We start from the raw sequence: 57,671 nt of genomic DNA, 5'->3' as shown, positions 1-57,671 counted from the left end.
CGCCCCACTCTTCCTGCTGGCGGCTGTGGAATGTCACCACCAGGTTATACTGCTTGCCGCCGCGCAAAGGATAATGCACCAGGTGACAGTGCGGACCCGCCCACAATACCGGCGCATTAATACGTAAATCTTCAGGCATATCCGCACAATCGATAACCGCACGGTAGACCACATGACCGGTGACGCGCGGCGCATCGCCTAATAAGCTCTGGCGCACCACTGACTTCACGCCATCACAGCCAATCAAAATATCGCCGCTCCAGCTATTACCTCGATCGTCGAAAACGGTGACATCGTCTTCCGTCTCACGAATATCCACGACATTCGTAGAGGTGTGATACTCCACGTCCGGATGCGTCAGTACCGCTTCCCACACCGAGGCATGAATATCAACCCGGTGGATCACCGCGTAAGGGCCGCCGAAATGGTCACGAAAGGCCTGCCCGGTTTCAATACGCACCACTTCTTCGGTGTTCACCGCGTCCATCATGGTGATGTGATCGGTGAATACCGCACGTTGGCGGGCGATTTCGCCGACGCCAAGACTGTCCAACGCCGAAAACGCGTTTGGCCCCAACTGGATGCCTGCGCCGATCTCACCGATCTCATGTGCCTTTTCCAGCAGCACCACTTTGATCCCCTGGCGGGCCAGTGACAGCGCAGTTGCCGCACCGCCGATCCCGCCTCCCACAATTACTGCGCGTGTCACTTTAGTCATTATGGTTCTCCTGGTCAGGCTGAAATTTTATCTTGTTGATTTTCTGGCGCTGCGGCAATGAACGCTGGCAGTTGTGTGCAGGCGTCGAACACTGTTTTACAGCGCGGATATCCACTCAGATCGCAGTTCATACGTAGCGCGTTCGCCCACTGCGGAACAAGGCAGCAGTCTGCCAGCGTCGGCGTCTCACCCACACAAAATTGCCCCGACTGGCTCTGGCGCAGTAGCTGTTCCACCGCGCTTAACCCTTGCTGGATCCAGTGCGCATACCAGCGTTTTTTCTCTTCTTCACTGACGTTCAGCTCTTCGGTCAGATAGCGCAGCACGCGCAGGTTATTCAATGGATGAATATCACAGGCGATGGCATAGACAATTTCCAGCACCTTATTGCGGGCCGCTTCTTCCTGCGGCACCAGCGGCACTTGCGGGTAGTGACGATCCAGCCAGTCAATAATCGCCAGCGACTGACCGAGTGACTCGCCCTCGTCAGTCAGCAGCGTCGGCACCAGCCCGACAGGATTCATCCGCCGATAGGCCAGTTCATTTTGCTGACCAATACGGATATTCACCCCTTCGGTCTGGTAATTAATGCCTTTCAGCGCCAGCGCAATGCGTACCCGGTACGATGCTGAACTATTAAAAAAACTGTACAGCTTCATCATGCACCTCAGACAATCTTCACCGCGATAGGGGTTAAGCCCTCGACGTTGCCCGTGATCACATCACCTTTCACTACCGGGCCCACCCCTTCTGGCGTACCAGTGAAGATCAGATCGCCCGGTTGCAGCTCAAAGAAGCCTGACAGGTAGCTGATGGTTTCATTCACCGACCAGATCAAATGCCGAATATCGCTGCGCTGGTGATCTTCACCGTTTACCTGTAACCAGATTGGTGCGTTATCAATACCGCCGGTTTCGCTGGCTTTGTGCAGCGGTGCGATGGGGGCCGAGAGATCAAATGCTTTGCCGATTTCCCACGGGCGGCCCATCTGACGCATTTCCATTTGACGGTCACGGCGCGTCATATCAAGGCCTGTGGCATAACCCCAGACATATTCATGGGCCTTTTCCAGTGGGATATCGCTGCCCTTTTTACCAATCGCCACCACCAGTTCAATTTCGTAATGATAGTTATCGGTCTGCGCCGGATACGGCAGCGCCAGCGTTTCGCCAGCGGCGACCGGAACAACGGCATCTGCTGGTTTGCAGAAGAAGAAGGGGGGTTCACGATCCGGATCAAAGCCCATTTCGCGGGCGTGGGCGGCATAGTTACGCCCGACACAGTAAACGCGGCGCACGGGGAATTGTTCATCACTGCCAACAACCGGTACGGTAACGGGCGCTTGTGGTTCGAATACATATTGAGTCATTTTCTCTCTCCCAAATTAATAACGCGCTTCGCGGAACAGTCCCAGGGCTTCTTGTACCGGTCTGTCCGAAAAACTGAATAAAACGGTATCTTGCGTAGTCTGGAATGACACGCCGTGCCAGGTCGGCACCACAAAGATATCTTTTGCACTAAAGGTGAAGATTTCATTGCCGATGGTGACTTGTCCGCTACCTTCCACTACATGGTAGATAGTGCTGTCAGTGGTACGCGCCACGCGGGAGGCGAACCCTTTCGGTAGCAGTTGCAGGAAGGCGCCCATCGACGGCATCGGATAGCCGCCGGTGACCGGGTTGACATAGCGCATTTTGTAGCCATCCCACTCGTCGGCATCGCCCAGGCGGGTTAAATCGTGCAGCACTTCGCGGCTACGGTCATAACGATAGTTAAAGATCGGTGAGGAGTTCCCCGTCTGATGGCGCAGCGGCAACATATTGGCGGCATAACGCGGCAGATAATCCCCCTCTTTACGCGTGACCGGTTGTTGCTCTTCCGGGTAATCTTCGGCAAAACCGCAGCCCAGAGTGTTCACTAATGGCAGATCCAGCCCATCGAGCCAGATAACCGGTTCGTCGCCAGGGTTACCGTGATCGTGCCAGCGCCATTGTGGGGTCAGGATAAAATCGCCCTCATTCATTGGCGTGCGTTCGCCATCAACGGCGGTAAATGCCCCTTTGCCTTCAACAATAAAACGCAGCGCCGATTGGTTATGACGATGACTCGGTGCCACTTCGCCCGGCATGATCAGTTGCAAACCAGCATACAAAGTCGCGGTGATGGAAGACTGCCCGCGCAGCGCCGGGTTTTCCAGTACCAGCACACGACGCACAGCTTCTTTCGCGCCAATCAGGCTGCCGCTCTCCAGCAGCAGCGGGCGGATCTCCTGATAATTCCAGTACGCTGGCGCACAGTTGGCGTTGGGCGTTTTCGGCACCAGGTGGTGCAGTGACTCCCACAGCGGGGTCAGGTTTTGCCCGGAAATATGCTGATAAAATTGCTCGCGGCTTTTTTGATTGTTATCAGTCATTAGGATGCTCCTTATTCGTTCACAACGCCTGCGCGAGGCAGTGAGTCAGGGACAGAGGTCGACTGGCGAACCACGGTGATCAGCAGGCTTAACATCACCGCACTGATCGCCGCGGGCACAGCGATAATGAAAAACAGGGTGTCGAAAGAGAAATTCATCGCCATCATCAGGCCGCCAGAAAGCGAGCCGACAATCGCGCCGCAGCGGCCTACGGCGTTTGACCAGCTCACGCCCGTGGCGCGGCTTTGCGTTGGGTAGAGCGTTGCGGTCAACGCGTTCAACCCCACCTGAGATCCGCTAATGCCAATGCCGGTGCCGAAAATCGCCAGCGCCATCAGCCATAATCCATCCTGGCTTAAGCCAATCATCACAATGCATACAGCGCCTACGGCATAGCTCAGCGCCAGCACGCGGAAAGGATTGAACTTATCCATCAGCACGCCCAGCGCCAGCGCGCCCAACGTACCGCCAATCTGGAACGCGGCGGTGACCCAGGACGCGTGTTGCAGGTCTATGCCGCGATGGTTCAGTAGCGTCGGCATCCAGCTTGAGAGCAGGTAAATAATCAGCAGGCTCATAAAGAACACTACCCACAGCATCAACGTAATGGGTAACTGACGTCCCATAAACAGTTGACGAATGCTGCCTTTTGTAACGGAGGCTGATTCAATGAGATAAAAGTGGGTATCGACATAACGCTCGCGGGTGATGGCGCTGACAGTTTTTGCAATCACCGCCTGTGGTAACTGGCGGCGCACCTGCCAGCGTGGCGATTCCGGAAGAATCACAAGCAGTGCGACAAACAGCATCAGCGGTAATACGCCACCCAACACCAGGATCCCGTGCCAGCCAATCACCGGCACCAGCTGTGCGCTGACAATCCCGCCAAACGCCGAACCCAGCGTAAAGCCGCAAAACATCAGCGTCACCAGCGCGCCTCGGCGGCGGGCAGGCAGATACTCCGAGGTCATGGTGATGGTGTTCGGCATCGCCCCGCCAAGCCCAAGCCCTGTGAGAAAACGCAGTAATACCAGCGTTTGCAGATCTGGTGAAAACGCAGAGGCGAGACTTAACGCGCCAAATAAAAAGACGCATAGCTCTATCACCCGTTTGCGGCCAAAGCGGTCAGACAACGGGCCACAAAGCAGTGCGCCTGCCGTTAAACCCAGCAGACCTGCACCAAAAAGCGGGGCGAGATCGCCTGCGGTGAGCTGCCAGTAAGTACGGATATCAGGGGCGATAAAGCCGATAGCCGCGGTGTCAAAACCATCGAGCATTACCACCAGAAAACAGCAGATGATAACGCGCCACTGCATCTTGCCGACCGGAGCAGCATCGATAAGTGCTTGTAAATCACGTCGTTGAGTCATAGTAAATGCCTCAGTGCAGGTAAGGTAGATGTTTCTTTTGTTTTGTATATGTTGCGATAATGTGATTAAAGAGATGAGATGTACAATGGCATTTCGGGCAGAGAGATAACCTGGAGGTTATGGCAAATGGCGAACTGGGCGCAAAAACTAAAACTACATCACCTGCAAATGCTGGTGGCGCTGGGTGAACAGGGTAATCTGACCCATGTCGCACGGATGATGAATATCACCCAACCCGCGCTTTCGAAATGGTTGTCACAACTGGAAGATGAGATCGGACTCACACTTTTTGAGCGGCACAGCAAAGGGCTTCGTCCGACCGAAGGCGGCAAATTGTTATTGCAACATGCCCAACGGTTAATCAATGACATGGAAAGATCGCAATATGAACTGGCTCGCTTTAAACAAGGTGGACTGGTCGGCAGTCTGAAAATTGGCTGTTCTCCCGTCGCCACTGACTGCGTATCCCAGGCGATTTTGCATTTGCTCAAGGAGATGCCAACTCTACACCTGAATATCGAAGAGAAGGTGATGACCCCATTGCTGCAAGATCTGTTGGCAGGTTCTGTCGATGTGGTGGTTGGGCGAATTGGCGGTCGCGCGTTGCAGTTGCCGCTGAATTATCGCGTGCTCTACACCGAGCCGGTATGCTTTGTCGCCCGTCCTGAGCATCCACTGGCGAAATACGCCACCCTCAGCTGGAATGATCTTGCTAACTGGCGGTGGATAGTCTGGCCGACAGGTACCCCCATCCGCATCAGCATTGATAATGCGCTGGTAGACCACGGCGTGATGCTGCCAGAAAACACGATTGAGTCGGCGTCGATGAATGTCAGTACCAACCTGTTACAAAGCAGCAATATGATCTCTATTTTGTCATTACGCCTTGCGCAACGTTATGCCAGCCAGGGGCAACTGGTGATCCTCAACCTGCCAAAGATTGAACAGAAAGGTAGCGTCGGTGTGTTTTGGCGTAATAACGAAACGCCTTCTTATGCTTTAAGTCAGTTTCTGCACTTTTTACAGCAGAATTAGTGTGCTGAACTGGGCACTCGCCCGATGTTACTTCCCTGTAATTCAACTATGCTGAGAATTCTTAATGTGATCGGTAGCACGTTTTACGAATTAATTGTATGATGAATCCATCTCATCTGGGGTGTTGATTATGAGTAAGACACTGAACATTATCTGGCAATATTTACGCGCTTTTATCCTGATTTATGCCTGCCTGTATGCAGGCATTTTCATTGCTTCCCTGCTACCGGTAACCATTCCGGGCAGCATCATCGGGATGCTGATCTTGTTTGTCCTGCTGGCCTTGCAAATTCTTCCGGCAAAGTGGGTCAATCCGGGGTGCTACGTACTGATTCGCTATATGGCGCTATTGTTTGTGCCGATTGGCGTAGGCGTCATGCAATATTTTGATTTGCTCCGCGCACAGTTTGGTCCGGTAGTGGTTTCCTGTGCAGTCAGTACGCTGGTGGTTTTTCTGGTGGTGAGCTGGAGTTCGCAACTGGTGCACGGTGAACGTAAAGTCGTAGGTCAGAAAGGATCAGAAGAATGATGGCAAATATCTGGTGGTCATTGCCGCTAACGTTAATTGTCTTTTTTGCCGCTCGCAAACTGGCGGCGCGGTATAAGTTTCCCTTGCTTAACCCATTGCTGGTTGCAATGGTGGTGATCATTCCTTTTTTAATGCTGACCGGCATCTCTTACGACAGCTACTTTAAAGGTAGCGAAGTGCTAAACGATCTGCTGCAACCGGCGGTTGTCGCACTGGCCTATCCTTTATATGAGCAGCTGCACCAGATCCGCGCGCGCTGGAAATCGATCATCACCATCTGTTTTATCGGCAGCGTGGTTGCGATGGTGACGGGGACTTCCGTGGCATTGTTGATGGGCGCTTCACCGGAAATCGCCGCGTCAATCCTGCCGAAATCAGTCACCACGCCTATTGCAATGGCGGTTGGCGGCAGTATTGGCGGTATTCCGGCAATCAGCGCAGTTTGCGTGATTTTCGTCGGTATTCTGGGCGCAGTGTTTGGTCATACGTTACTTAATGCGATGCGTATTCGCACCAAAGCAGCGCGCGGTCTGGCGATGGGGACAGCCTCGCACGCCCTCGGTACGGCACGCTGTGCTGAGCTGGATTATCAGGAAGGTGCATTTAGTTCGCTGGCGCTGGTGTTATGCGGGATTATTACTTCGCTGATCGCACCGTTCCTTTTCCCGATTATTCTGGCAGTAATGGGCTAAAATTTGCGATGCGTCGCGCATTTTTGATGTAAGTTTCATTCGTTGCACAATTAATGAGATTCAGATCACATATAAAGCCATAACGGGTTCGTAAACTGTTATCCCATTACATGATTATGAGGCAACGCCATGCATCCACGTTTTCAAACCGCTTTTGCCCAACTTGCGGATAACTTGCAATCTGCACTGGAACCTATTCTGGCAGACAAGTACTTCCCCGCTTTGTTGACCGGGGAGCAAGTCTCATCGCTGAAGAGCGCAACGGGGCTGGACGAAGACGCGCTGGCATTCGCACTACTCCCGCTGGCGGCGGCCTGTGCGCGTACGCCATTGTCGAATTTTAATGTTGGCGCAATTGCGCGCGGTGTGAGCGGAACCTGGTATTTCGGTGCCAATATGGAATTTATTGGTGCGACAATGCAGCAAACCGTTCATGCCGAACAAAGCGCGATCAGCCACGCCTGGTTGAGTGGTGAAAAAGCGCTCGCAGCCATCACCGTTAACTACACGCCTTGTGGTCACTGCCGTCAGTTTATGAATGAACTGAACAGCGGTCTGGATCTGCGTATTCATCTGCCGGGCCGCGAGGCACACGCGCTGCGTGACTATCTGCCGGATGCCTTTGGGCCGAAGGATCTGGAGATTAAAACGCTGCTGATGGACGAGCAGGATCACGGTTATGCGCTGACTGGTGATGCGCTTTCTCAGGCGGCGATTGCAGCGGCAAATCGTTCACACATGCCTTACAGTAAGTCGCCAAGCGGTGTAGCGCTGGAATGTAAAGACGGTCGTATTTTCAGCGGCAGCTACGCTGAAAACGCCGCATTCAATCCGACTCTGCCGCCGTTGCAGGGGGCGTTAATTCTGTTGAATCTCAAGGGTTATGATTACCCGGATATCCAGCGCGCGGTTCTGGCAGAAAAAGCCGATGCGCCTTTGATTCAGTGGGATGCCACCTCCGCAACGCTGAAAGCTCTCGGTTGTCACAATATCGACCGCGTGCTTCTCGCTTAAGACTGGTGCCGGATGTGGCGTGAACGCCTTATCCGGCCGCCTTCAGGTCTGACACACTGATAAACGTCGCATCATACTTGCCTGCTCTCTCCCGGTGTCGAAAATCCCGGCAAACAGTTTGCCGTTTCTTGCGCAAAACCAGCGGGTAAAGTAGCCTGATGGAAATTTTCCTTAGATCGAGTCTCCTGCATGTTAAAGCGCGTGTTCTACAGCCTGTTAGTCCTGATCGGCTTGCTGCTGTTGACTGTGCTCGGCCTCGATCGCTGGATGAGCTGGAAAACCGCGCCTTATATCTACGACGAATTGCAGGATCTCCCCTACCGCCAGGTCGGCGTGGTGCTCGGCACAGCAAAATATTATCGTACTGGCGTAATTAATCAGTATTATCGCTACCGTATTCAAGGAGCGATTAATGCCTATAACAGCGGCAAGGTAAATTATCTATTACTGAGCGGCGATAATGCTTTGCAAAGTTATAATGAGCCAAAGACCATGCGCAAAGATTTAATCGCCGCAGGTGTCGACCCATCAGATATTGTCCTCGATTACGCAGGTTTTCGTACGCTGGATTCCATCGTGCGTACACGCAAAGTTTTTGATACTAATGATTTCATTATTATCACCCAACGTTTCCACTGTGAGCGGGCATTATTTATAGCGCTACATATGGGGATTCAGGCCCAGTGTTATGCCGTACCGTCGCCAAAAGATATGCTGTCAGTACGTATTCGCGAATTTGCCGCCCGTTTCGGTGCGCTGGCTGACCTTTATATTTTTAAACGTGAACCGCGCTTTTTAGGGCCGCTTGTGCCTATTCCGGCTATGCACCAGGTGCCGGAAGATGCACAGGGGTATCCCGCCGTCACGCCCGAACAGTTACTTGAATTACAGAAGAAACAAGGAAAGTAGTTATGGATGTACAGCAGTTTTTTGTGGTTGCCGTTTTTTTCCTTATCCCGATATTTTGTTTTCGCGAAGCATGGAAAGGCTGGCGCGCAGGCGCGATTGATAAACGGGTTAAAAATGCACCGGAACCGGTGTATGTCTGGCGAGCAAAAAATCCCGGACTTTTCTTTGCTTATATAGTGGCATATAGTGGCTTCGGAATTTTATCTATTGGTATGATTATTTATCTTATTTTCTATCGTTAATATTGTCCCTCCCCTGTTAATTATTGAGAATAATTATTACTTCAGTCAATAAGCTGCGGATATAACATTCTGAACCGCAGCTATTTGTGAATTCTTTCACAGTTTAAATTTCCCCACACGCTTAGCCTTAATATCAGCAAGCAATATTTATGCTCTAAATAATTCGAGTTGCAGGAAGGCGACAAGTGACTGGGGTGAGCTAACGCAGACGCAGCACATGCAACTTGAAGTATGACGAGTATATTTAGCGTTCGCCTTAATTACTCATAGCATTAAGGAAGATCACATGCCGCAACAAAATTATCTGGATGAACTCACTCCGGCTTTTACGCCTTTACTGGCGATTAAAGAAGCCTCTCGCTGTTTATTATGTCACGACGCTCCCTGTAGTCAGGCTTGCCCGGCACAAACCGATCCGGGGAAATTTATACGCTCAATCTACTTTCGTAATTTTAAAGGCGCTGCCGAGACAATTCGCGAAAATAATGCCTTAGGTGCTGTATGCGCCAGAGTTTGCCCAACGGAGAAATTATGTCAAAGCGGTTGTACCCGTGCCGGTGTTGATGATCCCATTGATATCGGTCGCTTACAGCGTTTTATCACTGATTTTGAACAACAAACCGGGATGGAAATTTATCAGCCTGGTACTAAAACGCTCGGCAAAGTCGCCATTATTGGCGCAGGTCCTGCTGGATTGCAGGCCAGCGTGACGCTGACAAATATGGGGTACGACGTCACTATTTATGAAAAAGAAGCGCAACCCGGTGGCTGGCTGTGTAACGGTATTCCGCAATTTCGTTTGCCGCAAACCGTGCTGGATGCAGAGATCGCCCGTATCGAAAAAATGGGGGTGACCATTAAGTGCAATAACGAAATCGGTAAAGTACTCACCCTGGAGCAACTGAAAGCGGAAAACCGCGCAGTACTTGTCACCGTAGGGTTGTCGGGCGGTTCCGGGCTACCGCTGTTTGAGCATAGCGACGTTGAGATTGCCGTCGACTTCTTGCAACGTGCACGGCAGGCGCAGGGCGATATCAGCATTCCACAAAGCGCATTAATTATCGGCGGCGGTGATGTCGCGATGGACGTTGCCAGCACGCTGAAAGTTCTCGGCTGTCAGGCGGTAACCTGCGTAGCACGTGAAGAGTTAGATGAGTTTCCGGCAAGCGAAAAAGAGTTTGCCAGCGCCCGGGAGTTGGGCGTTTCGATCATCGATGGATTCACACCAGTGGCCGTGGAAGGCAATAAAGTCACGTTTAAGCATGTACGCTTACCGGGCGAACTGACGATGGCGGCAGATAAAATTATTCTCGCCGTCGGTCAGCATGCCAGACTGGATGCCTTTGCGGAGTTAGAGCCACAGCGTAACACCATCAAAACAAAAAATTACCAGACCCGCGACCCGCAAGTCTTTGCTGCTGGCGATATTGTTGAGGGTGACAAAACCGTGGTTTATGCCGTGAAAACCGGGAAAGAAGCCGCTGAGGCAATTCATCACTATTTAGAGGGAGCTTGCTCATGTTAACGAAAGATCTTTCGATTACCTTTTGCGGCGTGAAGTTTCCCAACCCGTTCTGCCTCTCTTCTTCGCCGGTAGGCAATTGCTATGAGATGTGCGCCAAAGCCTACGACACGGGCTGGGGTGGCGTGGTATTTAAAACGATCGGCTTTTTTATCGCCAACGAAGTCTCACCACGTTTTGATCATCTGGTGAAAGAAGATACCGGTTTTATCGGCTTCAAAAATATGGAGCAGATTGCTGAACATCCGTTGGAAGAGAATCTGGCCGCCCTGCGTCGGCTGAAAGAAGATTATCCGGACAAAGTATTGATCGCTTCGATCATGGGCGAAAATGAACAGCAGTGGGAGGATCTGGCGCGGCTAGTGCAAGAAGCTGGTGCGGATATGATCGAGTGTAACTTCTCCTGTCCGCAAATGACTTCTCATGCGATGGGTAGTGATGTCGGGCAAAGCCCGGAGCTGGTAGAAAAATATTGTCGGGCAGTGAAACGTGGTTCTACGCTGCCGATGCTGGCGAAGATGACGCCGAATATCGGTGATATGTGCGAAGTGGCGCTGGCTGCGAAGCGCGGCGGCGCAGATGGCATTGCGGCGATTAATACCGTTAAATCCATCACCAATATCGATCTTAATCAGAAAATTGGTATGCCGATCGTTAACGGTAAATCGAGTATTTCCGGATATTCCGGTAAAGCGGTAAAACCGATCGCCCTACGCTTTATTCAGCAAATGCGCACCCATCCAGAGCTGCGCGATTTCCCGATCAGCGGTATCGGCGGTATTGAAACCTGGGAAGATGCGGCAGAGTTTTTATTGCTCGGTGCAGCGACATTGCAGGTGACCACCGGCATTATGCAGTACGGCTATCGGATAGTGGAAGATATGGCGAGCGGGTTGTCACACTATCTTGCCGATCAGGGGTTTGATTCGTTGCAGGAGATGGTAGGTCTGGCGAATCACAATATTGTTCCGGCGGAAGATTTAGACCGCAGTTATATTGTCTATCCCAACATCAATCTCGATAAATGTGTTGGCTGTGGACGCTGTTATATTTCCTGTTACGACGGCGGTCACCAGGCGATGGAATGGAGCGAGAAAACCCGCACACCGCATTGTAATACCGAGAAATGTGTGGGTTGCCTGCTTTGCGGTCACGTCTGCCCGGTGGGTTGTATTGATCTTGGGGAAGTGAAGTTTAAGAAGGGAGAGAAAGAACACCCGGTAACGTTGTAAAATCAGAGACGCATCCGGCATTTGGCACCGATTGCCGGATGCGGCGCATCCGGCAATACCCACATTCACATCACTTCTTACGCGCGTATTTCAGTGAATCCAGCGCCACGGCGAAGATAATAATCGCCCCTTTGATGATGTACTGCCAGTACGGGTTTACGCCGATGTACGTCAGGCCATAGTTGATAACGGTAAAGATAATTACCCCGGTCACTACACCAAGTACCGTCCCCACACCGCCGCTAAACGATACGCCGCCCACCACGCACGCTGCGATAGCATCCAGCTCATACATAAAGCCGAGGTTGTTGGTGGCAGAGCCGATACGTCCGGCTTCTAACATCCCGCCAAAGGCATAGAACACACCAGACAACGCGTAGATCATCAGCAGGTTCAGGCCAACGTTGACACCAGAAACTTTCGCCGCTTCCGGGTTACCGCCAATGGCAAAAATGTTCTTGCCGAAGCGGGTTTTGTTCCACAACACCCAGACGAATGCCACCGCAATCAACGCGTAGAAAGTGATGTAAGAGAGACGGAAGCTCCCCAGCGCAACAAAGCCCTGAGCAAAGGTAGAGAAGCCACTGTCAAAACCAGAAATTGGCGACGCCCCGACAAAGTCGTAATAGAGCGAGTTGATGCCGTAGACGATAATCATCGTGCCGAGCGTGGTAATGAATGGCGTCACGTTGAGATAAGCGATAATCAGGCCGTTGATCAAACCGATCACCGCGCCAATGGCACAGACAATCAGAATTACCAGCGCAATCGGCATCGTCGCCATTTCCGGGAATACTTTGTTAGCGTTATCCATGGACTGCAATAACGTCGCTGCCACCACGGCTGCCAGCCCTACCTGACGTCCCGCAGAAAGGTCGGTCCCCTGGGTGACAATTAATCCTGCCACACCAAGCGCGATAATAATACGCACCGATGACTGGGTGAGAATATTACTTAAGTTCAACAGACTTAAAAAAGTTGGGTCCTGGAAAATAATAATCGCCAGCAAAACTAAAAGAACGACGTAAATACCGCCCTCTTTCAGGTAAGTAAGAAAACTTTTCTTATTTAACGCACTCATGGGAGGCCCCTAATCTTAAAGGTGCAAAGACGCAAGACGCAGAATTTCGTTTTGCGTTGTTGTTTTTGTATCGACAATTCCGGAAACGAGACCATTGCTCATGACCAGAATACGGTCTGTTATCCCTAACAACTCTGGCATTTCGGAGGAAATAATAATAATCCCCTTGCCTTTCTTCGCCAGTTCGGCAATTAACTGATAAATTTCAAACTTCGCTCCGACATCAATACCGCGCGTTGGTTCATCGAGCATTAATATTTCTGGTTGCGTAAGCAGCCAGCGCCCAATAATTACCTTTTGCTGATTACCGCCGGAGAGTGAACCAATTTGCGTACGATGTCCCGGCGTTTTTACCCGCATCGAATCAATTACCCACTGGGTATCGCTTTTCATCCGCGAGTTATCCAGCAAGCCAACTTTATTTTTGTAGTTGCGGATATTGGAAATTAACGAGTTAAAGCCAATATCCAGATAGGCATAAATTCCCGTTGAGCGGCGCTCTTCAGTTACCAGTGCAAATCCGTGGTTTATGGCTTCGTTAGCGTTATGGTTATTGATCTTTTTGCCGTGCAACGTAATGGTGCCAGCCGATTTCTCGCGAATACCAAATAACGTCTCAACAATATCAGTACGTTTCGCCCCCACCAGACCGGCAATACCGAGGATCTCCCCTTTATGCAGATCAAACGAGACATCGCGAATCGACGGCTGGCGCAGCGACGTCAGATTACGCACTTCCAGAATCACTTCGCCCGGCTTGTTTTCTTTGTCAGGGAAACGCTGGTTAAGAGAGCGTCCAACCATCATGGCGATGATCTTGTCCATCGTTAGCCCTGCCAGCGGTTCGGTAGCGATCCACTGACCGTCGCGCAATACGGTGACTTCATCACATAACTGGAAGATTTCTTCCATTTTATGCGAGATATAAACAATACCGCAGCCGCGCTCTTTTAATTTACGAATAATAGTGAAAAGATGATTGACCTCTTTTTCAGTTAACGAAGATGTCGGTTCATCCATAATCACAATTTTCGCGTTATAGGAAAACGCTTTGGCGATTTCGATCATCTGCATTTGCGAAACGGATAATGTGCCGACGCGCGCACGCGGATCGATATCAATATCCAGCTCATCAAAAATCGCTTTGGTTTCGCGGTACATTTTGTCCTGATCGACAAACATGCCTTTGGTGGGATATCGCCCCAGCCACATGTTGTCCATCACCGAACGTTGTAATACCAGGTTTAATTCCTGATGTACCATCGAAATACCATTTTCCAGTGCTTCTTTGGCAGAATGAAAATCGATCTCTTTACCCTGGAACAAAATGGTGCCGGAGTCTTTTTGATAAATACCAAACAGGCATTTTAATAATGTTGATTTTCCTGCGCCGTTTTCCCCCATTAATGCATGGATAGAATGTGGCCGGACTTTTAAATTAACGTTATCAAGTGCCTTAACACCCGGAAAAGACTTGTTGATACCGCTCATTTCCAACAAGTATTCCCCGGAAGACGGAGTCGTTGAGCTGACCATATAATTTTACCTTGTTGGCCATACAATAAGGGCGCAGTAAACGACTGCGCCCAATCAGTCTTATTTCTTGCTGAATTCAGCCAGGTTGTCTTTATCTACGCCAACGTAAGGTACGCGGACCACTTTGTTGTCGATTTTCCAGTTGGTAGCATCAGCCGCACCTTTGCCATCGGCCAGGTTTTTCGCCAGATCAAAAGTCGCTTTCGCCTGGTTGTTAGCGTCGTTCAATACGGTGCCCGCCAGTGCACCGGATTTCACCAGTGCCAGAGCTTCTGGCAGCGCATCGACACCAAACACTGGAATGCTGGACTTGTTGTGTGCTTTCAGTGCTTCTACTGCGCCCATTGCCATCGCATCGTTGTTGGCGATAACCACTTCGATTTTGTTGGCGTTCGGGCCAGACAGCCAGGCGTCCATCTTATCTTTCGCCTGAGCGGTATCCCACATAGCGGTATCTAACTGTAACTGTTCAGTTTTGATGCCTTTGTCGTTCAGCTCTTTAATCACGTAAGTGGTGCGTGCTTCTGCATCCGGATGGCCCGGTTCACCTTTCAGCAGTACGAATTGAATCTGACCGTCTTTGTTGAGATCCCAATCCTGGTTTGCCGCCCAATGCTTAGCAATCAAATCGCCCTGAATAATGCCGGACTCTTTGGAGTCAGTGCCGACATAGTAGGCTTTATCGTAGCTATCCAGCGCCTTACGAGACGGTTCTTTGTTGAAGAAAACCACCGGCACGTTTTGCCCGCGCGCTTTCTCAATCACCGTACCCGCAGCTGCCGGGTCAACCAGGTTGATCGCCAGTGCCTTCACCCCTTTCGCCAGCAATACATCGATCTGATCGTTCTGCTTGGACTGGTCATTCTGAGAATCATTCATCAGCAGCTGAACATCTGGCGCGGCTTTCGCATCTTGTTCGATAGCCTTGCGCACAACAGACATAAAGTTATCGTCGTACTTATAGATTGTTACACCAATACGGGTATCAGCAGCGTGTGCAGTGGCACCGAATAACATACTGGCCATTACAGCAGACAGGGTTAACACCTTCTTATTCATGGTATCTCCGGTTTTTCTTATGCAGGGTAGTGATTGAGATAAATGCTCGGCGGGGCAGTAGAGTTAATGAAGTGTTACTGAACGCCGAAGCTCACTTTTTAAAATTCGTTCTTCCATGCCCGGTAACGCTCCAGAAAACGGCTTTAATTGTTGTTATGACGCTATTACCTCGGTGAAAGTGATGATTCACTGTTACATACAGGTTACAGCGTTAAAACGGTGCAATCATAGCTATCGCATTGTTAATATACTGTGAAATCACTCACAGATTGAAAGCGGTTACATCGACTGATTTGTTGAGTTAGTGATCGCTGCCGCATTCTGGCGCGTTGCGACAGAATGGCGACGCACTAACGTCGGCATAAAACAGTGGCTGGCGTGAGGATCAATGTTGCCTGCTGCCCCTTGTAAGGCCAGTTCGGTAGCTAATTTTGCCATCGAAGCAATGGGATAACGCACGGTCGTTAATTGTGGGTCGGTGTAACGAGCGATGGGAATATCATCGAAACCGATGATTGAGAGATGTAACGGAATCGCAATACCATTATCTTTTAATGCCGTCAGTGCGCCAGCGGCCATATTGTCGTTGTATGCAAATACAGCGGTAAGTTGTAGATTGCGCCCCAGCAGTTCAACCATCGCCGCCTCACCGCCTGGCATGTCCGGGGTGCCAGTGCCAATCCAGCTTTCCGACGGAATAATATCCTGCTCTTTCAACGCACTCATCCAGCCTGCTTTGCGCATGGCATCATCTTCAATACCGTGGCTGGAAGAAAGATAACCAATACGTTGATGACCATTATTGAGCAACATGCGCGTGGCCATTCGGGCACCGCTGAGATTATCCAGGCAAACGCAACGATGGGCGTAACCTGGCACAACGCGGTTGATTAACACCATACCGGGAATGTTATCCATAAACTGCGCTAATTCATCATCGCTTAACGCTTTTGAATGAACAATCAACGCGTTACAACGCTGGCGAATTAACACCTCAATGGCATGACGCTCTTTTTCCGCTTCATGATAGCTATTACCTATTAGCACATATTTCTGGTGCTGCTGGGCGACGAGATCCACCGCTTTTACCAGCGCGCCGAAAAACGCATCAGAAACGTCCATTACCACCACGCCAATGGTATCGCTAACCTGAGTTGCCAGCGCCTGGGCATTGGCGTTTGGCCGATAATCCAGCTCGCTCACTGCTTTCATTACTGCTTCACGCGTGTCGGCACTGACCAGCGTGCTGTTATTGAGCACCCGGGAAACCGTTGCCACAGAGACGCCAGCCTGACGCGCTACATCACGAATGGTGATCATATTCACTACCTGTTATGAGATTGCAGTAAATGCCTGCTTGCTGGCGGCTATTTTGTCAGCACTGAATTCAGGACTTCGTGAATCGAGTCACAGCAATGGAAACGGTTACAACCATTTTGTTAATGAATGTGATCCAGATCGTTATCTTGATGTTTTAGATAATGCAGGTCCGGCAGCACGCAAAGTTAACTGACGCCAGAGCCATTCCACCGGCCCCTGACGGAAGTAACGCAGCCAGATAACAGAGAAGAGAATATTCGCCAGCCATACCGGAATAACAAACGCCAGCAATTCCAGACGGTCAAACTGCATAAACAAACCGAGGTGATAAAAAAGCGTGGTACAAATCAGCGTTTGCAATAGATAGTTGGTCAGCGCCATCCGTCCGACGCAGGCGATCGCGAGCACCAGCTTAAAGCGGCTCAATTGCGGCCAGAAACCATAAAACAGCGACGCATAGCCAACCGCCTGAAACGGCGCACTCAGTTCCCGCGGCATCTGAAGTAAGAAGGCGCACCAGCGATATGCCCAGTCCAGCCGCCATTGCAGGGCGATCGCTGGAAGGTTAATGATCACCCCAATCGCCACCAGCACAAAACCGGTTCGCCGATAATGGCGCAAGCTAAACTGCCCTTTCAGCCAGCCACTGCGCATCAGCGCCGCGCCAATTAGCATCATCCCTGCCAGTTGCCAGCCATACTGTGCGCCCAGTGCCAGTAAACTGTTCCCAACTCCATCGGCACGGTTACCGATCGCTTCAACGCCGCCATGAAGCTTCCAGTATTTTTCATACAAAATAGCCGATGCATCCGGCGTCCAGGCGCGGCTGGTCTGACTGTCTGAAATCAACCCCAACAACAGCAAAACGCCAAGCCCCACCAGATAAAGCATGACGCCGGTATTAAACAGGCTTTTTACCGATGGCGCATCGCGCACCAGCCGCCAGCAGATTAAGCCCACCAGCCCGTAAGCCAACAGAATATCGCCGTCCCAGAACAATAAACCGTGAATAAAGCCCAACAAGACTAACAGTGTTAACCGCGACTGGATCCAGCGTTTGCCACGGGGTAGCAACATTTGCAGGCCAGCACCAAACAGCAACGCAAAAAGCGTGAGGAATTTCACCTGACCGATGAGATCGTGTAATGCCCAGGTCCATGCATCCTGCGGCGTAATAGCGCCGTACCAGGCGGGATTGAGATAAGCCGCCTTTGGTAACCCAAAGGCGCTGATGTTTAATAGCAGGATCCCCAGAATGGCGACGCCGCGAACAAAATCGAGCGTGACGTTGCGCTCCATGGTTCCTGCCTTTTAATCAGTTGTGATGACGCACAGCGCGCAGAAACTCGTGGCGCGTATTCTGACTGGATTTGAACAATCCACCAAGAGAGGTCGTTGTCGTGGCACTGGTTGCATCGCGGATGCCACGCGCCTTCACGCAGTAATGTACCGCATCGATAGAGACAGCCACGTTATTGGTGCCCAGCAGCGTTTGTAGCGCAATGAGAATTTGCTGCGTCAGACGTTCCTGCACCTGCGGACGCTGGGCAAAGAACTGCACGATACGGTTAATTTTTGACAGACCGATCACCGAATCTTTCGGAATATAGGCCACCGTCGCTTTGCCATCGATGGTAACGAAATGGTGTTCACAGGTGCTGGTCAGGGTGATATCGCGCACGGTGACCATTTCATCGACCTTCATTTTGTTTTCAATGAGGGTGATTTTCGGGAAATTGGCGTAATCCAGACCGGAGAAAATTTCATCGACATACATTTTAGCGATGCGATGCGGCGTTTCCATCAAACTGTCATCAGCCAGGTCGAGATTCAGCAACTGCATGATTTCGGTCATATGACCAGCAATAAGGCTTTTGCGCGTTTCGTTATCCATTTCATGCACGGGCGGGCGCAGCGGTGTTTCCAGTCCTCGCGCAACTAACGCTTCATGAACCAGGGCCGCTTCTTTACTGAGTGATGGCATTTATGATTTCTCCTGCAGGTGTGACGCCTCCGCCCTGCGTGGGGGCAAAGTTATTAAGCTGATTTACAGCCTGATTATTGTGCGTGAGGCGGCGCACATAATCCAGTATTCACAGCGATAATTATTGTAATTGCCGCTGCCTTTCATCAGCAGATGTTAAAACATCGTTATGTATATACGGAAGTGAAAGTTACTCACAGCACATTGAATAAACGGTATGATGAAGAAATTGCAAACAACACAACAAGGAGCCACGCATGGAAATGCTCGAAGAGCACCGCTGTTTTGAAGGCTGGCAACAACGCTGGCGGCACGACTCCAGTACCTTAAATTGCCCGATGACGTTCAGCATCTTTCTTCCACCGCCTCGCGATCACACCCCGCCGCCGGTGCTGTACTGGCTCTCCGGATTAACCTGCAATGACGAGAACTTCACCACCAAAGCGGGGGCCCAACGCGTAGCGGCGGAACTGGGGATTGTACTGGTGATGCCAGACACCAGTCCGCGCGGCGAACAAGTAGCCAACGACGACGGCTACGATTTAGGTCAGGGCGCGGGGTTTTATCTCAACGCCACACAAAAACCGTGGGCGACGCATTACAGGATGTACGATTATCTGCGCGATGAATTACCGACTCTCATTCAATCGCAATTTAACGTCAGCGATCGCTGCGCTATTAGCGGTCATTCCATGGGGGGTCACGGCGCATTGATTATGGCGCTGAAAAATCCTGGCAAATACACCAGTGTTTCCGCCTTTGCGCCGATTGTGAATCCGTGCAGCGTCCCGTGGGGAATAAAAGCGTTTAGCACTTATCTGGGTGAGGATAAAAATGACTGGATGGAATGGGACAGTTGCGCGCTGATGTATGCGAGTAATGCGCAGGATGCGATCCCGACACTGATTGATCAGGGCGATAATGATCAGTTTCTTGCCGACCAGCTACAACCCGCAGTGCTGGCAGAAGCCGCGCGTCAAAAAGCGTGGCCGATGACGCTGCGTATTCAGCCGGGATATGATCACAGTTACTACTTTATTGCCTCTTTTATAGAGGATCATCTGCGCTTCCATGCGCAGTATTTACAGAAATAATCACCAGCAGAGGGTATTTTCCAGCGCCGTACTAAAATTATGGTCATCTGCGTGCGGGGCTGGAGACTTCTGGTTTAAATCTGTCAGTTGCTGGCGTACCTGTAGTCGCCCTGCCCCTTCGCCGCTGGAACTATTTTCGTTGAAATTACGCATTTCTGCTTCGAACAATATGGCATCGAGATTTTGCAATTTATTCAGCGCGCGCAGAAGAGAAATGAGAGTATCAAGATTTAAACTTCCCCCCTTTTCAATCCGCTTGACCGTTGCTATGCCCACCAATGCACGCTCGGCTAACTGCTGTTGGGTCAATGATAATGAGATACGCGTTTCTTTAATGCGAGCGCACAGTGATAAAATAATTTCGTTGTTATTCATCGTATTATATTTCATCTTACGCATCCTTTTTTCTTGGCTGCAATTTGCTCAGACAGCCATGATAAGTTTCACGGTATTTAGCGCTCATATCCTTTCCGGTTTCATACATCGCGGAAATTATCTCATCCAGCGTAATGCACGGCTCGCTTATGCGACTCAACGCCATCGTCGTTGCGTTGATAGCTTTCACAGCTGAAATAGCATTTCGTTCAATACAAGGAATTTGTACCTGCCCGCCAACTGGATCACAGGTCAAACCTAAATGATGCTCCATCGCAATTTCTGCCGCGCTAAGTACCTGAGCCACTGACCCGCCCATAAGTTCTGCTAATCCTGCTGCCGCCATTGAACTGGCAACACCTATTTCCCCCTGACATCCAACTTCAGAACCCAGAATAGAGGCATTTTTTTTGAACAGAATGGCGATGGCACCAGCGGTCAGTAAAAAGCGGGTAACGGAGTATGTATCAAGCTCGTGAATGAATTTATCATACCAGCACAGTACAGCCGGGATAATACCGCTCGCGCCGTTGGTGGGTGCTGTCACGACACGTCCACCCGCAGCATTTTCTTCGCTCACCGCAATGGCAAAAGTATTGACCCAATTGAGCGCAGTCAGGAAGTCATTGGAAAAACCCTTTGACTGCAACGATTTATATAAAGCACAGGCACGACGGTTAACCTGAAACGGACCTGGAAGTAATCCTTCTGTATGCATCCCGCGATAAACCGCATCCTTCATTACTTCCCATTTTTTATGAAGATCGTCATGCAAAAAAGCTGCTGTCTGGCAGTGCAGTTCGTTTTTCATCATTAATGCCGCGACAGATAATCCGTTTTGCTGACAAAGTTTTAATAATTCGTTTGCGTTCTGGAATTCAAAAGGATGTGGAGTGACTGATGGAGGAATAATCGCCTCTCCTGCTTTTAGCACTTGACCGTCGCCGATAGAAAACCAGGTTTCTTCATAAAGTGTAAACCAGTCATCTCTGGCACGAAATGTCATCGCATAAGGGTGCCCCGGATGCGCTTGTAGATTAGAAAGAATGGATACACTGACGTTGACACCAGGCATAACTTCCAGCGTCGCCTCAGTTTCTGCACGCCTGATGGCGGACATTTCCATGCGAATGTCAACGCTGTCAGGTAAGTGTCCTTGCAAACCGAGATAAATCGCCACATCAACATTATGGCACTTGCGGCTTAATGACAGCGCACCATAAAGTTCGACATCAATTTTCCGCAACAAAGGTAACATTTCTTGCTGTTTCAATTGTGACACAAAATTATAAGCCGCACGCATTGGCCCGACTGTGCGGGAACTGGATGGACCAATAACTATCTTGAATATATCTATGCAGCTTTCCATATTTTTAAATGATTCCTTCAACGTTGAAAAATAGTTATTCTTTATATCCTGGTAAAGATATCAAAAATGGTACTTTTAGTATCTTATTATTTCAAAGTATCAAAAAAAGTACTTTTTTATCTTTTATTTAACATTCACAACTGTGATTGTCAGATACATCAGCCTCTATGAAATCTTATTATAATCATTGCAGATAAAAAGGAGCGGTAAATGACGATTATTTATTTCTTGTCGCCAACAGGCATCGACATCACCCAAAAATGTCTGGAAGATTATCTGCAACATTTAAAGATTTCCCCCTCGGTGTTTTCGCTAACAACGAATTACAGTGGGCAAATAAATAAAGAGTATCTAAAGCTAGTATTACCAGATGATGTTACCAACCCTGCTTTTTATGCTGGTTTACGTCACCGTGCTGATAATCATCAGTTTGATTTTTTCCGTAAACCCAGGGTCTTACCGGATCAGGGAATTATTGCCTTTGATATGGATTCCACCTTTGTTGAAGAAGAAGGTGTCGATGAAATAGCCCGTAGACTCGGCATCTCTGAAAAAATCACCGCACTGACCCGTGAAGCGATGGAAGGGAAAATCGATTTTGATACCAGTTTTACCCGGCGAATTGCCATGCTTAAAGGAACGCATAAAGATATATTGCATCAAGTTTGTGAACAGATGACTCTTTCACCAGGTCTTGAAACTATTCTTCCCATACTAAAAGAAAAAGGATTCAAGACGGCAATTATATCTGGAGGTTTGGATATTTTTACTGAGCGATTGAAGGAAAAATATCAACTTGATTTTGCATTTTCTAACTCTGTGCGCATTAAGGAAGATCTGTTAACTGATACAATTACCTTACCTATTATGAATGCAGAAAAGAAAAAGCAAACCCTGATAAATTTAGCGACAGAGTTAGCTATCTGCCGTGAAAACATCATTGCCTGTGGAGATGGTGCCAATGATATTCCTATGCTTTTGCATGCCGGAAATGGCGTGGCATGGAAAGCAAAACCTAAAACCCGGGAAAAAATTGCTGACCAGATTAATTTTAATGGTTTCGAGTCGCTTCTCTTTTTTATAGAAGAAAAATTATAGCGCCATAAGGTTCACAGAAAAGGAAACTCACAATGAGTTTGAAAAAATTTATTTTCAGCCAGGCCGACCAACCGGTGGTCAAACCAAAAGAAGAAGTTGATCATACTTATAAAAAATTTCGCATTGAAATCATCACCTCTGTATTTATCTCTTATGCCGTATTTTACTTAACCCGCAAGAATTTCTCTGCGGCCATGCCAGCGATGTTAACGGATACGTCATTAACCGCACAAGATTTCGCTATCATGTCGTCGGTCTTTTACATTCTTTATGGCTCCATGAAGTTTGTAGGTGGCATGTTAGTCGATAAAATTAACCCACGAGCGATGACTGGCCCCGTACTTATTGGCGTCGGTATTGTTAACATTCTTTTCGGTTTTTCAGACAGCGTTGCTGCGTTCTATATCCTGTATAGCCTTAATGCTATTCTCCAGGGTACCAGTTTTCCGCCAATGGCAAAAATTATGGCCTCGTGGTTCTCGAAAAATGAACGCGGACGCTGGTGGGCAGTTGTTGAAGCTGCGCATAATATTGGCGGTAGTCTTGCGCCTCTCCTGACAAGCTTTGCTATTGCTTTTAGTGGCAGCTGGAAGATGGGCTTTTATGTTCCGGGTGTAATCTCACTGATTATGGGGATTGTTGCCTTGTTTACGATAAAAGATCGTCCCGGCACGCTCGGTTTGCCTAACGTCGGTAAGTGGCGCAACGACCCGACAGAACTTGCACAAGTTAAAGCAAGTCCGGTTGATCTCAGTTTTTGGCAAATATTCGTTAAATATATTCTTACCAACCCATTAGTTTGGCTCATTATCCTCGGGGATATGTCGGTCTATATTGCACGCACCATCCTCAATGACTGGCCACAAATTTATTATTCTCAGGTTCATAACTGGAGCCTGATTAAAGCGAACTCCATTATATCCTGGTTTGAAGCAGGTGGACTTGCTGGGGGATTACTGGCGGGGTACTTGTCCGATTTCATGTTTAAAAGTAACCGCTGGATGACAGGATTAATCTTTGCCATCGCTTTATGTATTTGCATCGTTCTCGTACCGCTGGTGCAGGACGTCTCCTACACATTAACGGCTATTCTTTTTACAATCATGGGATTTGCATTGTATGGACCGCATATGTTATTCGCTGTCGGGTGTCTTGATGTTACGCATAAAGATGCGGCAGGTTCCATTACTGGATTCAGGGGCTTGTTTAGTTATTTAGGCGCGGCAATGGCAGGGCTTCCAGTTATTATGGTGAAAAACAGTTGGGAATGGTCAGGAGTGTATATTTACGCAGTCATTACCATTTTGCTGACAACATTTTCACTGGCCTTACTGGCAAAATTTCATCGGTTATAAAGCCAGAAGCGAATTTCTGGGATTATGCCCGGCGGGATCGACGCCGGGCATCTTCTCATCAGAAGCGATAATCCACTGCCATAAAGTAACGACGTCCGTCTTCGTTATAGCTGTAGTCGTCACGACTGAGATCCTTGTCGCCAAGGTTCAGCACGCCCGCACGCAGTTTGACGTCTTTGGTCACCTGCCAGGCCGCGCCGGTATTCCAGATGGTATAACCGCCCGGAGTTTTAGCCGTCGCGCTGTCGGCGCGTTTCTGCCCGGTATAGTGACCAGAAACATAGAATGACCAGTCTTCCAGCGCCAGCGGTTTCCAGTCCAGCGTACCGTTAGCGGTATGGAACGGCAGATCGGACAACGGTTTGTTTTCGCCGTTGCTGACATCACGACCATCGTTGTAGGTGTAGTTGATCGACAGTTTCCATTCATCGTTGAACGGAATTTTCAGTTCGGTTTCCACGCCCTGAATACGTGCTTTGTTAACGTTGTAGTAGCTGAATACTGGCACACCGTCCGCTGTAAAACCGACAAAGTTTTGGTAGCCCGGTGCAGCATTGACGTCAGACGTACGGCTGATGCTGATACGATCTTTCACATCGTTACGGAAAACGGTAACGCTGGACTCCACCCCTTCCAGCCAGCCGTCTTCACCCATGTAGTAAAGCCCCAGCTCCCAACTTTCGCTGGTTTCTGGTTTCAGATCCGGGCTACCCACAATCTTACATGCGCCACGGCAGGAATTGCTCGTCCAGTCAGGGCTAAGTTGCAACAGAGAAGGTGCTTTAAATGCCGTCGCCCAGCCCCCTTTCACCGTTACGGTGTCGGTGGCGTTATAAACCAGGTAGGCACGTGGACTCCAGTGTTCACCGTAGGTTTCATGATCGTCCATACGTACGCCGGTCGTCAGCGCCAGCGGCTCGAAGATCCGCCATTCATCTTCCACAAACAGCGCGTACTGGCTGGCAGACGTTTTGGAGCTGGTTCCCCCGGTCAGGTTCACCGCATCGCTAAGTTTGTCGTGACGCCATTCACCGCCAACCGTAACAAACTGATTAATCGCCGTCAGTGGCAACGTGTATTTACCATCGACCGTATTGCTTTCGGAAGTAATCGGGCTGCTGTTGCCAGGGTTTTTGTTTTCGACTTTCTCACCGTAGTATTTCAGTTCGCTGGTGCCGTAATCCCAACGCCCATTATGGCTGACGGAGTAGTTCTGACGTTCCAGGCGGTTTTTGTCCAGCGAGTCGGAATCACGATCCTGACGGTCAAAACCGTATCCGGCAGTAAAATCGTGATTTTGATTCGGTGTCCAGGCAAATTCCACATTGCCGTCGCGGCTGGAGAATCCTTCAATACGCGGCGTTTCTCCGGTATCGGTGGTCGTTGAGTTTTGTGGGTCATCCTTTTCACGTTTTGCCAGGCTGCCGTAAGCTTTCATTCCCAGCACGCCGTCAATTAATGGTCCGCTGGTAAAGAACTGACCGTTATAGGTATCACCGCGATCGCGATGTTCCTGAATGGTGGTATCGACAGTAACGGTACCCGACCATTTCTGACCGATTTTTTTGGTGATGATATTCACGACACCGCCGAGCGCATCGGAACCGTACAGCGACGACATCGGGCCACGGACCACTTCAATACGTTCGATGGAATCGACCGGGATCCAGTTCAGATCGAAATCATTGTGGCGGAAGACGGCATTGCGGGAGTTAACGCGTTTACCGTCGACGAGAATCAGGGTGTAGCTGCTGTCAAGACCACGAATACTAACGCCCTTACGGTTATCCCCTTCGTTCGTCAGTTGTACGCCAGGCACTTCTTTGAGGACATCCTTCAGATTCTGTACCGGTTTTCGCTGCAGGTCTTCCTGGGTAATGACGCTGATACTGGCGGGTGCATCTTTAAGGTTTTGCTCAACGGAAGATGCAGTGACAACCATCGTTTCGCCATCATCATCGACCGCTAACACAGGCCATGCACAAGAAATAGCGGACAAACACAGCCCGACCCGTACGAAGGGGTTAAACCTAAACATTCCATATCTCCATGAGGTAACTACGAAAATAAAATGGGTTATCGCTCACATCTTCTTCACGTCCCCTTGCGTACGGCAGCATCGCGGTGGACTTATTTGTATGCAGGTGATCATCCCAGAAAGCCGGAACAGCCCCTGATTTGTCAGCCTTTTTTGATTTCGGCGTAACGATAATGCAAACGATAACAATTATCAGTCCAAATGTTAAAATTTATATCCGCATGATTTGTCAGGGAAATAGAATTAAAAAAGCCCTCTCGGTTGAGAGGGCTTAGCAAAGAAGGGAGGAAACTTATTTCTTATCGTTCTGCGGGAACTTCATTTCGCTGTAGCGTACGAAGTGAGTTCCTTTAATCAGCTTGTATCCGAACCAGATAATCAGGAACAGCGGGATACCAATATATGTTGCCGCTACGCCGCCCCAGTCAATGGTGTCTTTCAGGAACGCTTCGTAGTTCTGGCCCAAAGTAATAATCAGACACAGAATGAATGCGAAGATCGGCCCCAGTGGGAAGAAGCCTGAACGGTACGGCAGATCGTTAATGTCGTGTCCCTGCAATACGTAACCGCGACGGAAGCGGTAGTGGCTAATCGCAATCCCCAGCCAGGCAATAAAGCCTGTCATACCAGAGGTGTTCAGCAACCACAGGTATACCGTCTGGTTACCAAACATCGAGGTCAGGAAGCACAGACCGGCAATCACCGTCGTCGCATACAGCGCGTTACGCGGCACGCCACCACGCGACAATTTAGCGAAAATGCGCGGCGCTTTACCGTCACACGCCAGGGTGTACAACATACGAGTAGACGCATACATACCGGAGTTACCCGCTGACAGCACCGCCGTCAGAATAACAGCGTTCATCACCGCCGCCGCAGAGAGCAGACCCGCGTGTTGGAATACCAGGGTGAACGGACTGACGCTGATGTCTTTCACATCATTACGCAGTAGGCTCGGATCGGTGTACGGAATAATCAGGCTGATGATCAGGATCGCGAACACATAGAACAACAGGATTCGCCAGAACACCTGACGTACCGCGCGTGGAATGTTTTTCGCCGGATCTTCGGACTCGCCTGCAGCAATACCGATCAGCTCGGTTCCCTGGAAAGAGAAGCCGACAATCATAGCTACGCCGATCATCGCCGCAAAACCACCAGCAAACGGTGCTTCGCCGATTGTCCAGTTGCTCCAGCCCGCAGGCTGTGCGCCTTTGAAGATACCGATAATCATCAGCACGCCGACAACAATAAAGACAATAACCGTCGTAACCTTGATCAGTGAGAACCAGTATTCTGCTTCACCAAAGCCACGGACCGAAATGTAGTTCAGCAGGAAGATAACGCCGAGGAACAGCGCACTCCAGATCCAACCGGGTGTATCCGGGAACCACCAGCTCATAACCAGCTGCGCAGCAACCAGGTCAACGGCGATAGTCACCGCCCAGTTGTACCAGTAGTTCCAGCCCAGCGCGAAGCCAAAGCCTTCTTCAACATAGTTCTGACCGTAAGTGGCAAACGAACCGGAAACCGGCATATATGCGGCCAGTTCACCGAGACTGGTCATCAGGAAGTAAACCATCAGGCCAATCAACATATACGAGAGCAATGCCCCGCCCGGACCTGCCTGAGAAATCGTTGCGCCAGAGGCAACAAAAAGACCTGTACCGATGGAACCGCCAATGGCAATCATCGTCAGGTGACGCGCCTTTAATTCACGGCGTAAGCCCGGCGCTTCTGTGGTTTTAGTTTCGGAAACCATACAAAAATGCTATCCATCTTAAAAATGAGGCGCGATTGTAGCAGACGATTGGCAATCCTTCCGGCAGAAATACACGGTTATAAGACACCTTCATGATCGCCCCGGGATTATAAGTAAAGCAGCCAATCTCTTTTCTGGCGAATGCATGCTGCGGGCGCTGCGTCACGAAATCGACACAGCACCAGCATGTTCTTGTACAGCAACTTAACGCGGTACATTCGCGGGATCGCAATAGTCCAGAAAGCGCCGTAGCGCGTTGGAAAGGTGTTTTTGCCGATGATGTATACGCCACAACGTACGCATCAGGCGCGGCAGAGGGACCGCAACTTCACTTAATGTGCCTGCCTGCAATTGATCTTCAATGACCCGTCGCGACAGGCAACTAATTCCCAATCCATGACGCACCGCATGTTTGATTGCCTCGGAGTTACCTAACTCCATCGCCATCTCAAACTTCGGTAAATGTGACAGCAACAGATAATCGACAATCTCCCGCGTGCCGGAACCGCGTTCACGCAGGATCCACGGCGCAGCGGCCAGCTGCTCTAAGGTGACCGGACCACGAGCCAACGGTGAAGTCGGCGCGGCGAAAACCACCAGCTCGTCTTCCAGCCACGGTTCAGAGATGATTTCAGTGCTGTGGCACGGTCCTTCAATAAAGCCAATATCAACGCGGAAATCCAGCACCGCTTGCATCACGTCCTGGCTGTTCCCAACGCTAAGTTCAATCGGCAACTGCGGATAATCATGGCGATAACGGGCGATAACTGCAGGCAGAATGTAGTTACCGATAGTACTACTGGCATAGATACGAATCGCGCCGTTGTCTTCGCGAAACAGTTGTTCGATTTCAACCGCCTGTTCAAGCAGTGCCAACGCTCGCGGATAGAGCAGCCGCCCGTGTTCATTAACTACCAGTCTTTTCCCCACGCGATCAAACAGTTGCACGCCAAGCTGCCCTTCCAGGTCAGTCAAGGCTGCGCTCACTGCTGATTGCGACAACGCCAGCATCACCGACGCTTGGGTGGTTGATCCACTTTTCAATACTTCTGCAAAAACTTCCAACTGCCGGAGGGTGATGTGCATAGTCGCTTACCACTTATAAAGATTGATTATAAATATATAATCAATTTTATTTTTAAACCAGTTAGTCGTAACCTTATACCCGGTTAAAGGAGAGGGTTATGACGAATATCACCTTACAGAAACAACATCGTACACTGTGGCATTTTATTCCGGGGTTAGCCCTGAGTGCAGTTATCACCGGGGTCGCCCTGTGGGGTGGTTCCATTCCCGCGGTTGCGGGTGCCGGGTTTAGTGCCCTCACCCTCGCAATTTTGTTGGGGATGGTTTTAGGCAACACCATCTATCCGCACATCTGGAAAAGCTGTGACGGTGGTGTGCTGTTTGCCAAGCAATATTTATTACGTCTGGGTATCATTCTTTATGGCTTCCGTCTGACGTTCTCGCAAATTGCCGATGTCGGTATCAGTGGGATCATCATTGACGTGCTGACGCTGTCCAGTACCTTCCTGCTGGCTTGTTTCCTGGGGCAGAAAGTGTTTGGTCTGGATAAGCACACCAGCTGGTTGATCGGTGCCGGTAGCAGTATCTGTGGTGCTGCCGCGGTACTGGCGACTGAGCCGGTAGTGAAAGCGGAAGCCAGTAAAGTAACCGTGGCTGTTGCAACCGTCGTTATCTTCGGGACCGTCGCGATTTTCCTCTACCCGGCGATATATCCGCTGATGTCTCAATGGTTTAGTCCGGAAACTTTCGGTATCTACATTGGTTCTACTGTGCACGAAGTGGCGCAGGTGGTGGCGGCAGGTCATGCCATCAGCCCGGATGCAGAAAACGCAGCAGTTATTTCCAAAATGCTGCGCGTGATGATGCTGGCTCCGTTCCTCATCCTGCTGGCGGCGCGTGTTAAACAGCTGTCTGGGGCGAACAGCGGCGAGAAAAGCAAAATCACTATTCCGTGGTTTGCCATCTTGTTCATCGTAGTTGCCATCTTTAACTCGTTCCACCTGTTACCGCAGAGCGTAGTGAATATGCTGGTAACGCTGGATACCTTCCTGCTGGCAATGGCGATGGCGGCGCTGGGTCTGACCACTCACGTCAGCGCGCTGAAAAAAGCCGGGGCGAAACCTCTGCTGATGGCTCTGGTACTGTTTGCCTGGCTGATTGTTGGTGGTGGTGCGATTAACTATGTGATTCAAAGCGTCATCGCATAAACCACTACATCTTGCTCCTGTTAACCCGCTATCATTACCGTTTTCCTCCAGCGGGTTTAACAGGAGTCCTCGCATGAAATACATTGGAGCGCACGTTAGTGCTGCTGGCGGTCTGGCAAATGCCGCAATTCGCGCCGCCGAAATCGACGCAACCGCGTTTGCCTTGTTCACCAAAAACCAACGTCAGTGGCGTGCCGCACCGCTCACGACGCAAACCATCGATGAATTCAAAGCCGCCTGTGAAAAATATCACTACACATCGGCGCAAATTCTTCCCCACGACAGTTATCTGATTAACCTCGGACATCCGGTCGCTGAAGCTCTGGAAAAATCGCGCGATGCGTTTATTGATGAAATGCAGCGTTGCGAACAACTGGGACTTTCTTTGCTCAACTTCCACCCTGGCAGCCATCTGATGCAGATTTCAGAAGAGGATTGCCTTGCGCGTATTGCCGAATCCATCAACATTGCGCTGGATAAAACTCAAGGTGTGACAGCGGTGATTGAAAATACCGCCGGTCAGGGCAGCAACTTAGGGTTTAAATTCGAACATCTCGCGGCGATTATCGACGGCGTGGAAGATAAATCCCGCGTCGGCGTCTGCATTGATACCTGCCATGCTTTCGCTGCCGGATATGATTTGCGTACTCCAGCCGAATGCGAGAAAACGTTCGCGGATTTTGCCCGTATTGTCGGCTTTAAGTATCTGCGCGGGATGCACCTTAACGATGCGAAAAGCACCTTTGGCAGCCGCGTTGACCGCCATCATAGCCTCGGTGAAGGCAATATCGGTCATGATGCGTTCCGCTGGATCATGCAGGACGACCGTTTCGACGGCATTCCGCTGATCCTTGAAACCATCAACCCGGATATCTGGGCAGAAGAGATCGCCTGGCTGAAAGCGCAACAAACTGAAAAAGCGGTAGCCTGAAGATGAATAACCGGGAGAAGGAGATCCTTGCAATATTAAGGCGTAACCCGCTGATTCAGCAGAACGAAATTGCGGATATGCTGCAAATCAGCCGTTCGCGTGTTGCAGCGCATATTATGGATTTAATGCGCAAAGGTCGGATTAAAGGCAAAGGTTACATTCTCACCGAGCAGGAATACTGCGTAGTGGTGGGGACAATCAATATGGATATTCGCGGGATGGCGGATATCCGTTACCCGCAAGCGGCTTCTCATCCCGGTACAATTCATTGCTCGGCAGGCGGCGTTGGACGCAATATCGCCCACAATCTGGCGCTGTTAGGCCGCGACGTCCATTTGCTTTCAGTGATTGGCGATGACTTTTATGGCGAAATGCTCCTGGAAGAAACGCGCCGCGCCGGCGTGAATGTCTCCGGCTGCGTTCGTTTACATGGTCAAAGCACATCGACGTATCTGGCAATTGCCAATCGAGACGATCAAACCGTGCTGGCGATTAACGATACCCATCTGCTGGATCAGTTGACACCGCAACTACTGAACGGGTCGCGCGATTTACTTCGTCATGCGGGCGTGGTACTGGCTGATTGCAACCTGACAGCCGAGGCGCTGGAGTGGGTCTTTACCCTCGCTGATGAAATCCCGGTGTTTGTCGATACCGTTTCAGAATTCAAAGCGGGCAAAATCAAACACTGGCTGGCGCATATTCACACTCTGAAACCCACTTTGCCGGAGCTGGAAATTTTATGGGGCCAGCCGATAACCCACGATGCTGATCGTAATGCCGCAGTGAATGCGTTGCATCAACAAGGCGTTCAGCAATTGTTTGTTTATTTGCCCGATGAGTCTGTTTATTGCAGCCAAAAGGATGGCGAACAATTTTTGCTGACTGCGCCAGCGCATACGACGGTAGACAGTTTTGGTGCTGACGATGGTTTTATGGCGGGCCTGGTGTATAGCTTTCTGGAAGGAAGCAGTTTCCGTGATAGTGCCCGTTTTGCGATGGCCTGCGCGGCAATTTCACGCGCCAGCGGCAGCTTAAACAACCCTACCCTGTCTGCCGATAACGCGCTTTCATTAGTGCCGATGGTGTAACAATCTTGCCGGATTCGACGCTTGACCGCGTCTTATCCGGCTCATAACTCGCGCACTACGCTAAGCCAATAAAGAATCCTGCAATGGTGGCACTCATCAGGTTAGAAAGTGTCGCCGCCGCCAGCGCGCGTAAACCAAGCTGGGCGATTTCCGGCGCACGGTGTGGCGCAACCGCAGAAAATGCGCCAACCACCACCCCGATAGAACCAAAGTTAGCGAAACCGCACAACGCGAAGGAAATAATCGCCACGGTTTTAGCATCCAGAGTGCCAGCTGTTTGCAGATAAGGTGAGAAATTGAGGTAAGCGACAAATTCATTAATCGCCAGTTTCTGTCCAATCAAACTCCCGGCAAGATTCGCATCACTCCAGTCAACCCCCATCACCCACGCCAGTGGAGCCAACAGGTAACCTAAAATGGACTCCAGCGAGGCATGTTCAAAACCAAACCAGCCGCCAACGCCGCCGATAATACCGTTAATCAACGCAATTATTGCAACAAATGCCATCACCACTGTCGCCACACCTGCGGCGATTTTCAGCCCGGTCATTGCCCCTGTAGCGGCGGCTTCAATAATGCTTTTTGGCGGTGTTTCGGTGAAAGAGAGGTTATTAAAGGAAACCTGAGAAGATTCGGTAGCCGGGCTTAACAGGCGGGCAAACAAGATCCCGCCGGGGATCGCCATTAACGATGCCGCCAGCAAATACTCCACTGGTACGCCCAGCGCGGCGTAACCAATCATCGTAGAACCGGCAATTGAGGCCATGCCGCTGCAAATAGCCGTAAACAGCTCATTGCGATTCAGACGATCGATAAAAGGTTTCACGATCGCCGGAATTTCGTTTTGCCCGAGGAAAATGGTAGTGACCGCGACGAATGACTCGATCTTGCTGATATTCAATGCTTTCTGGAATATACCGCCGAGAATGCGAATTAAGATCCCCATCACACCGATGTAGTAGAGAATACTCACCAGTGCAGTGACGAAGATAATTGCCGGTAATACCCTGAAACCAAAGATAAATCCTGCGCCATCAAATAAGGTGTCCATTTTCGGTCCGACCAGAGAACCGAAGATAAAAGCGCTACCTGCATCGCTGTACGCCATCACTTTATGCACGCCAAAAGCGACTTTTTCTGCGACCCAACGCCCTGGTGGTAACCAAAGCATAATGCCGCCAATCACGACCTGTAATACCAGCGCCGCACCGACAGTACGCAGGCTGATCTTCTTCTTGTTTACTGACAGCAAAAACGCAATTGCCAGCAGTACCACCATTCCCAGAACACTTCTCATGACATCCATAGTTATTATCTCTTCATGTCATTTTGGGCGACGGCTTTCTGCCCATCAGAAATAGCCGGGCCTGCATCTTGCGATACTGTCCCGGCTTGTTATCAACACTTAATGGGTTTTGATGTAGCCGCGCACGCACTCTTCGACTAATCCCCAGAACCAGTCGGTATCAATAGTGATGCCGACTTTGGTATTGGCGGGCTTGCCAAGAACGCCCAGCTCGTCGCAGACGGTACGTCCGTAACAAGGGCCACTGTTGACGTCCACTTCGACGTACATCTCCTGGGTTTTAATGCCATCGGGGTTAATCAGATAACCGATACAGGTGGCGTCATGTACCGGGCCGCCAGCCAGACCGTAGTTTTCGAACTGGGTTTTCAGAGTGAAGTTCATGATGTCGCTGAACAACTCTCCGGCAGGGCCGCCTGCCCTTTCCATCCGAGCAATCACGTCCGGAGTGCAAACGGTCTGGTTGGTGAGATCGAGGCCCATCATCACTAATGGAACGCCGGAGGTGAACACCACTCGCGCCGCTTCCGGGTCAGCAAAGATGTTGAACTCGGCAGATGGGGTGAAGTTGCCAGTACCGTAAGCGCCGCCCATTAGCACAATTTCACGGATTTTTGGCAGGATTGCGGGTTGCATACGCATTGCCACCGCGATATTTGAAAGCGGACCAACCGGCACCAGAGTGATATCGCCATCGCTTGCCATCAGGGTATCGATGATATATTTCACCGCATGGGTACTTTCTGCCTGGCGGGTCAGCGGCTCGAATACCGGGCCATCAAGTCCGGTTTCACCGTGAATATTATCGGCAACGATTTGTTGACGCATAATGGGTTGCGGCATCCCCGCATAAACCGGAACATTAATCTCCAGTTTCTGGCAAACATTCAGGCCATTAATTAATGTTTTATCGAGGGTTTGATTCCCCGCCACAATAGTGATACCTAATAAATCAATCGCCGGATGTTTCGCGGCCATCATTATGGCAATAGCATCATCATGACCCGGATCACAATCCAGAATAATTTTTCTCTTTTCCATTGTTTATTTCCTCTGTTTCCAGTTGCGTTATTTTTTCTACAGCAAAGAAAATTCGACCGGGCCGATGATTGAATCTTAACAACAGCGTACGTATGCTAAATATGAGAAATCTCATAGCGGATAAACATCGTGAAAGAAATCCACAATAATGATCTTAAGCAGCAATTGATGAGTGAGTCCGCGTATAAGGATTGCTTTTCAACGGATGTTTCAGCCGATACACGGCTGTTTCATTTTTTAGCGCGTGACTACATTGTGCAGGAAGGGCAACAGCCGTCATGGCTGTTTTACCTGACGCGAGGCCGCGCCAGGCTTTACGCCACGCTTGCAAATGGTCGCGTGTCGCTGATCGATTTCTTTGCCGCCCCCTGTTTTATTGGTGAGATTGAGTTAATCGATAAAGACCATGAACCACGTGCGGTGCAGGCGATTGAAGAGTGTTGGTGCCTTGCACTCCCCATGAAACATTACCGTCCGCTGTTATTAAACGACACGCTATTTTTACGAAAACTCTGCGTTACTTTAAGCCATAAAAATTATCGCAATATTGTTTCTTTAACTCAGAATCAATCATTTCCGTTAGTGAATCGCCTGGCAGCTTTTATATTACTCTCGCAGGAAGGTGATCTTTATCACGAAAAGCATACGCAAGCGGCAGAGTATTTGGGCGTTTCTTATCGACATCTTTTATATGTTCTCGCGCAATTCATTCATGACGGTTTATTAATTAAAAGCAAGAAAGGGTATCTGATTAAAAACAGAAAGAAGTTGTTAGGGCTGGCGCTGGAGATGGACCCGGAGAATAAATTCTCCGGGATGATGCAGTAAAAAATAATCTGGAATAGTACGCGATTACCGGATGCAACGCTTAATAAGCGCGTACATCCGGTAATGAAACTCAAGCTAAACCAATAAAGAATCCGGCAATGGTCGCGCTCATCAGGTTGGAAAGCGTTGCTGCTGCCAGCGCCCGTAACCCAAGCTGAGCGATTTCCGGCGCGCGTTTTGGCGAAATAGCCGAAAACGCCCCAACGACTACACCGATAGAACCAAAGTTAGCAAAACCACAAAGCGCAAAGGAGATAATCGCAATGGTTTTCACTTCCAGCGTGCCGCCCGTTTGCAGGTATGGGGAGAAACTCAGGTAAGCGACGAATTCGTTAATCGCCAGTTTCTGCCCAATCAGGCTACCCGCAAGGTTGGCATCACTCCAGTCCACGCCCATGATCCACGCCAGCGGTGCCAGCACATAGCCAAAAATACTTTCCAGAGAGGCATTGGAAAAACCAAACCAGCCACCAATTCCGCCGATAATGCCGTTGATCAGCGCAATAATTGCCACAAACGCCATTACCACCGTCGCCACACCAGCGGCGATTTTCAACCCGGTCATCGCACCGCTCGCCGCCGCTTCGATAAAGCTTTTTGGCGGCGTTTCGCTGAACGACAGATTTTCAAATGTCACCTGCGAAGGCTCGGTGGCTGGGCTAAGAATACGTGCAAACAAAATACCACCAGGGATCGCCATCAGCGATGCCGCTAACAGGTAGTCAATTGGTACGCCCATTCCGGCATAACCAATCATCATCGAACCAGCAATGGACGCCATCCCGCTACAAATTGCCGTAAATAGCTCGTTGCGATTCATGCGATCGATAAACGGTTTAACGATTGCCGGGATCTCATTTTGCCCGAGGAAAATAGTGGTAACCGCAACAAAAGATTCGATTTTGCTGATGTTGAGGGCTTTCTGAAAAATACTGCCAAGAATGCGGATTAGCAGCCCCATCACGCCAATGTAGTACAGCAGGCTGATGAGCGCTGTGACGAAAATAATTGCCGGAAGTACGCGAAAGGCGAAGATAAAGCCTGCGCCATCAAACAGGTCATCCATTTTCGGCCCGACCAACGAACCAAAAATAAAGGCACTTCCGGCGTCACTGTAAGACATCACTTTATGTACGCCTAATGCCGCCTGCTCTACCGCCCATTTTCCCGGTGGGAAGTAGAGCATAATGCCACCAATAGCGATTTGCAGCAGCAATGCAGCTCCGACCGTGCGTACGCTGATACGCTTTTTATTCACTGACAACAAAAATGCTATTGCCAGTAACACCACCATCCCCACAACACTTCTCATTATATCCATAATGATTTTCCCTTCATGCCAGTAAACCCGGCGTCAGCGCCAGGTTTTGGTATGTATGATCAGTACGGGCGACGGCTTTCTGCCCGTCAGAAATTAACCCGCGAGACGCTGGTATTCTTTGGCAATTTCGCTCGCCAGAATGGCGTTGTTGAACACCAGTTGGATGTTGGATTTCAGGCTGTCACCACCGGTCAGTTCAGCAACACGAGCCAGCAGGAACGGTGTACTTTCTTTACCAATAACGCCCTGCTCTTCGGCTTCGGCGACAGCTTGATCTATGGCTGCATTGATAGATTCCTCCGGCATCGCAAACTGCTCCGGGATCGGATTCGCCACTACCAGGCCGCCGTTCAAACCGGTTTGCCATTTCACTGCCATTGCACGAGCGATTTCCGTGGCACTATCAAGGCGAATACTGACTTCAAATGGGCTGGTACGGCAGAAAAACGCAGGCAGCGCTTTTGTCTGATAGCCAATTAACGGCACACCGAAGGTTTCTAAATATTCTGTTGTTAATCCTAAATCGAGAATAGATTTTGCACCGGCACAAACAACGGTGACATTAGTATTTGCCAGTTCCTGTAAATCGGCAGAAATATCGAATGTATGTTCCGCACCGCGATGCACACCACCAATACCCCCCGTTGCAAATACTTTAATTCCTGCCAGTGCCGCGATAATCATCGTTGAAGCAACGGTGGTCGCGCCATTTTTTCCTGCGGCAACGACAAAAGGTAAATCACGGCGACTGACTTTCGTCACGTTATGTCCTTCACGGCCTAACAATTCAATTTCTTCTTTGCTCAAACCTACTTTCATGACACCACCAATAATGGCGATTGTTGCAGGTACAGCACCGTGCTTACGAATTGTGTCTTCTACTTCAATTGCCGTCTCAGCATTTTGCGGGAATGGCATCCCGTGAGAAATAATGGTCGATTCCAGTGCCACAACCGGTTTTTTGTTTTTTAAAGCGTCCTGCACTTCCGGAGAAATTTGTAATAATTCAGGGGAAATTTTTAATTCAGACATTCTGCGTTCTCCACTAACGATATAACGTTGGCAATCGATAAATCGGGGTTATTGGTGTATTCACAGGAGAGCGCCATTGACGAACATCCCTGTGCGAAACGAACAGATTCGGCAAACGGCATTCCGTCTACCCAACACGAAGCAAGTCCCGCCATCATGGCATCGCCCGCTCCGGTAACATTAATGACATTGGTTTTAATCGGCGCAGACCAACCACTTTCACCGCTGATATCACTGTAATAAACGCCGTCGCCGCCCATGCTCAATACCAGTCGGTTCAGGCCATGTTGATGGAACCAGGCGGCAACCTTTGCCACATCTTCACGCCCTGACAACGCAATCCCACTCAGGGTTTCCGCTTCAAGGCGGTTTGGCTTGAGAGTGTGGATCAGATTTAGACGGTCGCGCACTTTGACACATTTCCACGCAGAAACAGGATCGACAAATACGGGTACGTTGGCGGCATTATCCAGAATCCATGCCAGTGCCTCTTCACTGATATTACAGTCCGCGACAATGACCTTTGCCCTCTGAATAAATTCACGGTGCTGTGCGAGATATTCAGCTGTAATAGCGTTGCTAATATTCATGTCATTTATAGCAACCAGCATTTCACCGGTATTATCGAGTAATGATAAATAGCTCGACGTATTTTCTCCCGGCACAATCAGGCATTTATCGACATAAACGCCAGATTGATTGGTTTGCGTTAGCAGCGATTGACCATAAAAATCACTGCCTACGGCGCTCAGTAGCTAGGCTTTATTACCCAGCAACGCCAGGTTTTGTGCAATATTGCGCCCTACCCCACCAGGCGTAAATTTTATTTTACCTGGATTTGAATCCGCATAATTTAATGATTCATGTGAATATCCGGCGACATCAATATTCGCCGAGCCTATAATTACGACATAATCCTTTTCGCGCATAGCACGTCCTCTGGTAAAAAATTACCAACCCTGTCAATCCACAAGAATATAGATACTGCAAAGACGGTTTAAACATGTGTTCATATTTAAACATGTGCTCATAGTATGCATGTTTTACGTAAAGTAAATTGCCGCCAGAGAGGCAAAATGGGCAGATTTGAGCAGGCTCACAAAATGCGATTAAATGCCTGAATTACAAAAGTGAGGAATTTGTGACGGGATGCACAGAACAGGAACACTAAAAAAGGGCAGAAAATAATCTGCCCTTGAGGAAATAACCTTAGTGTTTGATGAACATTTCAGGTTTCTACTGAAAGATAAAACCTTTTAAATTCATAAAATTACATTCACAAACTGGTCATTCCCTTTGCGCTCATCAAATGTTACAGGGCAGGAAATTTCTGCCCTGTAACACACCTTTTATTACGCTGCTTTCGCTACTGCGTCCACTTCCGGACGTTTCAGGAAGGCATAGGCCAAACCCGCCACCAGCGTACCGGCAATAATTGCTACCAGGTAACCCAGTACCGGCGTAATAGCGCCAGGGATCAGCAGAACAAACAGACCACCGTGCGGTGCCATCAGTTTCGCACCAATCGCCATTGAGATTGCGCCAGTCAGCGCCCCACCAACGATACAACACGGCAGCACACGCATCGGATCACGAGCAGCAAACGGAATTGCACCTTCCGAAATAAAGCACAGACCAAGAACCAGAGCGGCTTTGCCACCTTCCTGCTGCGCTTTGTCGAATTTGCGACGCGCCACCATTGTTGCCAGACCCATTGCCAGCGGTGGCACCATACCTGCCGCCATAATCGCCGCCATCGGGCCATAGGTTTGAGTACTCAGCAGACCCACACCGAATGCGTACGCTGCTTTATTTACCGGACCGCCCATGTCAGTACACATCATGCCACCGAGGATCGCCCCCAGCAGAACCGCATTCGCAGTCCCCATGGTCTGCAGCCAGTGAGTCAACCCTTCGAGAATGCCAGCAACCGGTTTACCGATCAGGTAGATCATCGCCAGACCGACCACCAAACTGGAAATTAGCGGAATGATCAGGATCGGTTTCAGCGCCTCCATACTCTGTGGCAGTTTCAGTTGCGTACTGATTAACTTCGCAATGTAACCAGCCAGGAAGCCCGCAATAATACCCCCAATGAAGCCAGAACCGGTGCTGACCGCCAGCATACCGCCAATCAGACCCGGCGTGAGACCCGGACGATCGGCAATGGAGAAGGCAATGTAACCTGCCAGTACCGGCACCATCAGCGCAAAGGCTGAACCACCACCAATCTGCATCAGCGCCGCTGCCAACGTACCCGGCTCTTTAAACGCTTCGATACCAAAAGCAAAAGAAAGCGCGATACACAGACCACCTGCAACGACCATCGGCAGCATGTAAGAGACGCCCGTCAGCAAGTGACGGTAAGCGCCTGCACCCTCTTTCTTACCTTCAGTGGTCGCTGTTTGAGCTTTGCCCGCCGGTTCATACGGCGTTGCTTCAGCAACCGCTTTATCCAGTTCCTGCGCGGTTTTCTTCAGCGCCAGACCGGTAGAGGTGCGATACATCGGTTTACCAGCAAATTTCGCCAGATCCACTTCGATATCTGCCGCCACAATCACCAGATCCGCTGCGGCTACTTCTTCAGGGGTGATCGCATTACCCGCGCCAACAGAACCACGGGTTTCAACTTTCACCCACCAGCCACGTTTTTTCGCTTCGGTTTCAATGGCTTCAGCCGCCATAAATGTGTGTGCTACGCCAGTCGGGCAAGCTGTCACCGCAACTACGCGTTTCGGACCGCTGGTGGCAACTGGTGCTGTCGCAGCGACCGGTGCAGTGTAAGGTTTCGCATGGCCTTTGGCTTCACTCAGGAACAGCTCAGGGTGCGCAACTGCCCGGGAAATATCGCCCAGCCAGACATTTTTACCGTTCAGCGCGCTGTCGTTCGGGATGGAATCACCGAGAACAATCGCCATTTCAGCGTCGTTCGGATTGTCGATGATTTCCAGTTTTGCTTTTCGCGCCGCCGCGCCCAGCAGGGTCTTCGCCATATAGGCGCGTGCCTGACCGAGATTAGCGTCAATAATCAGCAGCGTTTTCATTATGCCTCTCCTGCTGTCAGTTAAAAGGTTGTAAGTCGACGCGCGCCATCATTGCGGCCAACTGCGGACGATCGGTAATACCCACATTGCTTTGACTTACCGCCAGGGCTGCAACAGCTGTCGCCAGACGCAGTGTGTGTTCACTGGATTCACGCATCAGCAAGCCATAAATCAGGCCACCAACCATAGAATCCCCTGCGCCAACGGTGCTTACGACATCGACTGACGGTGGTTTGGCGATCCATTCGCCGGAGGCATTAACCCAAAGCGCGCCTTCGGCACCCAGTGAAATAACGACATGCGCGATACCTTGTTCACGCAGCGCATGCGCAGCTTCAATCACATCTTTCATTTCAGGCAGTTTACGGCCCGCCCAGATTTCCAGCTCGCGGCGGTTAGGTTTCACCAGCCACGGTGCCGCTTTCAAACCTGCCACTAACGCTTCACGGCTACTATCAAAGATAATGCAAGGACACTGACTACGCAGGCGAGTCATCCAGTCGGTGAACGCTTCCGGGCTGACGCCTGACGGTAAGCTTCCGCTGACACAGACCATATCGAACTGACCGAGCCAGCTCAGAGAATCAGTCACAAAGCGTTCCCAGTCGGCGGGGGTAACTTCAAAACCCGAGAAGTTGAAGTCGGTCACTTCGCCGTCTTTTTCCGTCAGCTTAACGTTAATTCGGGTGCGCCCCTGTACAACCTGGAAACGGTTGGCAATGCCCAGCTCGCTGAACAGTTGCTGAAAACCATCCTGATTGTCTTTACCGAGGAAGCCGCCAACGGTGACATCAATTCCCAGGTCTTTTAATACTTTGGCCACGTTGATGCCTTTACCCGCCGCATGCAGACCGGTGGTTTTCACCAGGTTCACTTCGCCGCGTTCAATTTCCGGGCAGAAACCAACAAGGTCATAAGCCGGATTAAGGGTGATAGTAGCAACACGTCTGCTCATTATGCGCCCTCCCCAAGACCAGCAGCGATAGCGTCGCCAATGGCTTTCAGCGCCTGCTCAGCATCTGCACCCTGGGCGGTAAAGCGTAGGCGATGACCTTTCTTAACGCCAAGTGCCACAACTTTCATCAGACTACGTCCGTTTGCCGGTTTGCCGGTGCCATCAAGGTTTGTCACGGTAATATCACTGTTAAATTGTTTAATAGTATTGACCAGCATGGTACCTGGACGAGCATGCAGGCCGTGTTCATTGCGCACCACAAACTCCGCGCTTAACACGTCGTCGGTCGGCGCATCATCGCTGGTCAGCAGCGCCAGCAACGTTGCCGCATCCGCTTTCAGCAAACGGTCAGCTTTATTGTCGAGCAACAAATCAGCGAGACGCTTAAGAACCGCGACGGGCTGATCGTCATTCATCGCCACACTCACCAGCATGGCTGCCGTTTCGCCGTCCACATCTAAAGCATTTGCCGCACGGCTTACCGCAATCGCGCTACGCAAATTGCCTTCAGCGCTATCGCTCAGCCAGATGCCCTGTCCGAGGTTCAGCGGTTGTTCATTGATGGCTTTAGTGACGAAGGTGGCGTCAACTGCCCCTGCTTCTTTCAGACGCGCAGCGTTAAGCGCCTGAAGCGTCAGTAGATCGCTGGCGACAATATCCAGCGTCAGCATTTCGTTATCGAGCTTCAGCTGCTCACTCTGCTTTTCGCCCATCAGCAATGCGCGAAGTTCTTCTGCTGTCGTTGCTGACTTCAGCTGTTCAGCAACGGAATCATCGCTCAGTACGTGGGTCAGCTGGCGTAACAGACCCAGATGTTCATCCGAGCTGGCAGCAATACCGATCGCCACGTACGCTACCTGGCCGTCACCCCAGGTGACGCCTTCCGGGAACTGAAATACCTGAACGCCGGTTTTCAGCACCTGATCGCGGGTGTCGGTAGTGCCATGTGGAATAGCAATACCATTGCCGAGGAACGTAGAGGTTTGCTGTTCGCGCGCCAGCATGCCATTGACGTAGCCTTCAGCTACATTACCGGCCTGCACCAGCGCCGCAGCGACCTGGCGAATCGCCTCTTCTTTGTCTCCGGCCTTTTCGCCCGGATGGATGTCCTGTACGGATAACTGGAACATAGTTCTCCTCTCTTGCTGAATTGAAACGATTCAGCTTCTATGAGAAAAAAAGCGCCAACCTGGCTTAGGGTTAAAGACAAGATCGCGCTGAAACGTTTCAAGAAAGCATAATACTTCTGTTTCAGCACGCAAGGAAAGCCGTAAAGTAATGAGCAAAAGTTTGATGTGCTGCACAATTTTTTGTCATTTTTCCTAATTGCTGATGGGAAAATCCGTGGTCAGTAATTTCAATTCAGCAGCGTCAGCAGACAATCAGCAAGAGTGAAATGGCATTTTGATTATTCGTGGCGCTTTTGATTTTGCTGTCTGTTTATTTACTGACAAGCAGCGTAAACTCCGCGTCTTCATCTTCCAGTGATCGACCAGCATGCATAACTCCCCCGCAGTCTCCAGCGCGAAATCGTTTGACCTGACCTCGACGGCGTTTTTAATCGTTGCCTTTCTCACCGGTATTGCGGGCGCTCTGCAAACCCCGACACTCAGTATTTTCCTTACCGATGAAGTACATGCCCGTCCGGCGATGGTGGGATTCTTCTTTACCGGCAGCGCTGTCATTGGGATTCTGGTCAGTCAGTTTCTCGCCGGGCGCTCTGATAAGCGCGGCGATCGCAAATCGCTGATTGTCTTTTGCTGCCTGTTAGGCGTGCTGGCCTGCACCCTTTTTGCCTGGAATCGCAACTACTTTGTTTTGCTATTCGTTGGCGTCTTTCTTAGCAGCTTTGGCTCGACCGCTAACCCGCAAATGTTTGCCCTTGCACGTGAACATGCCGACAAAACCGGACGTGAGGCGGTGATGTTCAGCTCTTTTTTACGCGCTCAGGTTTCACTGGCATGGGTCATTGGCCCGCCGCTGGCTTATGCCTTAGCGATGGGTTTCAGCTTTACGGTAATGTATCTGAGCGCAGCGGTAGCGTTTATTGTTTGCGGCGTGATGGTGTGGCTGTTTTTACCGTCGATGCAAAAAGAGCTTCCGCTGGCGACCGGCACGGTTGAAGCGCCGCGCCGTAACCGTCGCGATACGCTGCTGCTGTTTGTCATTTGTACATTGATGTGGGGCTCGAACAGCCTGTACATCATCAACATGCCACTATTTATTATCAACGAACTGCATCTTCCCGAGAAACTGGCAGGCGTGATGATGGGGACCGCCGCCGGGCTGGAAATCCCGACCATGTTGATTGCCGGATATTTTGCCAAACGTCTGGGTAAGCGTTTCTTAATGCGCGTTGCTGCCGTGGGTGGCGTCTGTTTTTACGCAGGAATGCTGATGGCGCATTCACCTGCCATTCTGTTGGGCTTGCAGCTGCTAAATGCTATTTTTATTGGCATTCTGGGCGGCATCGGGATGCTCTATTTTCAGGATTTGATGCCCGGTCAGGCAGGTTCAGCCACCACGCTCTATACCAACACGTCGCGCGTGGGCTGGATCATCGCAGGATCTGTGGCGGGCATCGTCGCCGAGATCTGGAATTATCACGCTGTGTTCTGGTTTGCGATGGTGATGATTATCGCCACTCTGTTTTGCTTACTGCGGATTAAAGATGTTTAAGGCGCGGTCAGCATTTCCAGATCGATAAGCCAGGTCATTGCCTGCTGACGCGAGTTACCGCACATTTCAGCGCTGGCTTGTAAGCCTGCACAGACTTTCGGCCGCAGTGGCGAGGTGAAAATTTTACAGCGTTGCTGTTCATCAAGCTGAATGCAGGGCGTATTGGCGGGCTTGCCATCTGGCATACCGGGAATAGGGCTGGAAATTGAAGGGGCAGTGCAACACGCCCCGCAACCCGGACGGCATTCCATACGTTGTTCTCTTAAGGTTAACCACCGGATTGATGAGCGCGCACAGTACCACCTTTTTTGCACCAGCAAAAGTGCGAATACCACTTGCCCGAAGGGCCCGTCGCGAGTACTTTGTCGCGATATTTTTGACATTTTCGACTACAGGAATTTTTCGATGCCAAGAGCGAACGAAATTAAAAAAGGTATGGTACTGAATTACAACGGCAAACTGCTGCTGGTTAAGGACATTGATATTCAGTCGCCCACTGCCCGCGGTGCCGCTACGCTGTACAAAATGCGTTTTTCTGATGTCCGTACCGGGCTGAAAGTAGAAGAGCGTTTCAAAGGAGATGATATCGTTGACACCGTGACGCTGACCCGCCGTTACGTTGACTTCTCCTATGTCGATGGCAACGAATATGTCTTTATGGATAAAGAAGACTATACCCCGTATACCTTCACCAAAGATCAGATTGAAGAAGAGTTGCTGTTTATGCCTGAGGGCGGCATGCCGGACATGCAGGTGCTGACCTGGGACGGTCAACTGCTGGCGCTTGAGCTGCCGCAGACCGTTGATCTGGAAATCGTTGAAACCGCACCAGGCATCAAAGGGGCATCTGCCAGCGCCCGTAACAAACCGGCGACATTGAGCACTGGTCTGGTGATTCAGGTACCAGAATACTTAAGCCCTGGCGAAAAAATTCGTATCCATATCGAAGAACGCCGTTATATGGGTCGTGCTGACTAACTTCAGCCGCATGCAGAAAAGGGATAGCTCAGGCTGTCCCTTTTTTAATTTATTATACCAATCTTCTATTTTGCGCTTCCTGAATATAGTTCTCCCGTAATATTCACCAGTTCATTGATCGCCCTCACACTTCATCGCATTAACAATCCAGACCAATTTCAATTTCTGTCATATAACTTTACACTGTCATTGTTAATCAATCGTTACTAAGACGTGACTCCTATGAATACAATCGCCTCCGCTACGCTCCCGCCTCAGGTACACGCTCCACGCTACGATCGCCAGCAGTTGCAATCACGTATCGTTCATTTTGGCTTCGGAGCCTTTCACCGCGCACATCAGGCGTTACTGACCGATCGTGTGCTGAATGCCCAGGGCGGCGACTGGGGGATCTGTGAGATCAGCTTGTTCAGCGGCGATCAACTGATGAGCCAGCTCCGCGCACAGAACCATTTATATACCGTGCTGGAGAAAGGTGCGGACGGCAATCAGGCGATAATTGTCGGTGCCGTTCACGAATGCCTGAATGCAAAACTGGATTCCTTAGCGGCAATTATTGAGAAATTTTGCGAGCCACAGGTGGCAATTGTTTCCCTGACGATTACCGAAAAAGGCTATTGTATTGACCCGGCCACCGGTGCACTCGACACCAGCAATCCGCGGATTATTCACGATCTTCAAAATCCTGAAGAACCTCACTCCGCGCCGGGTATTCTCGTCGAAGCACTGAAACGACGCAGTGAACGCGGCCTTGCACCGTTTACCGTACTCTCCTGCGACAATATTCCCGACAATGGCCATGTGGTGAAAAACGCGGTGCAGGGGATGGCGGAAAAACGTTCACCAGAACTCGCCGGGTGGATAAAAGAACACGTCAGTTTTCTGGGAACCATGGTCGACCGCATTGTTCCAGCAGCAACCGACGAGTCGCTGACAGAAATTAGCCAGCATCTGGGGGTGAATGATCCCTGTGCAATTAGCTGCGAGCCGTTTATCCAGTGGGTAGTGGAAGATAACTTCGTTGCAGGGCGTCCAGCCTGGGAAGTCGCCGGTGTACAAATGGTGAATGATGTTCTGCCATGGGAAGAGATGAAACTGCGTATGCTTAATGGTAGCCACTCTTTTCTCGCTTATCTGGGTTACCTCTCAGGATTCGCCCACATCAGCGATTGCATGCAGGATCGTGCATTTCGCCATGCCGCCAGAGCATTAATGCTGGATGAGCAAGCGCCGACACTGCGAATTAAAGATGTCGATTTAACACAATATGCGGATAAGTTAATTGCACGTTTTGCTAACCCGGCGCTGAAACATAAGACCTGGCAAATCGCAATGGATGGTAGCCAGAAATTACCGCAACGTATGCTGGCAGGTATTCGCATACATCTGGCGCGCGAAACGGACTGGTCGTTGCTGGCATTAGGCGTTGCAGGCTGGATGCGTTACGTCAGCGGCGTTGATGATGCCGGAAATGCCATTGATGTTCGCGATCCGCTTAGCGATAAAATTTGCGAACTTGTTGCGGGCAGTAGCAGTGAACAACGCGTAACCGCCCTGCTTTCTCTGCGTGAAGTTTTCGGTGATGATCTGCCAGATAACCCGCATTTTGTGCAGGCTATCGAACAAGCCTGGCAACAAATCGCACAATTCGGCGCGCATCAGGCGCTATTAAACACCCTCAAAATTTAACGATTTCTGCGGTTAAAGCGGATGAAGCTCGCCTTCGTCCGCTCTCCCCTTCTCTTTTCTGCCTTTTTTAGCCAGGATTAACGCTCAGTTAACTTTTAAGAATATTGCGGAGCCGTTGTGACCAGGACCAACCTCATCACCGGTTTTCTCGGCAGCGGGAAAACTACGTCGATTCTTCATCTGTTAGCCCATAAAGATCCCAACGAAAAATGGGCGGTACTGGTTAATGAATTTGGGGAAGTCGGAATTGATGGTGCTTTGCTCGCCGATAGCGGCGCATTGTTGAAAGAGATCCCCGGCGGCTGTATGTGCTGCGTTAATGGTTTACCCATGCAGGTAGGGTTGAATACCTTACTGCGTCAGGGAAAACCAGACCGCTTGTTGATAGAGCCGACCGGGCTGGGCCATCCGAAACAGATCCTCGATCTCTTAACCGCGCCCGTGTATGAACCGTGGATAGATCTGCGCGCCACGTTGTGCATTCTCGATCCACGCCTGCTGCTGGACGAAAAAAGCGCCAGCAATGAAAACTTCCGTGACCAGCTGGCTGCCGCAGACATTATTGTCGCCAATAAATCCGACCGTGCGACGCCCGAAAGTGAGCAAGCGCTACAGAGCTGGTGGCAGCAAAATGGTGGCGATCGGCAATTAATTCACAGCGAGCATGGGAAAATTGACGGTCATCTTCTGGATTTGCCACGTCGCAATTTAGCCGAGTTGCCCGCCAGCGCGGCGCATTCTCATCAGCATAGCGTGAAAAAAGGGTTAGCAGCGTTAAGCCTGCCAGAGCATCAACGCTGGCGTCGCAGTCTGAACAGTGGACAAGGGCATCAGGCCTGTGGCTGGATATTCGACGCTGATACGGTATTCGACACCATTGGCATTCTGGAATGGGCGCGACTTGCACCGGTGGAACGCGTCAAAGGCGTGATGCGTATTCCCGAAGGGCTGGTGCGAATCAACCGTCAGGGCGATGACCTGCACATTGAAACGCAAAACGTTGCGCCACCGGACAGTCGTATTGAGCTGATTTCCAGCAGCGAAGCTGACTGGAATGCTTTGCAGAGCGCGCTGTTGAAGCTTCGTTTAGCGACTACCGCGTAAGGTTGCCTGCGTTTTTCAGTAAGATAATTAGAGAAAATATGATTAAAAATTTGCCGCAAATAGTGTTGTTGAATATTGTCGGCCTCGCGCTGTTTCTTTCCTGGTATATTCCCGTTAATCATGGATTCTGGTTGCCGATTGATGCGGATATTTTTTATTTTTTTAATCAGAAACTGGTCGAAAGTAAGGCCTTTTTGTGGCTGGTTGCATTGACCAACAATCGCGCTTTCGACGGTTGTTCACTGCTGGCAATGGGAATGTTGATGCTGAGTTTCTGGCTGAAAGAAAACGCCCCAGGCCGACGACGTATCGTGATTATTGGCCTCGTCATGCTATTAACTGCAGTGGTATTAAACCAACTGGGTCAGGCATTAATTCCTGTAAAACGGGCCAGCCCAACATTGAGTTTTACCGATATTAACCGCGTCAGCGAACTGCTCTCTGTTCCCACGAAAGATGCCTCACGAGATAGCTTTCCCGGCGATCACGGTATGATGCTGCTTATTTTTTCAGCATTCATGTGGCGTTATTTCGGCAAAGTTGCAGGCCTTATCGCCCTTATTATTTTTGTGGTTTTTGCGTTTCCCAGAGTAATGATTGGCGCACACTGGTTTACTGACATCATTGTCGGTTCGATGACCGTGATATTGATCGGTTTGCCCTGGGTGTTGCTGACGCCATTAAGTGATCGATTAATCACCTTTTTTGACAAATCACTACCGGGAAAAAACAAACATTTCCAAAACAAATAACTCACGGTAATTAACATCATCAGGTTTATTTTTATAGTAAGGATATTCCTGATGATGTGCGCCTTTGCTTTCTTTCATCGAACACAAAAATCATTCCCTAAGTAAATGAATGGATTGTATGCGTTTCACTCAATCGTACTTTAATTGACCAATCCCGCTTATTAACTTTCTGTATCACTTTTTCTTATAAAAAATCATGTAAAACCACTCGCCAAGACCGCACCAATCGGGTAATCTCGAACTCGTTTTGCCTCGGCGGTAGATTATCCTCACAGCATATAATTTTGTGCGTTAGTCCACAGATTTGGCCTTAAGGAATTGTTTCAACATGCCCAGGTAATTAGTCTCGTGTCGCTTGGCATTTTTTTATAACGATATTTGTCGTTAAGGACTTCAAGGGAAAACAAACAACATGGTCAAATCTCAACCGATTTTGAGATATATCTTGCGCGGGATCCCCGCGATTGCAGTAGCGGTTCTGCTTTCTGCATGTAGTGCAAATAACACCGCAAAGAATATGCATCCTGAGACACGTGCAGTGGGTAGTGAAACATCATCACTGCAAGCTTCTCAGGATGAATTTGAAAACCTGGTTCGTAATGTCGACGTAAAATCGCGAATTATGGATCAGTATGCTGACTGGAAAGGCGTACGCTATCGTCTGGGCGGCAGCACTAAAAAAGGTATCGATTGTTCTGGTTTTGTACAGCGTACATTCCGTGAGCAATTTGGCTTAGAACTTCCGCGTTCGACTTACGAACAGCAGGAAATGGGTAAATCTGTTTCCCGCAGTAATTTGCGTACGGGTGATTTAGTTCTGTTCCGCGCCGGTTCAACGGGACGCCATGTCGGTATTTATATCGGCAACAATCAGTTTGTCCATGCTTCCACCAGCAGTGGTGTTATTATTTCCAGCATGAATGAACCGTACTGGAAGAAGCGTTACAACGAAGCACGCCGGGTTCTCAGCCGCAGCTAATAAACCGTTTGGATGCAATCCCTTGGCTATCCTGACGAGTTAACTGAAAGCACTGCTTAGGCAGTGCTTTTTTGTTTCCATTCATCAGAGAAAATGATGTTTCCGCGTCTTGATCCAGGCTATAGTCCGGTCATTGTTATCTTTTAAATGTTGTCGTAATTTCAGGAAATTAACGGAATCATGTTCATACGCGCTCCCTCTTCTGGACGTAAGCTTATGCTTACCTGCATCGTTGCAGGCGTGATGATTGCGATACTGGTGAGTTGCCTTCAGTTTCTAGTCGCCTGGCATAAGCACGAAGTCAAATACGATACACTGATTACCGACGTACAAAAGTATCTCGATACCTATTTTGCCGACCTGAAATCCACTACTGACCGGCTCCAGCCGCTGACCTTAGATACTTGTCAGCAAGCTAACCCCGAACTGACTGCCCGCGCGGCGTTTAGCATGAATGTCCGTACGTTTGTGCTGGTAAAAGATAAAAAAACATTCTGTTCATCTGCGACTGGTGAGATGGACATTCCACTCAATGAATTGATTCCGGCGCTCGACATTAATAAAAACGTCGATATGGCGATCTTACCCGGCACGCCGATGGTGCCGAACAAACCCGCAATCGTCATCTGGTATCGCAACCCTTTGCTGAAAAATAGCGGCGTGTTTGCCGCTCTGAATCTCAACCTGACGCCTTCTCTCTTTTATAGTTCACGGCAGGAAGATTACGATGGCGTCGCCCTCATTATTGGCAATACTGCGCTATCTACCTTTTCGTCACGTTTGATGAATGTTAATGAATTAACCGACATGCCGGTCCGTGAAACTAAAATTGCGGGCATTCCTCTGACCGTTCGGCTTTATGCGGATGACTGGACATGGAACGATGTGTGGTATGCATTTTTACTGGGCGGCATGAGTGGAACAATGGTTGGACTTCTCTGCTATTACCTGATGAGCGTGCGTATGCGACCGGGCAGAGAAATCATGACCGCCATCAAGCGCGAACAATTTTACGTGGTATATCAACCGGTGGTTGATACACAAGCTCTGCGGGTAACGGGCCTGGAAGTACTACTACGCTGGCGGCATCCTGTAGCGGGAGAAATTCCCCCGGATGCCTTCATCAACTTTGCCGAATCGCAAAAGATGATTGTGCCGCTGACTCAGCATCTGTTTGAGTTGATTGCCCGTGATGCCGCAGAATTAGAAAAAGTACTGCCGGTAGGCGTCAAATTTGGCATTAACATTGCGCCGGACCATCTGCATAGCGAAAGCTTTAAAGCTGATATCCAAAAATTGCTCACTTCCCTGCCCGCACATCATTTCCAGATTGTGCTGGAAATTACCGAGCGCGATATGTTGAAAGAGCAAGAAGCCACGCAACTCTTCGCCTGGCTGCATTCAGTCGGCGTTGAAATTGCTATTGATGACTTTGGCACCGGGCACAGCGCGCTTATCTATCTTGAGCGTTTTACGCTCGATTATCTGAAAATTGATCGTGGATTTATCAACGCCATCGGTACGGAAACGATCATTTCACCCGTACTTGACGCGGTGCTGACGCTGGCGAAACGTCTCAATATGCTGACGGTTGCTGAAGGGGTTGAAACGCCGGAACAGGCGCGATGGCTAAGCGAACGCGGCGTTAATTTCATGCAAGGCTACTGGATCAGTCGCCCATTACCGCTGGACGATTTTGTCCGCTGGCTGAAGAAACCGTATACGCCGCAGTGGTAAGGCGTGCTTACGTCCCTTATTATTCATAGTGAAAGCATGCCGGTTTGCGGCTAATGATGAGTAAAAGGAAATCTGTTGCAGATGATTGTGCGCATACTGCTGCTGTTTATCGCTCTGTTCACCTTTGGTGCGCAGGCGCAGGCTATCAAGGAAAGCTATGCCTTTGCGGTACTGGGCGAACCCCGGTACGCGTTTAATTTCAACCATTTTGATTATGTGAACCCCGCCGCGCCAAAAGGTGGGCAGATAACGTTGTCAGCCCTCGGCACCTTCGATAATTTCAACCGCTATGCACTGCGCGGCAACCCAGGCGCACGCACCGAGCAGTTGTACGACACGCTATTTACTACTTCCGATGACGAGCCAGGTAGTTATTATCCGCTGATTGCCGAAAGTGCGCGCTATGCTGACGATTATTCCTGGGTGGAGGTCGCAATTAATCCGCGCGCCCGTTTTCATGATGGTTCCCCCATTACTGCCCGCGATGTAGAGTTTACTTTTCAAAAATTTATGACCGAAGGCGTGCCGCAATTTCGTCTGGTCTACAAAGGCACCACCGTCAAAGCCATTGCACCATTAACCGTGCGTATTGAGTTAGCGAAACCCGGCAAAGAAGATATGTTGAGTCTGTTTTCGCTGCCGGTATTTCCAGAAAAGTACTGGAAGAATCACAAAATTAGCGATCCGCTCGCCACGCCTCCGCTTGCCAGTGGTCCGTACCGAATTACGTCCTGGAAAATGGGGCAAAATATTGTCTATTCCCGCGTGAAAGATTACTGGGCAGCAAACTTACCGGTAAACCGTGGACGCTGGAATTTCGACACCATTCGCTACGATTACTACCTCGATGATAATGTCGCCTTTGAAGCGTTTAAAGCCGGTGCCTTTGATTTGCGTATGGAAAACGACGCCAAAAACTGGGCCACGCGCTATACCGGTAAAAATTTCGATAAGAAATACATCATCAAAGATGAGCAAAAGAACGAATCAGCCCAGGATACGCGCTGGCTGGCGTTTAATATCCAACGTCCGGTATTCAGCGATCGCCGGGTCCGGGAAGCGATCACTCTCGCCTTTGACTTTGAATGGATGAACAAGGCGTTGTTTTACAATGCCTGGAGTCGCACGAACAGTTATTTTCAGAATACCGAATACGCAGCCAGAAATTACCCCGACGCCGCGGAGCTGGTTCTTCTGGCACCAATGAAAAAAGATCTTCCGCCAGAAGTCTTCACACAAATCTACCAGCCGCCGGTATCGAAAGGCGATGGCTACGATCGTGACAACCTGTTAAAAGCCGACAAACTTCTCAATGAAGCGGGCTGGGTGCTGAAGGGTCAGCAACGCGTTAATGCCACAACGGGTCAGCCTCTCAGCTTTGAATTATTGCTTCCCGCAAGCAGCAATAGTCAGTGGGTATTACCGTTCCAGCACAGCCTGCAACGGCTGGGTATCAACATGGACATTCGCAAGGTGGATAACTCGCAAATCACCAATCGAATGCGCAGTCGCGACTATGACATGATGCCTCGCGTATGGCGGGCGATGCCGTGGCCCAGTTCCGATTTACAGATTTCCTGGTCATCGGAATATATCAACTCCACTTATAATGCCCCCGGCGTGCAAAGTCCGGTTATCGACTCGCTGATCAACCAAATTATTGCTGCGCAGGGAAATAAAGAAAAATTACTGCCGTTGGGGCGAGCACTGGATCGCGTATTAACGTGGAATTATTACATGCTGCCAATGTGGTATATGGCGGAAGACCGTCTTGCCTGGTGGGATAAATTCTCTCAACCCGCAGTGCGCCCTGTTTACAGCCTGGGTATCGATACCTGGTGGTATGACGTTAATAAAGCGACGAAACTGCCGTCAGCCAGACAACAGGGAGAGTAGATGGGCGCTTATCTGATTCGCCGTCTGTTGCTGGTGATCCCAACGTTATGGGCGATTATCACTATCAACTTTTTCATCGTGCAAATTGCGCCTGGCGGTCCGGTCGACCAGGCCATCGCCGCCATTGAGTTTGGTAATGTCGGAGTATTACCCGGCGCAGGCGGTGAAGGTGTTCGCGCCAGCCATGCGCAAACGGGCGTCGGCAATATCAGCGACAGTAATTACCGTGGTGGACGCGGATTAGATCCAGAAGTGATCGCCGAGATCACTCATCGCTACGGTTTCGATAAGCCGATCCACGAACGTTACTTCAAAATGCTCTGGGACTACATCCGCTTTGATTTTGGCGATAGCCTGTTTCGCAGCGCCTCGGTGCTGACGCTGATTAAAGACAGTCTGCCGGTTTCCATCACCCTCGGATTGTGGAGCACGCTGATTATCTATCTGGTGTCGATTCCGCTGGGTATTCGCAAAGCTGTTTATAATGGTAGCCGCTTTGACGTCTGGAGTAGCGCATTTATCATCATCGGCTACGCCATTCCGGCCTTTTTGTTTGCCATCCTGCTGATTGTCTTCTTCGCGGGCGGCAGCTATTTCGACCTGTTCCCTCTGCGCGGCCTGGTTTCCGCTAACTTTGATTCGCTGCCGTGGTATCAGAAAATCACCGATTATCTGTGGCATATCACGCTGCCGGTGCTGGCGACGGTGATTGGCGGCTTTGCGGCGCTGACCATGCTGACAAAAAACTCATTCCTTGATGAAGTGCGCAAGCAATACGTGGTGACCGCCCGTGCGAAAGGGGTAAGTGAAAAAAATATTCTCTGGAAACATGTGTTCCGCAACGCCATGCTGCTGGTGATTGCCGGTTTTCCGGCGACGTTTATCAGCATGTTTTTTACCGGCTCGCTGCTGATTGAGGTGATGTTTTCACTCAATGGTCTTGGCTTACTGGGCTACGAAGCGACCGTCTCGCGCGATTATCCTGTAATGTTTGGTACCTTGTATATTTTCACCCTGATTGGCCTGCTGCTGAATATTGTCAGTGATATCAGCTATACGCTGGTCGATCCGCGTATAGATTTTGAGGGACGTTAATGTCGCGACTCAGCCCCGTCAATCAGGCCCGTTGGGCGCGTTTTCGTCATAACCGTCGCGGCTACTGGTCGTTATGGATTTTCCTCGTCTTATTTGGTTTGAGTTTGTGTTCTGAACTTATAGCCAACGATAAACCGTTGCTGGTACGTTATGACGGCAGTTGGTATTTCCCGTTGTTGAAAAACTACAGCGAAAGCGATTTTGGCGGCCCGCTGGCAAGCCAGGCTGATTATCAGGACCCGTGGCTGAAACAGCGGTTGGAAGATAAAGGCTGGGTACTGTGGGCACCGATTCGCTTTGGTGCTACCAGTATCAACTTTGCTACCGATAAGCCCTTCCCTTCTCCACCCTCCCGGCAAAACTGGCTGGGAACGGATGCCAATGGCGGCGATGTGCTGGCGCGCATTCTCTATGGCACGCGGATCTCAGTTCTGTTTGGCCTGATGCTGACCCTCTGCTCCAGCGTGATGGGCGTGTTGGCGGGGGCGCTACAAGGCTATTACGGCGGTAAAGTCGATCTCTGGGGGCAACGTTTTATTGAAGTATGGTCGGGGATGCCGACGCTGTTTTTGATTATTTTACTTTCCAGCGTCGTACAGCCTAACTTCTGGTGGCTGTTGGCAATTACCGTCTTGTTTGGCTGGATGAGTCTGGTCGGCGTGGTGCGGGCGGAGTTTTTACGTACCCGTAATTTCGACTACATCCGTGCGGCGCAGGCGCTTGGCGTCAGCGATCGCAGTATCATCCTGCGTCATATGTTGCCAAATGCCATGGTCGCTACCCTCACCTTTTTACCGTTTATTTTATGTAGTTCAATAACCACCCTAACCTCACTCGATTTCCTCGGCTTCGGTCTGCCGCTCGGTTCACCGTCACTCGGCGAACTGCTGTTACAAGGGAAAAATAACCTTCAGGCCCCGTGGCTTGGGATCACCGCCTTCTTGTCGGTGGCGATATTGTTGTCTTTGCTGATCTTTATTGGTGAAGCCGTCCGCGACGCATTTGATCCTAATAAGGCGGTGTAGCATGACGCAAACTCTGTTAGCGATTGAAAATTTGTCGGTGGGTTTTCGCCATCAGCAAACCGTACGCACAGTAGTCAATGATGTTTCACTACAGATTGCGGCTGGCGAAACGCTGGCGCTGGTGGGTGAGTCTGGTTCAGGTAAGAGCGTTACCGCGCTGTCAATTTTACGCCTGCTCCCTTCCCCGCCGGTTGAATATCTCTCCGGCGATATTCGTTTTCATGGCGAATCGCTACTTCATGCCAGCGATCAAACGTTACGCGGTGTACGCGGTAATAAGATTGCCATGATTTTTCAGGAACCGATGGTGTCGTTAAATCCATTGCATACCCTGGAAAAACAGCTTTATGAAGTGCTTTCACTCCACCGCGGGATGCGTCGGGAAGCGGCTCGTGGCGAAATTCTTAACTGCCTTGATCGCGTCGGTATCCGCCAGGCGGCAAAACGGCTGACAGATTATCCGCATCAGCTCTCCGGCGGCGAACGCCAGCGGGTGATGATTGCGATGGCGCTGTTAACGCGACCGGAATTATTAATTGCCGATGAACCGACCACCGCGCTGGACGTCTCTGTCCAGGCGCAGATTTTACAGCTGTTGCGCGAACTGCAAGGCGAGCTGAATATGGGCATGCTGTTTATTACTCATAACCTCAGTATTGTCAGAAAACTGGCTCACCGCGTGGCGGTAATGCAAAACGGTCGCTGTGTCGAGCAAAATAACGCTGCTACGCTATTTGCCTCACCCACTCATCCTTACACACAAAAGCTACTCAACAGTGAACCGTCAGGCGACCCGGTCCCATTGCCAGAACCTGCCTCAACGTTGCTAGATGTTGAACAGCTTCAGGTTGCCTTCCCCATTCGCAAAGGGATTTTGAAGCGCATTGTGGATCATAATGTGGTGGTGAAAAACATCAGTTTTACGCTACGGGCGGGTGAAACACTGGGTTTAGTGGGCGAGTCCGGTTCCGGGAAAAGCACGACGGGACTGGCGCTGCTGCGACTGATTAACTCTCAGGGCAGCATCATTTTTGACGGTCAGCCATTGCAAAATTTAAACCGCCGTCAGCTATTACCTATTCGCCATCGCATTCAGGTGGTATTTCAGGATCCTAACTCCTCGCTCAACCCACGACTCAACGTTTTGCAAATTATCGAGGAAGGTTTACGGGTTCACCAGCCGATGCTTTCTGCCGTGCAACGCGAACAACAAGTGATAGCCGTGATGCATGAAGTGGGATTAGATCCTGAAACACGCCACCGTTATCCGGCGGAGTTCTCTGGTGGTCAGCGGCAACGTATTGCGATTGCCAGGGCGTTAATTCTTAAGCCCTCGCTGATCATTCTTGATGAACCAACATCATCGCTCGACAAAACGGTACAGGCGCAAATATTGACGCTATTGAAATCATTGCAACAAAAGCATCAATTGGCCTATTTGTTTATCAGTCACGATTTGCACGTTGTCCGCGCGTTATGTCATCAGGTTATCGTACTGCGACAAGGGGAAGTAGTGGAACAAGGACCGTGCGCGCGCGTGTTTGCCGCACCGCAGCAGGAGTATACGCGTCAGCTACTGGCGTTGAGCTGACGCTTAAAAAGGATTGTAGTTTGAGAAGGGTTCGGCAATTGCCACACCAAAATTTTTCAATCGGCATGTTGCAGCAAACTCGTCCTGGCGATTTACAAACAGGCACGGCTCACCTTCACACTCCAGTACCGAGCATGGAACTTCGATGTCGCTTAACGCCTGGCTTAGTTTGTACATCACCGACCATGCATTATCACCATCCGGGCTAAGCAATTTAAGCGCCACCAGGCTGTTGTCACCGCACGGTCCATTTTGCGGAATCGGTTCAACCTTCGAACCTGCGAAACCAGCAGACCAGCGATAGTTCTGCGGCAGTCGATGGACGATTGAGAGTTGTAATGAAGTCACTTATTTTCCCCGGAAGCACATTTACTTCACAATTTGTTTACATCAATTTTAACACATCATCAACAATCCGTCTTTATACAGATCGTAAAGATTGATACCTCGCCAGCGTGGCCTCTATGGCTCTGATTTAAATAATATCTGCGGGCGTGGTCACGTTTGCGGGGCTATATGTACCCGTTTCTGCGATCTAACTCAACCTTTTTAACTACAATGATGTGACTTTTTACATAAATTGATTTTACATAAAATAAACATATATCGGGGGAAT

General features: G+C 50.1%; 51 protein-coding genes and 1 pseudogene (1 of these 52 cut by a window edge). 26 read left to right on the top strand and 26 right to left on the bottom strand.

The genetic code is table 11. From position 1 onward, the window contains the following. The 5 genes in view from FQZ95_RS19160 to mhbT are tightly spaced (at most 15 nt apart) and all read right to left on the bottom strand, a layout consistent with a single transcriptional unit that may run on beyond the window. Positions 1-718, bottom strand: partial view of a 3-hydroxybenzoate 6-monooxygenase gene (locus FQZ95_RS19160; RefSeq protein WP_160530521.1) — the 5' portion only. It extends 476 nt beyond the left edge of the window; 718 of the gene's 1,194 nt are visible here — the first part of the coding sequence; the start codon lies at positions 716-718; its stop codon lies off the left edge, out of view. Positions 719-732: 14 nt separating this feature from the next. Continuing rightward, positions 733-1,377 carry a maleylacetoacetate isomerase gene (gene maiA, locus FQZ95_RS19155; protein WP_160530525.1) on the bottom strand — a complete coding sequence of 215 codons (645 nt, stop codon included), beginning with the start codon at positions 1,375-1,377 and terminating at the stop codon, positions 733-735. 8 nt (positions 1,378-1,385) lie between these two features. Then, positions 1,386-2,087 (bottom strand): fumarylacetoacetate hydrolase family protein, encoded by a 702-nt coding sequence (locus FQZ95_RS19150; protein WP_000196040.1) that lies wholly within the window; start codon positions 2,085-2,087, stop codon positions 1,386-1,388. Positions 2,088-2,102: 15 nt separating this feature from the next. Continuing rightward, complete coding sequence (gene gtdA, locus FQZ95_RS19145; RefSeq protein WP_032184597.1) at positions 2,103-3,131, bottom strand: gentisate 1,2-dioxygenase; 1,029 nt, start codon at positions 3,129-3,131, stop codon at positions 2,103-2,105. An 11-nt stretch (positions 3,132-3,142) separates the two neighbouring features. Next, on the bottom strand, positions 3,143-4,501 hold the full coding sequence (gene mhbT, locus FQZ95_RS19140) for a 3-hydroxybenzoate transporter MhbT (protein ID WP_160530520.1): 1,359 nt from the start codon (positions 4,499-4,501) through the stop codon (positions 3,143-3,145). 126 nt (positions 4,502-4,627) lie between these two features. Here mhbT and FQZ95_RS19135 point away from each other — a divergent pair, with 126 nt between their 5' ends. The 8 genes from FQZ95_RS19135 to preA all read left to right on the top strand — a co-directional run bounded on the left by FQZ95_RS19135 (position 4,628) and on the right by preA (position 11,676). After that, a complete protein-coding gene (locus tag FQZ95_RS19135; protein ID WP_032184600.1) occupies positions 4,628-5,536 on the top strand; it encodes a LysR family transcriptional regulator in 909 nt (302 codons plus the stop codon). A 130-nt stretch (positions 5,537-5,666) separates the two neighbouring features. After that, positions 5,667-6,065, top strand: a complete 399-nt coding sequence (locus tag FQZ95_RS19130; protein ID WP_001353095.1) for a CidA/LrgA family protein — start codon at positions 5,667-5,669, stop codon at positions 6,063-6,065. Continuing rightward, a complete protein-coding gene (locus FQZ95_RS19125; protein ID WP_000968208.1) occupies positions 6,062-6,757 on the top strand; it encodes a CidB/LrgB family autolysis modulator in 696 nt (231 codons plus the stop codon). Before FQZ95_RS19130 ends, FQZ95_RS19125 begins: the two co-directional genes overlap by 4 nt. A 129-nt stretch (positions 6,758-6,886) precedes the next feature. Then, the gene (gene cdd / locus FQZ95_RS19120; protein WP_000553553.1) at positions 6,887-7,771 is read left to right on the top strand and encodes a cytidine deaminase; all 885 of its coding nucleotides are present in this window, start codon (positions 6,887-6,889) and stop codon (positions 7,769-7,771) included. 189 nt (positions 7,772-7,960) lie between these two features. Beyond that, the gene (gene sanA, locus FQZ95_RS19115; protein ID WP_000920073.1) at positions 7,961-8,680 is read left to right on the top strand and encodes an outer membrane permeability protein SanA; all 720 of its coding nucleotides are present in this window, start codon (positions 7,961-7,963) and stop codon (positions 8,678-8,680) included. 2 nt (positions 8,681-8,682) lie between these two features. Beyond that, complete coding sequence (locus tag FQZ95_RS19110; protein ID WP_105287798.1) at positions 8,683-8,922, top strand: DUF2542 family protein; 240 nt, start codon at positions 8,683-8,685, stop codon at positions 8,920-8,922. A 286-nt stretch (positions 8,923-9,208) separates the two neighbouring features. After that, the gene (preT, locus tag FQZ95_RS19105) at positions 9,209-10,447 is read left to right on the top strand and encodes an NAD-dependent dihydropyrimidine dehydrogenase subunit PreT (protein WP_105287797.1); all 1,239 of its coding nucleotides are present in this window, start codon (positions 9,209-9,211) and stop codon (positions 10,445-10,447) included. Continuing rightward, entirely contained in the window at positions 10,441-11,676 is a 1,236-nt protein-coding gene (gene preA, locus FQZ95_RS19100; RefSeq protein ID WP_000956049.1) for an NAD-dependent dihydropyrimidine dehydrogenase subunit PreA, read from the top strand. The genes preT and preA overlap by 7 nt, the downstream gene beginning before the upstream one ends. Positions 11,677-11,746: 70 nt before the next feature. On the opposite strand, the gene mglC is transcribed toward preA, so the two are convergent. From mglC to folE, 6 genes are all read right to left on the bottom strand, one after another. After that, the gene (gene mglC, locus FQZ95_RS19095) at positions 11,747-12,757 is read right to left on the bottom strand and encodes a galactose/methyl galactoside ABC transporter permease MglC (RefSeq protein ID WP_105276872.1); all 1,011 of its coding nucleotides are present in this window, start codon (positions 12,755-12,757) and stop codon (positions 11,747-11,749) included. Between the two features lie 15 nt (positions 12,758-12,772). After that, positions 12,773-14,293, bottom strand: a complete 1,521-nt coding sequence (mglA, locus tag FQZ95_RS19090) for a galactose/methyl galactoside ABC transporter ATP-binding protein MglA (RefSeq protein WP_000255032.1) — start codon at positions 14,291-14,293, stop codon at positions 12,773-12,775. Positions 14,294-14,353: 60 nt separating this feature from the next. Continuing rightward, complete coding sequence (gene mglB, locus FQZ95_RS19085; protein WP_160530519.1) at positions 14,354-15,352, bottom strand: galactose/glucose ABC transporter substrate-binding protein MglB; 999 nt, start codon at positions 15,350-15,352, stop codon at positions 14,354-14,356. 279 nt (positions 15,353-15,631) lie between these two features. Beyond that, complete coding sequence (gene galS / locus FQZ95_RS19080; protein WP_000628667.1) at positions 15,632-16,672, bottom strand: HTH-type transcriptional regulator GalS; 1,041 nt, start codon at positions 16,670-16,672, stop codon at positions 15,632-15,634. Between the two features lie 141 nt (positions 16,673-16,813). Beyond that, the gene (yeiB, locus tag FQZ95_RS19075) at positions 16,814-17,971 is read right to left on the bottom strand and encodes a DUF418 domain-containing protein YeiB (protein WP_105271585.1); all 1,158 of its coding nucleotides are present in this window, start codon (positions 17,969-17,971) and stop codon (positions 16,814-16,816) included. Between the two features lie 16 nt (positions 17,972-17,987). Then, the gene (gene folE / locus FQZ95_RS19070) at positions 17,988-18,656 is read right to left on the bottom strand and encodes a GTP cyclohydrolase I FolE (RefSeq protein ID WP_001139613.1); all 669 of its coding nucleotides are present in this window, start codon (positions 18,654-18,656) and stop codon (positions 17,988-17,990) included. A gap of 257 nt (positions 18,657-18,913) precedes the next feature. Between folE and yeiG the strand changes: the two genes are divergently transcribed. Next, positions 18,914-19,750 carry an S-formylglutathione hydrolase gene (gene yeiG, locus FQZ95_RS19065; protein WP_105271584.1) on the top strand — a complete coding sequence of 279 codons (837 nt, stop codon included), beginning with the start codon at positions 18,914-18,916 and terminating at the stop codon, positions 19,748-19,750. Here the strand turns inward: yeiG and FQZ95_RS19060 are convergent, their stop codons facing one another. Then, a complete protein-coding gene (locus FQZ95_RS19060) occupies positions 19,751-20,140 on the bottom strand; it encodes a helix-turn-helix domain-containing protein (protein ID WP_001353094.1) in 390 nt (129 codons plus the stop codon). Between the two features lies 1 nt (position 20,141). Continuing rightward, complete coding sequence (locus tag FQZ95_RS19055; RefSeq protein ID WP_001353093.1) at positions 20,142-21,494, bottom strand: L-serine ammonia-lyase; 1,353 nt, start codon at positions 21,492-21,494, stop codon at positions 20,142-20,144. Between the two features lie 210 nt (positions 21,495-21,704). Here FQZ95_RS19055 and serB point away from each other — a divergent pair, with 210 nt between their 5' ends. Further along, positions 21,705-22,592: a phosphoserine phosphatase SerB gene (gene serB, locus FQZ95_RS19050; RefSeq protein WP_000152722.1), complete on the top strand. Its 888-nt coding sequence runs from the start codon at positions 21,705-21,707 to the stop codon at positions 22,590-22,592. Positions 22,593-22,624: 32 nt separating this feature from the next. Further along, positions 22,625-23,947 (top strand): MFS transporter, encoded by a 1,323-nt coding sequence (locus tag FQZ95_RS19045; RefSeq protein WP_000053687.1) that lies wholly within the window; start codon positions 22,625-22,627, stop codon positions 23,945-23,947. A 58-nt stretch (positions 23,948-24,005) separates the two neighbouring features. Here FQZ95_RS19045 and cirA read toward each other — a convergent pair whose 3' ends face one another. The 3 genes from cirA to yieE form a co-directional block, all read right to left on the bottom strand. Further along, the gene (gene cirA, locus FQZ95_RS19040; RefSeq protein ID WP_105276868.1) at positions 24,006-25,985 is read right to left on the bottom strand and encodes a catecholate siderophore receptor CirA; all 1,980 of its coding nucleotides are present in this window, start codon (positions 25,983-25,985) and stop codon (positions 24,006-24,008) included. Between the two features lie 292 nt (positions 25,986-26,277). Next, positions 26,278-27,747, bottom strand: coding sequence for a lysine-specific permease (gene lysP / locus FQZ95_RS19035; protein WP_000253276.1), 1,470 nt, complete (start codon positions 27,745-27,747; stop codon positions 26,278-26,280). Between the two features lie 204 nt (positions 27,748-27,951). Beyond that, on the bottom strand, positions 27,952-28,833 hold the full coding sequence (yieE, locus tag FQZ95_RS19030; RefSeq protein ID WP_000548294.1) for a DNA-binding transcriptional regulator YeiE: 882 nt from the start codon (positions 28,831-28,833) through the stop codon (positions 27,952-27,954). A 98-nt stretch (positions 28,834-28,931) separates the two neighbouring features. Between yieE and FQZ95_RS19025 the strand changes: the two genes are divergently transcribed. From FQZ95_RS19025 to FQZ95_RS19015, 3 genes are all read left to right on the top strand, one after another. After that, positions 28,932-29,981 (top strand): YeiH family protein, encoded by a 1,050-nt coding sequence (locus FQZ95_RS19025; protein ID WP_000182053.1) that lies wholly within the window; start codon positions 28,932-28,934, stop codon positions 29,979-29,981. 73 nt (positions 29,982-30,054) lie between these two features. Then, entirely contained in the window at positions 30,055-30,912 is an 858-nt protein-coding gene (gene nfo, locus FQZ95_RS19020) for a deoxyribonuclease IV (RefSeq protein ID WP_000873880.1), read from the top strand. A gap of 2 nt (positions 30,913-30,914) precedes the next feature. Further along, a complete protein-coding gene (locus tag FQZ95_RS19015; protein ID WP_105276867.1) occupies positions 30,915-32,003 on the top strand; it encodes a sugar kinase in 1,089 nt (362 codons plus the stop codon). Between the two features lie 55 nt (positions 32,004-32,058). Here the strand turns inward: FQZ95_RS19015 and FQZ95_RS19010 are convergent, their stop codons facing one another. Next, positions 32,059-33,309: a NupC/NupG family nucleoside CNT transporter gene (locus FQZ95_RS19010; protein ID WP_000382942.1), complete on the bottom strand. Its 1,251-nt coding sequence runs from the start codon at positions 33,307-33,309 to the stop codon at positions 32,059-32,061. Positions 33,310-33,408: 99 nt separating this feature from the next. Then, positions 33,409-34,350 carry a ribosylpyrimidine nucleosidase gene (gene rihB, locus FQZ95_RS19005; protein ID WP_000415429.1) on the bottom strand — a complete coding sequence of 314 codons (942 nt, stop codon included), beginning with the start codon at positions 34,348-34,350 and terminating at the stop codon, positions 33,409-33,411. 129 nt (positions 34,351-34,479) lie between these two features. Here rihB and FQZ95_RS19000 point away from each other — a divergent pair, with 129 nt between their 5' ends. Then, a complete protein-coding gene (locus FQZ95_RS19000; RefSeq protein WP_105276864.1) occupies positions 34,480-35,178 on the top strand; it encodes a transcriptional regulator YeiL in 699 nt (232 codons plus the stop codon). Between the two features lie 70 nt (positions 35,179-35,248). On the opposite strand, the gene FQZ95_RS18995 is transcribed toward FQZ95_RS19000, so the two are convergent. The 6 genes and pseudogenes from FQZ95_RS18995 to fruB all read right to left on the bottom strand — a co-directional run bounded on the left by FQZ95_RS18995 (position 35,249) and on the right by fruB (position 42,660). After that, complete coding sequence (locus FQZ95_RS18995) at positions 35,249-36,499, bottom strand: NupC/NupG family nucleoside CNT transporter (RefSeq protein ID WP_088541308.1); 1,251 nt, start codon at positions 36,497-36,499, stop codon at positions 35,249-35,251. 93 nt (positions 36,500-36,592) lie between these two features. Continuing rightward, positions 36,593-37,531, bottom strand: a complete 939-nt coding sequence (gene psuG, locus FQZ95_RS18990) for a pseudouridine-5'-phosphate glycosidase (RefSeq protein ID WP_001292440.1) — start codon at positions 37,529-37,531, stop codon at positions 36,593-36,595. Further along, positions 37,519-38,460, bottom strand: a pseudogene (locus tag FQZ95_RS18985) (pseudouridine kinase). Before FQZ95_RS18985 ends, psuG begins: the two are co-directional and overlap by 13 nt. A 423-nt stretch (positions 38,461-38,883) precedes the next feature. Beyond that, positions 38,884-40,575 (bottom strand): PTS fructose transporter subunit IIBC, encoded by a 1,692-nt coding sequence (fruA, locus tag FQZ95_RS18980; RefSeq protein ID WP_000854458.1) that lies wholly within the window; start codon positions 40,573-40,575, stop codon positions 38,884-38,886. Between the two features lie 16 nt (positions 40,576-40,591). After that, on the bottom strand, positions 40,592-41,530 hold the full coding sequence (fruK, locus tag FQZ95_RS18975; protein WP_000091263.1) for a 1-phosphofructokinase: 939 nt from the start codon (positions 41,528-41,530) through the stop codon (positions 40,592-40,594). Next, the gene (gene fruB, locus FQZ95_RS18970; RefSeq protein ID WP_105271579.1) at positions 41,530-42,660 is read right to left on the bottom strand and encodes a fused PTS fructose transporter subunit IIA/HPr protein; all 1,131 of its coding nucleotides are present in this window, start codon (positions 42,658-42,660) and stop codon (positions 41,530-41,532) included. The genes fruK and fruB overlap by 1 nt, the downstream gene beginning before the upstream one ends. Before the next feature lie 367 nt (positions 42,661-43,027). On the opposite strand from fruB, the gene setB reads away from it, so the two are divergent. Then, positions 43,028-44,209: a sugar efflux transporter SetB gene (gene setB / locus FQZ95_RS18965; RefSeq protein WP_000551973.1), complete on the top strand. Its 1,182-nt coding sequence runs from the start codon at positions 43,028-43,030 to the stop codon at positions 44,207-44,209. On the opposite strand, the gene FQZ95_RS18960 is transcribed toward setB, so the two are convergent. After that, a complete protein-coding gene (locus tag FQZ95_RS18960) occupies positions 44,206-44,460 on the bottom strand; it encodes a YkgJ family cysteine cluster protein (RefSeq protein ID WP_000389030.1) in 255 nt (84 codons plus the stop codon). The genes setB and FQZ95_RS18960 overlap by 4 nt on opposite strands. A gap of 154 nt (positions 44,461-44,614) precedes the next feature. Between FQZ95_RS18960 and yeiP the strand changes: the two genes are divergently transcribed. The 10 genes from yeiP to yejF all read left to right on the top strand — a co-directional run bounded on the left by yeiP (position 44,615) and on the right by yejF (position 57,055). Further along, the gene (gene yeiP, locus FQZ95_RS18955) at positions 44,615-45,187 is read left to right on the top strand and encodes an elongation factor P-like protein YeiP (RefSeq protein ID WP_001136827.1); all 573 of its coding nucleotides are present in this window, start codon (positions 44,615-44,617) and stop codon (positions 45,185-45,187) included. A 222-nt stretch (positions 45,188-45,409) separates the two neighbouring features. After that, on the top strand, positions 45,410-46,876 hold the full coding sequence (locus tag FQZ95_RS18950; protein WP_160530518.1) for a mannitol dehydrogenase family protein: 1,467 nt from the start codon (positions 45,410-45,412) through the stop codon (positions 46,874-46,876). A 117-nt stretch (positions 46,877-46,993) separates the two neighbouring features. Next, complete coding sequence (gene yeiR, locus FQZ95_RS18945; protein ID WP_000198827.1) at positions 46,994-47,980, top strand: zinc-binding GTPase YeiR; 987 nt, start codon at positions 46,994-46,996, stop codon at positions 47,978-47,980. A 38-nt stretch (positions 47,981-48,018) separates the two neighbouring features. Next, entirely contained in the window at positions 48,019-48,732 is a 714-nt protein-coding gene (gene lpxT, locus FQZ95_RS18940; protein WP_088541306.1) for a Kdo(2)-lipid A phosphotransferase, read from the top strand. Between the two features lie 412 nt (positions 48,733-49,144). Beyond that, positions 49,145-49,711 carry a bifunctional murein DD-endopeptidase/murein LD-carboxypeptidase gene (mepS, locus tag FQZ95_RS18935; RefSeq protein WP_000241011.1) on the top strand — a complete coding sequence of 189 codons (567 nt, stop codon included), beginning with the start codon at positions 49,145-49,147 and terminating at the stop codon, positions 49,709-49,711. A 180-nt stretch (positions 49,712-49,891) separates the two neighbouring features. Beyond that, positions 49,892-51,448, top strand: a complete 1,557-nt coding sequence (locus FQZ95_RS18930; RefSeq protein ID WP_088541305.1) for a cyclic di-GMP phosphodiesterase — start codon at positions 49,892-49,894, stop codon at positions 51,446-51,448. Between the two features lie 81 nt (positions 51,449-51,529). After that, positions 51,530-53,344, top strand: a complete 1,815-nt coding sequence (locus tag FQZ95_RS18925; protein ID WP_088541304.1) for an extracellular solute-binding protein — start codon at positions 51,530-51,532, stop codon at positions 53,342-53,344. Further along, positions 53,345-54,439: a microcin C ABC transporter permease YejB gene (locus FQZ95_RS18920; protein ID WP_088541303.1), complete on the top strand. Its 1,095-nt coding sequence runs from the start codon at positions 53,345-53,347 to the stop codon at positions 54,437-54,439. Continuing rightward, positions 54,439-55,464: an ABC transporter permease gene (locus FQZ95_RS18915; protein WP_000088899.1), complete on the top strand. Its 1,026-nt coding sequence runs from the start codon at positions 54,439-54,441 to the stop codon at positions 55,462-55,464. Before FQZ95_RS18920 ends, FQZ95_RS18915 begins: the two co-directional genes overlap by 1 nt. A 1-nt stretch (position 55,465) precedes the next feature. Then, the gene (gene yejF, locus FQZ95_RS18910) at positions 55,466-57,055 is read left to right on the top strand and encodes a microcin C ABC transporter ATP-binding protein YejF (protein WP_032184627.1); all 1,590 of its coding nucleotides are present in this window, start codon (positions 55,466-55,468) and stop codon (positions 57,053-57,055) included. 3 nt (positions 57,056-57,058) lie between these two features. Here the strand turns inward: yejF and FQZ95_RS18905 are convergent, their stop codons facing one another. Next, complete coding sequence (locus FQZ95_RS18905; protein WP_000202798.1) at positions 57,059-57,403, bottom strand: YejG family protein; 345 nt, start codon at positions 57,401-57,403, stop codon at positions 57,059-57,061. Positions 57,404-57,671 lie beyond the last annotated feature (268 nt).

Source organism: Escherichia sp. HH41S, assembly GCF_009820115.1.
Taxonomy (GTDB): domain Bacteria; phylum Pseudomonadota; class Gammaproteobacteria; order Enterobacterales; family Enterobacteriaceae; genus Escherichia; species Escherichia coli_F.
The sequence above is the reverse complement of the archived record's forward strand: the minus strand, read 5'-3'. Positions and strand labels throughout refer to the sequence as shown.

Excerpts from the sequence above, each read along its gene's own strand:
- cdd (WP_000553553.1), top strand. The coding sequence starts at position 6,887 with ATGCATCCACGTTTTCAAACCGCTTTTGCCCAACTTGCGGATAACTTG.
- maiA (WP_160530525.1), bottom strand. The coding sequence starts at position 1,377 with ATGAAGCTGTACAGTTTTTTTAATAGTTCAGCATCGTACCGGGTACGC.
- mglB (WP_160530519.1), bottom strand. The coding sequence starts at position 15,352 with ATGAATAAGAAGGTGTTAACCCTGTCTGCTGTAATGGCCAGTATGTTA.
- FQZ95_RS19150 (WP_000196040.1), bottom strand. The coding sequence starts at position 2,087 with ATGACTCAATATGTATTCGAACCACAAGCGCCCGTTACCGTACCGGTT.
- FQZ95_RS18915 (WP_000088899.1), top strand. The coding sequence starts at position 54,439 with ATGTCGCGACTCAGCCCCGTCAATCAGGCCCGTTGGGCGCGTTTTCGT.
- FQZ95_RS19015 (WP_105276867.1), top strand. The coding sequence starts at position 30,915 with ATGAATAACCGGGAGAAGGAGATCCTTGCAATATTAAGGCGTAACCCG.
- lysP (WP_000253276.1), bottom strand. The coding sequence starts at position 27,747 with ATGGTTTCCGAAACTAAAACCACAGAAGCGCCGGGCTTACGCCGTGAA.
- preT (WP_105287797.1), top strand. The coding sequence starts at position 9,209 with ATGCCGCAACAAAATTATCTGGATGAACTCACTCCGGCTTTTACGCCT.
- fruA (WP_000854458.1), bottom strand. The coding sequence starts at position 40,575 with ATGAAAACGCTGCTGATTATTGACGCTAATCTCGGTCAGGCACGCGCC.
- yejF (WP_032184627.1), top strand. The coding sequence starts at position 55,466 with ATGACGCAAACTCTGTTAGCGATTGAAAATTTGTCGGTGGGTTTTCGC.
- FQZ95_RS19130 (WP_001353095.1), top strand. The coding sequence starts at position 5,667 with ATGAGTAAGACACTGAACATTATCTGGCAATATTTACGCGCTTTTATC.
- FQZ95_RS19060 (WP_001353094.1), bottom strand. The coding sequence starts at position 20,140 with ATGAAATATAATACGATGAATAACAACGAAATTATTTTATCACTGTGC.
- yeiB (WP_105271585.1), bottom strand. The coding sequence starts at position 17,971 with ATGGAGCGCAACGTCACGCTCGATTTTGTTCGCGGCGTCGCCATTCTG.
- serB (WP_000152722.1), top strand. The coding sequence starts at position 21,705 with ATGACGATTATTTATTTCTTGTCGCCAACAGGCATCGACATCACCCAA.
- mglA (WP_000255032.1), bottom strand. The coding sequence starts at position 14,293 with ATGGTCAGCTCAACGACTCCGTCTTCCGGGGAATACTTGTTGGAAATG.
- yeiP (WP_001136827.1), top strand. The coding sequence starts at position 44,615 with ATGCCAAGAGCGAACGAAATTAAAAAAGGTATGGTACTGAATTACAAC.
- FQZ95_RS19045 (WP_000053687.1), top strand. The coding sequence starts at position 22,625 with ATGAGTTTGAAAAAATTTATTTTCAGCCAGGCCGACCAACCGGTGGTC.
- mglC (WP_105276872.1), bottom strand. The coding sequence starts at position 12,757 with ATGAGTGCGTTAAATAAGAAAAGTTTTCTTACTTACCTGAAAGAGGGC.
- cirA (WP_105276868.1), bottom strand. The coding sequence starts at position 25,985 with ATGTTTAGGTTTAACCCCTTCGTACGGGTCGGGCTGTGTTTGTCCGCT.
- preA (WP_000956049.1), top strand. The coding sequence starts at position 10,441 with ATGTTAACGAAAGATCTTTCGATTACCTTTTGCGGCGTGAAGTTTCCC.
- setB (WP_000551973.1), top strand. The coding sequence starts at position 43,028 with ATGCATAACTCCCCCGCAGTCTCCAGCGCGAAATCGTTTGACCTGACC.
- FQZ95_RS19025 (WP_000182053.1), top strand. The coding sequence starts at position 28,932 with ATGACGAATATCACCTTACAGAAACAACATCGTACACTGTGGCATTTT.
- FQZ95_RS18995 (WP_088541308.1), bottom strand. The coding sequence starts at position 36,499 with ATGGATATAATGAGAAGTGTTGTGGGGATGGTGGTGTTACTGGCAATA.
- FQZ95_RS18950 (WP_160530518.1), top strand. The coding sequence starts at position 45,410 with ATGAATACAATCGCCTCCGCTACGCTCCCGCCTCAGGTACACGCTCCA.
- FQZ95_RS19110 (WP_105287798.1), top strand. The coding sequence starts at position 8,683 with ATGGATGTACAGCAGTTTTTTGTGGTTGCCGTTTTTTTCCTTATCCCG.
- mhbT (WP_160530520.1), bottom strand. The coding sequence starts at position 4,501 with ATGACTCAACGACGTGATTTACAAGCACTTATCGATGCTGCTCCGGTC.
- fruK (WP_000091263.1), bottom strand. The coding sequence starts at position 41,530 with ATGAGCAGACGTGTTGCTACTATCACCCTTAATCCGGCTTATGACCTT.
- lpxT (WP_088541306.1), top strand. The coding sequence starts at position 48,019 with ATGATTAAAAATTTGCCGCAAATAGTGTTGTTGAATATTGTCGGCCTC.
- folE (WP_001139613.1), bottom strand. The coding sequence starts at position 18,656 with ATGCCATCACTCAGTAAAGAAGCGGCCCTGGTTCATGAAGCGTTAGTT.
- FQZ95_RS19125 (WP_000968208.1), top strand. The coding sequence starts at position 6,062 with ATGATGGCAAATATCTGGTGGTCATTGCCGCTAACGTTAATTGTCTTT.
- FQZ95_RS19010 (WP_000382942.1), bottom strand. The coding sequence starts at position 33,309 with ATGGATGTCATGAGAAGTGTTCTGGGAATGGTGGTACTGCTGGCAATT.
- FQZ95_RS18920 (WP_088541303.1), top strand. The coding sequence starts at position 53,345 with ATGGGCGCTTATCTGATTCGCCGTCTGTTGCTGGTGATCCCAACGTTA.
- mepS (WP_000241011.1), top strand. The coding sequence starts at position 49,145 with ATGGTCAAATCTCAACCGATTTTGAGATATATCTTGCGCGGGATCCCC.
- yeiG (WP_105271584.1), top strand. The coding sequence starts at position 18,914 with ATGGAAATGCTCGAAGAGCACCGCTGTTTTGAAGGCTGGCAACAACGC.
- FQZ95_RS18960 (WP_000389030.1), bottom strand. The coding sequence starts at position 44,460 with ATGGAATGCCGTCCGGGTTGCGGGGCGTGTTGCACTGCCCCTTCAATT.
- yieE (WP_000548294.1), bottom strand. The coding sequence starts at position 28,833 with ATGCACATCACCCTCCGGCAGTTGGAAGTTTTTGCAGAAGTATTGAAA.
- sanA (WP_000920073.1), top strand. The coding sequence starts at position 7,961 with ATGTTAAAGCGCGTGTTCTACAGCCTGTTAGTCCTGATCGGCTTGCTG.
- FQZ95_RS19135 (WP_032184600.1), top strand. The coding sequence starts at position 4,628 with ATGGCGAACTGGGCGCAAAAACTAAAACTACATCACCTGCAAATGCTG.
- galS (WP_000628667.1), bottom strand. The coding sequence starts at position 16,672 with ATGATCACCATTCGTGATGTAGCGCGTCAGGCTGGCGTCTCTGTGGCA.
- fruB (WP_105271579.1), bottom strand. The coding sequence starts at position 42,660 with ATGTTCCAGTTATCCGTACAGGACATCCATCCGGGCGAAAAGGCCGGA.
- FQZ95_RS19055 (WP_001353093.1), bottom strand. The coding sequence starts at position 21,494 with ATGGAAAGCTGCATAGATATATTCAAGATAGTTATTGGTCCATCCAGT.
- psuG (WP_001292440.1), bottom strand. The coding sequence starts at position 37,531 with ATGTCTGAATTAAAAATTTCCCCTGAATTATTACAAATTTCTCCGGAA.
- nfo (WP_000873880.1), top strand. The coding sequence starts at position 30,055 with ATGAAATACATTGGAGCGCACGTTAGTGCTGCTGGCGGTCTGGCAAAT.
- rihB (WP_000415429.1), bottom strand. The coding sequence starts at position 34,350 with ATGGAAAAGAGAAAAATTATTCTGGATTGTGATCCGGGTCATGATGAT.
- FQZ95_RS18925 (WP_088541304.1), top strand. The coding sequence starts at position 51,530 with ATGATTGTGCGCATACTGCTGCTGTTTATCGCTCTGTTCACCTTTGGT.
- FQZ95_RS18930 (WP_088541305.1), top strand. The coding sequence starts at position 49,892 with ATGTTCATACGCGCTCCCTCTTCTGGACGTAAGCTTATGCTTACCTGC.
- gtdA (WP_032184597.1), bottom strand. The coding sequence starts at position 3,131 with ATGACTGATAACAATCAAAAAAGCCGCGAGCAATTTTATCAGCATATT.